The sequence below is a fragment of the Butyrivibrio sp. XPD2006 genome, assembly GCF_000420865.1.
GTDB lineage: Bacteria > Bacillota > Clostridia > Lachnospirales > Lachnospiraceae > Butyrivibrio.
In genome coordinates, this window is the sequence record NZ_ATVT01000012.1 from 1 (window position 1) to 57671 (window position 57671).

Sequence of the window (57671 nt, forward strand, 5' to 3'; positions counted from 1 at the left end):
CGATGATATCAGATACACAGAGGGAATGAAAGATCTTTATTCCCATCGCAAAGAAACAATAGAAAGAATTTTTGGGACCGCCAAAGAAAACCACGGATTCAGATATACACAGATGTATGGCAAGGCGCGTATGGAAATGAAGGTCGCGCTTACCTTTGCGTGTATGAATCTGAAAAAGCTTGCAAGGATCAAGCATGAATGGCGGTTAGAGATGGCCTGATATAGGCTGTTTCTGACCTTTGTTCTGAACAAAATCCCCATAACATAAGAAAAATGGTCCAGAGAGCTACGCCCTCAGGACCACTTTGTCTACAGTCTGAAAAGGCTGAATCCGGTAGGGTTCAGCCTTTTTATTGATATGCCTGTCTGACTAAAGACGCAGTCAGACACACAGCCTCTGCTTCATCGGAGCCGCCAAGCAGTATTCCAAGGTAGTTACCGGCTTCATCAAAAAGCCCGGTACCCGACATGCCGGGTGTAACAGCGCAGTAGCAGTAGATCATGTCCATGGCGAAATCTTCGGAATAAACTGAAGGGTTGGCTATGCTTCCGGCATAGATGTCACCTGTATTTGCATCAACCAGGTAGATGGTCTGTCCGGAATACAGTGTGCCGTCAGACTTAGAGGAAACACTTGAACTGGAAGAAATATCTGATACAGAATAGTAATCCGTAGAGATTTCGTTTTTACCAACACCCAGAAAAACGATATCAAGATCTATGTTTTCATTTAATATAGAAGCTTTACCGGATTCATTATTTTCAAACTTAACAATAATATCCTCAGAAGCTCCATCATAGTAGTCTTGAAGTACATGCTTTGCAGTTACTATGGTATAAGAATTCTCATCACTGTCATAAACAGTTCCGCAACCATAGTATTCACCACAGCTTACAGATACACATAACTTTTTGATATCAACGTAAGAATCGGCGACGGGATGATTTTCTTTTTTGTCTTTATTCATTTGCTGAGTCCAAATGCCTGCAAACGCAGTGATAATGAGCAGGAGACTCATAACGATTCCACATGTTTTTTTCATAACAAAATAATTATCAAAAAAAAGTTTTATTTTTGCAACATTTTCTTTTCCCGGTCTGTATACAGGTTAGAAAGGCAAAAAACTTGCCGCAAATCGGAGGGAAAAATTATGAAAAAGCATTACAGATCTTTATCGGTACTATTAACTGCCGGCATGATGGCCGGAGCACTTGCCGGATGCGGACAATCGGCGAGAATGACAGAAACTGCCACATCACCGTCACCGGCTGAGTCAGAGAGCCCGGCTACTTCAAGCAGCCCGGCATATTACAATGACGTTCAAGCTGAAGAGGCTTGCTCAGAGCCTGTTACCGGCTCAAAGGGAAACAGCATTTTAGATATGTTTGGTTCATCTGACAGTAGCAGCAACTCAACCTACACTTATACTCCTGCTGATTATCCTGATGTAACGATTGTACCTGAGTACAACACAGAGTCTTACGACAAACCTGATGAAAACGGATTCTTCCTTTCACAGGGGCAGCCTCTTTCAACTTTTGCAGCGGATGTGGATACAGCATCTTACACTAATATAAGAAGAATGATAGAGTCCGGCTACAGCGCAAGCGATATCAATCCTGAAGCAGTAAGACCTGAGGAGTTCATCAACTATTTCTCCTATGATCTGAACGGCCCTGACAAGGGTGAGAAATTCGGAGTAACCACTGAGGTTGCAGCCTGCCCATGGAATGCTGAGCACCAGCTTATGTTTGTGGGAGTCAAGGCTGAGGATGAACTTGACGGCGAGCTTCCTAAGAGCAACCTTGTATTTCTTATCGATGTTTCAGGATCCATGAACAGCGAGAACAAACTTCCGCTTCTTCAGAAGTCATTTAAGGACCTTGTAGATAATCTTCCGGGTGACGGAACAGTTTCAATTGTTACATATGCCAGCAGAGAAGAAGTTATCCTGGACGGTACGAGCATGTCAGACAAAAAGGCGATCAAGTCTGCAATCAGTAAGCTCAGCGCAGGCGGAAGCACAGCAGGACAGGCCGGAATGGAAATGGCCTATGAGATTGCAAAAGACAACTTCATCGAAGGCGGAAACAACCGTGTCATCATGGCAACAGACGGAGACCTCAACGTAGGTATTTCAGATCCCGATGAACTTGAGAGATTTATTAAGAAGAAAAAGGACGATGGCATTTACCTTTCAGTACTCGGCTTTGGCGAAGGAAACTACAAGGATGACAAACTCCAGGCTCTTGCAGATTATGGCAACGGAAACTATTCATATATAGATTGTGAGTCTGAGGCACACAAGGTTCTTGTCGATGAGATGAGTTCAACACTTGTAACAGTAGCCAAGGATGTTAAGTTCCAGATTGAGTTCAACCCTGCAATTGTAAATGCATACAGACTCATCGGTTATGAAAACAGAGTAATGGATGCTGTAGACTTTAACAACGACAAGAAGGATGGCGGTGAAGTCGGTGCCGGTCATGAAGTTGTAGCTCTTTATGAGATCATTCCGACAGGTGCGAAGTCTTCAATAGATCTTAAGTATCAGCCCGCCAATGAGCAGATTCCCGATACCGGTTCCGATGACTATGCTACCATCAAGATCCGCTACAAGGAGCCCGATGAGGATACATCAAAGCTCGTGTCCTATGTTGTTAACAATGAGAAGTTCACAGACACACCAAGTGATAATCTCGCATTTGCAGGTCTTGTCTCAGAGTTCGCAATGCTCCTTTCAGACAGCGACTATTCAGGAACAATCAGTTACAAAGATATTCTGAAGGCTTATAAAGACATTGAAAACACCGATGATTATAAAGATGAGTTCTACAATCTTGTAAGAATGGTGGAAAAGAGAAGCTGATATGATATACTATCTCCCGGGGGCTAAATGACCCCGGGGAGATATTTATGTTTAGATTCGTTTTCAGATTTTTAAATTTATTTTGCGGAGGGCCACCGCCTGAGAGTGTGGCCGAAGTTATGGAGAGACACGGAAACAGGATTTTGCGTGTTGCTTATTCATACCTTCACAATATGGAAGATGCGGAGGATATTTTGCAGGATACGCTGATCAAATATATACAGAGCAGCCCTGATTTTAACGGCCCGGAGCATGAGAAAGCCTGGCTTATAACTGTGGCATCAAATCTGAGCAAGAATAAGATCAAATACAATAAGGTCAGGGAAACCGATGAACTCGCGGAGGAGCTTGTAGGCAGAGAGGATGAGGATCTTGCCTTTGTATGGGAAGCAGTTAAGCAGCTTCCTGTTAAGTACAGAGAAGTGGTCCATCTCTTTTACCAGGAGGGATATTCAACGGGGGAGATATCGAAAATTCTTGACCGTAAGGAGGCTACAGTCAGATCTGACCTTTTGCGGGCAAGGAAGCAGTTAAAAGAAATACTGAAGGAGGCGTACGATTTTGAGTAAGTATCAAGAAGTAATGAATCATATTGAAGTCGACGACGAGATGAAAAAGCGCATCCTTCAGAATGTACAGAGCAAGCTGGAGGAAGCTCCTGAGGCTGATATTCCTAAGGCTGATATACCCAAGGCCAAGGTCGTTCCGTTTCGAAAATATGCAGCTATAGCTGCTACTTTTGCAGTGCTTCTTTTGGGAAGCTATGCTGTGATGCAGGTCACAGGCGGTATCGGCCATATGTCCGGATCCACTTCTGTCTACGAGGAAGCAGCGTCTTCTTCAGAAGCACCTGCAATGGAGGCGGAAGCTGATTATGCGGCAGAAGCCCCTGCGATGGAGGAGGCTGCGGATGCATCGGCTGTAGAAGAGGCAGCTGAGGCTACAGCTGATAAGGCCGGTCAGAAGCCGGTTATGGAAGCTTCGGCTAAGCCGGTGGTACAGGAGGTTATCAATCATGCGGCACCGCCTCAGGATTCTGATGAACCTGTGTTAATAATAGCGGTATCTGCTGTGGTTGCAGCGCTTGTTCTGGCGGCAATAATAATGTTTGTTATAAAAAAGAAAAGATGATATAATGTGTTTCCTAATGAGCAGGATGGATGATCGCTGCCGCACAGACGAAAGGGTGCGGGAGAGGAAAGTCCGGGCTTCACAGGGCAGGATGCCAGATAACGTCTGGTGGAGGCAACTCCCAGGATAGTGCAACAGAGATATACCGCCGGATGCCATGCATCCGGTAAGGGTGGAAAGGCAGTGTAAGAGACTACCGTGCTGGTGGTAACATCAGTAGCCATGTAAACCCCATCCGAAGCAAGACCGAAAAGAGAGCCATGAGCCGGCCCGGTTCACTCTCAGGTGGGTCGCTTGAGGCTGTTGGTGACAGCAGTCCTAGATAGATGATCATTCACGACATAACCCGGCTTATAGTCCTGCTCATTAATAGAATTTTCACACCTTCATAGAAAAAAAGCTCTTTTCATACCATTTAAACATGGTAAAATGTGGCTATATTCTATGGAGGTGTTTTTTTGATGCAAAAATGGGCAAGACTTAATTATCAGCCTGCACTACCACTTAAGGGAGACAGGAGAATCACAGGCAGCAGTGAGCATATTGCTGTATCCAGAAAGGCAGCGCAGGAGGGAATGGTTCTTTTAAAGAATGACGGAACACTTCCCCTTAGCTCAGACAAGAAACTTGTCCTCATGGGCAAGGCAGCCGTTGATTACGTAAAAGGCGGCGGAGGATCAGGCGATGTCTATTGCGCCTATATCCACTCTTTGTATGACGGCCTGAAAGCCAAGGGCGTCTCAATCTTTGAACCCATGATCAATTTATATAAAGATGAAATGAAGAAGCAGTATGATTCCGGAAGAGTTCCCGGAATGACAGAAGAGGTGGCACTGCCTCCAGATATGCTTAAAGAGGCAGCAGAATTTTCTGATACTGCTATTGTTATGATTAGCAGATTTTCCGGCGAGGGCTGGGATCGCAGCAGCATTGAGTGCAACAATGAATTCAATCCATGGCCTCAGAGCAGGAGTATGCCTTCCTTCTCATCAGAGATATTCCCTGATGGAGATTTCTATCTTTCTGCCAAGGAAAAAGAAATGATAAAGGCTGCCAAGGACAATTTTAAGAATGTCATTGCTGTCCTTAATGTTGGCGGAGTCATCGACTGCAGCTTTATTGCAAAAGACGAGGCTATAAACGCAGCTCTTTACATGAACCAGGGCGGAATGGAAGGCGGAGATGCAGCAGCAGACATACTTCTCGGAGAAGTCAATCCTTCAGGTAAGCTTGCGGATACCTTTGCTGCAAGACTTGAGGACTATCCTTCAACAGAGAATTTCCATGAGTCCTTTGACTATGTGGAGTACACAGAGGACATTTATGTCGGCTACAGATATTTTGAGACCATTCCGGGAGCAGAGGATAAGGTAATCTATCCCTTCGGATTTGGACTTTCATATACAACCTTTGACATCGCGGTTCTCGGGGCAAAAGAGCTTGAGGACGGCTTTAGTTTTGATGTAAAGGTTACAAATACAGGAAAGGTTTCAGGTAAGGAAGTTGTACAGCTCTACTTCAGAGCGCCTCAGGGCAAGCTCGGAAAGCCTGAGAGAGCCCTCGGAGACTTTGTTAAGACAAAAGAGCTCAGCGCCGGCGAGAGTCAGCAGATAACTCTTAAAGTTACCAGGAAGGCTATGGCTTCTTACGATGATCTTGGAAAGGTATCAGAAGCTGCTTACGTACTCGAGAAGGGAAGCTATGAGTTCTTTATCGGAAACAGCGTAAGAGATGCTGCAAAGACAGACTTTACCTGGGAGAATGCTGAGGACATCACCATTGAGAAGCTCAGTCACAAGGCGGCACCTGTATCACTTAAAAAGAGAATGTTATCTGACGGCACCTATGAGGAGCTTCCTCTTGGTACTGCCAGAGACTTAAACGAATGTATATTTGAGAAGATGGAGCCCGGAACTGAAGAGGCACTTACTCCATATGAGAGAAGCAGGCAGATGCACTATCTCACAAGACCTTTCAAGGAAGGTGTTAAGACTTTCTATGATGTGGCAGAGGGCAAAGCTACCCTGGATGAATTCATGGCGCAGCTTTCTGATGAAGACCTGATCCACCTTGTCGGCGGTCAGCCCAATACAGGTGTTGGAAATGTCTTTGGAATGGGCAATCTTCCGGAGTACGGTGTTCCGAATGCTCAGACATCTGACGGACCTGCAGGTGTTCGTATTGCTCCTGAGACAGGAGTTCTTACAACAGCTTTCCCATGCTCTACACTTATAGCATGTACCTGGAACCGTGAGATTGCTGAAGAGATCGGACGTGCAGGCGGTGAGGAGCTCAAGGAGAACAATCTCTGCGTATGGCTTACACCTGCCATCAATATTCACAGAAACCCTATGTGCGGAAGAAACTTTGAGTATTACTCAGAAGATCCTTACCTCACAGGAAGAATGGCAGCAGCCATGGTAAGAGGAATCCAGAGCAATAATGTTGGAGCAAGTGTCAAGCACTTTGCATGCAACAACAAAGAGACAAACAGAAAGCACAGTGATTCAAGAGTTTCTGAGAGAGCTCTCAGAGAGATTTATCTTAAGGCTTTCGAGATCATAGTAGGTGAGGCCGAGCCATATACAATCATGTCTTCCTACAATGCCATCAATGGTCAGAGGGCTTCCGAGAACAGAGATCTTCTCACAGGAATCCTTCGTGAGGAGTGGGGATACAAGGGAATGGTAACCTCCGACTGGTGGACAAGAGGAGAGCACTACAAGGAGATCAAGGCAGGTAATGATCTTAAGATGGCCTGTGGATTCCCTGAAAGAGTTAAGAAAGCAATGGACATGGGAGCTCTGACAAGAGCTGATCTTGAGCCTTGTGCAAGAAATATACTGAATACAATTTTGAAATTTGACTAAGACTACCTCGAAAGGACAATAAACATGAGCGGATACAAGTTTACCGGTAAGGGCGGCGACTTCATAATGGAGGATCCACAGTACAGCAGCGGACTTTATATACCCGTTGCCGGCAATACCGGTCTTAGAAGTGCGGTTTCACCTGATTTTGGCGGAGACAGCAAGCTGGATCAGAACCACTTCCTTATAGCACCAAAGAGCATTTCAAATCTTCACAGCGACAGGGACACAAGGAATTTCTTCTGTGTGTATAAAGACGGCCTTTGGTCTGCCTGCGGAGCATCTGCAGGTCAGGAAGCAGCAAGGTTTACAGATGCTGAGGATAAGGTGGTTCTTGAAGGTGGACGCATGTGGCAGAAGGTCACAAGGACCGACAAAAAAAGATCGGTAACAGCAGAGGTTACCATCTTTTCTCTTCTTGATACTCCTTCTGAGATCATGAATATCAAGATCACAAATGATTCTGATGCTGAAGCGGTCTTTACTCCGGTTGCTGCAATTCCTGTTTACGGAAGAAGTGCGGACAACTTAAGAGATCACAGGCATGTAACATCTCTTTTAAACAGAGCAAAAGTGTGTGCGGATGGCATTGTGGTTAAGCCTACTCTGTCCTTTGATGAGAGAGGACATCAGATCAACGACACAACTTATTTTGTACTCGGAGCAGGAGAAGGCGGCGCTTCTCCTAAAGAGTTCATTGCGGATGCAGATCTTTTCCTGGGAGAGGGCGGAACATTCCTGAGGCCAAGAACTCTTCTGGATATAGATTCCGCTTCATGGAAGAAGGCACCGTTTAATGTGGACGGAAAAGAGATGATCGGTGCCCTTAAGTTTGACGAGGTAACACTTAAGAAAGGTGAGTCATTATCCTTCAGACTTGCAATCGGTGCAACCACAGAGCCTGAAAAAGACATGGCAGATGCCCTTTTGGCTATTAAAAAGAGCGAGGATACAGACAGGATCTTCGAGGAGACAAGAAACTACTGGAATAATCTGACCAACATTCACGTTAAGACCGGGGATGAAGGTTTTGATAACTATATGGAATGGATCACATTCCAGCCACAGCTGCGAAGGATTTACGGCTGCAGCTTCCTTCCTCACCATGATTACGGAAGAGGTGGAAGAGGATGGAGAGATCTCTGGCAGGACTGTCTGGCACTCCTCCTTACAGACCCTGACGGCGTAAGAAAGATGATCATCGACAACTTTAAGGGTGTTAGATTTGATGGCACCAACGCGACCATCATCGGTGATAAGCCCGGTGAGTTCAAGGCAGACAGAAACGGCATTCCGCGTGTATGGATGGATCACGGTTTCTGGCCGTTCCTTACACTTAAGCTTTACATGGATCAGACGGGAGATATCGAGATTCTTGGCGAGAATACAACATACTTCAAGGATGCTCTTGTTTGCAGAGCCGAGAAGAGAGACTCAGAGTACAGCGAAGGCTATGGTGTTGTTCAGAAGGATAAGACAGGTGCGGAGTATCTGGGAACAGTTCTTGAGCACATCCTTATTGAGAATGTATCGGCAATTTACGACGTCGGAGATAACGGCGAGATCAGGCTTCGCGGTGCTGACTGGAACGACGCTCTTGATATGGCAACACACAAGGGTGAGAGCGTTGCCTTCACTTGCGGCTATGCAGGAAATCTTGTAGACATTGCAAAATATATAAGACTTTACGCCGAGAGATCCGGCAAGACTACTGCGCCTGTTGCAGCCGAGCTCAAGGAACTGATCTTTGCAGACGGCTCAGATCTTCTTTCATCACCTGATAAAAAGAGAGAACTCCTTATGAATTACATGGATAAGGTATCTCATGCCGTATCGGGAGAAAAAGAGGAGATTGCCTTAGAAGATATAGCAAAGGCTCTTGAATCAAAGGCTGAGTTTATGATGAACCTGATCAGGGATAAGGAGTGGGTAAAAGACTCCGAAGGAAACGGCTGGTTCAACGGATATTATGACGACAACGGAGAGAGAGTAGAAGGTGAGTTTGATACCCCCGAAGGCAAGAACATCAGAATGATGCTTACCGGACAGGTTTTCTCTGTAATGTCAGGCACAGCCAGGGAAGAAAACGTAAAAGAGATCATTAAGAGTGCCGATAAGTACCTCTACAAAGAGGGCATCGGCGGATATCGCCTTAATACAGATTTTAAGGCCCTCAGAACAGACCTTGGAAGAATGTTTGGCTTCTCCTACGGCGATAAGGAGAACGGCGCTGTCTTTTCACATATGGCAGTTATGTTCGGAAACGCACTGTACAGGAGGGGTTTTGCAAAGGAAGGCTACAAGGCACTTAATTCACTGTACAAGGCTTCCTCAAACTTTGAAGTCAGCAGGATCTATCCGGGTGTTCCGGAGTACTTTAACGCAGAGGGAAGAGGCCTTTACAACTACCTCACTGGCGCTGCGAGCTGGATGATGATGACTGTTGTCACCCAGAGCTTTGGCGTAAGGGGTGAGGCAGGAGACTTATGCATGCAGCCGGCTCTTTTGGCAGAGCAGTTTGACAATAACGGAATAGCTGCAATAACACTTCCGTTCAGAGGAAAAGAGTTCGAGGTAAGATATATAAATTCCGGCAGGAAGGAAGTTGGTGATTATCAGGTGAGCAAGGCTGTTGTCGATGGCAAAGACATGACAGTGAAAGACGGAAAGAGAGCTGTACTTACTGCAGCAGAAATCGACAGCCTTTCTGATGGAAAGCACACAATTGAAGTTTACTTATGAACTACCATCACCGACAACATCGGAAATGGTTTCTACAATACCTTGCGGCATAGTAAGGCACGTTCACAGTGCCGCTACTCCGTCGGGAAAAACCCTTCGGAATACTTGCAAACGTTTTAGATGCGCTTGTGGCGCGTGGGAACTAACACCTTGTATATTTTACGTGCCATAGGTTCTTGGTTAGTTAGATACATGGCACAACCGTATATATACAGTTTTCAAGGTTCCGATTGACTCATTTTACCACGAACAACTGTTCGTGTAAAGGCGATTTATCCCACAACCGACTTCATCGGAAGGGGTTTTCTCGCTGAATTTTATAATATTTATGAGGAGCGTGTTAATGAAAAACATGAATGAAGTTAAGGATGTAATGAAAGGTTATGGCAAGAAGAGTCCCTTCGCCAGCTTTCTTCCGGGAATCGCCGGAATCAAAGGAACACCTATCTGGTGCTACTACGTAAACAGGGGGCAGGCTGTAGTAAGTTTTGGTGTACAGGACAAGGATCACAGCATCATGGAGTTCTACCCTGCGCATACAGCATATCAGAACGTATCAAGAACAGGATTCAGGACCTTCATCAAGACTGGTGGAATGGTCTATGAGCCTTTTGTAAAAAACACAGCAAATGCCGATATGGAAATCCATATGAACACCCTTACCATCGAGGATGACGACAGAGAGCACGGCTTTGATGTGAAGGTTAAGTATGCAACTCTTCCCGGTGAGGAGATTGGCGCTCTCATGAGAATGGTTACCATCACCAACACAGGTGCAGAGAGCCGTGAACTTGAAGCTCTTGACGGAATGCCTGCGCTTATTCCTTACGGATGCATGATGGATGTAATGAAGAACATGGTACAGACCACCAAGGCATATATGCAGGTTGAGGATGCAGACAAAAAGAGACCTTTCTTCAGGGTACGCTTCTCAATGGAGGACTCAGCGGTAGTTAAGAAGGTTCCCGGTGGAAACTTCGGCTTTGCTGTTGATGAAGACGGAAATGACCTTCACACCATCGTTGATCCCGGACTTGTATTTGCTTATGACCTCTCTCTTTCAGAGGCTGTAGGCTTTGCCGGAACAGACTTTGACGAGCTTGTAAATAGCGAGCAGAATACATCAAACGAGTTCCCGACATGCTTCTTTGCCAAGAAGAAAACTCTCGGCAGCGGCGAGAGCATGACTCTTTACGAGCTCATCGGACAAGTGAGAAACAAGGATATCTTTGATGATTTCCTTAAAAGAGATATTGATCCGAAGTATTTTGAAGAGAAGTTTGAAGAGGCAGAAAAGCTCACAGATGAGCTTACAGCTGATGTCGCCACATCAACAGCAAACAAGGCCTTTGATGACTACACAAGATACAACTACATGGATAATGTCCTCAGAGGAGGTAAGCCAATTTCACTCCCGGGCGGACATACTTTCTATGTTTACTCAAGAAAGCACGGCGATCTTGAGAGAGATTACAACTACTTCTCAATGTCACCGGAGTTCTATTCACAGGGCAACGGTAACTTCAGAGATGTAAATCAGAACAGAAGATGTGATACATTCTTCAGTCGCATAGTCGGTGATGAAAATATAAAGAGATTCTACTCACTTATCCAGATGGATGGCTATAACCCGCTTAAGATCGAGCAGCTCAGATTTAATGTAAATCCTAACGCTCTCGGCGAGATCGAGCTTTCACAGCCATTTACACCGGGAGAGCTTGTTTCTGCAATCAAGGACTCCATGAAGGGGATTTCCGACAAGGAGTGCGAAGAGATCTTTTCCAAGGTGATGGAGAAGGCTACAGAGACCATAAACGGTGATTTCGGTGAGGGCTACTGGTCAGACCACTGGACATACAATCTTGATCTTATCGAGGACTTCCTTGAGGTTTATCCTGACAAGGAAAAAGAGCTTTTGGTTGATACAAAGGTTAAAGCCTTTGAGGCAAAGGTAGAGATTCTTCCAAGAAACAAGAAATACGAGGAGACAGAAAACGGCCTTCGTCAGTACTATTATCTTGCAAAAAGAGATAACGCCAAGAAGGAAGGAAGCTTTGAGACCTATGCGGATGGCAGGGATATTGAGATGAGTCTTTTGTCAAAGCTTGTTCTGTTATCTGCCTGCAAGTTTGCAGCCCTTGATCCTGAGGGTATGGGCGTTATGATGGAGGGCGGAAAGCCCGGCTGGTACGATGCTCTTAACGGAATGCCCGGTATGTTCGGTTCATCCATGAACGAGAGCTATGAGCTTCTCAGGATGATCAGATTCACCAAAGACGCTATTGCAAAGTTTGGTGCAGACATAACACTTCCGGCAGATTCTGTTGATTTCATTGAGAATCTCAAGGATATTGAGACACACTTCACAACAGACTTTGAGCTCTGGGACAACAGAAACGCAGCTCTTGAGGGCTATAGAGATGAGGTTTACGGTAAGCTCTTTGAACAGGAGAAGACCATCAGCTATGCAGATGCTTTAGAGATCCTAGGTCTTATGGAAAAGAGACTTGAAAAGGGTGTATCCAAGGCCTTTGACCTCGGCAAGGGAATTGCTCCCGGATACTTCACCTTCGAAGTTCCTGAGTATGACAGGAAGGAAGACGGAATCTATCCTAAGAGCTTTAAGGTTCAGAATGTTCCTTACTTCCTTGAGGGACCTGTAAGATTCTTTAAGCTTGAGAATACTTACGATGAGAAGAAAAAGATCTATGACAGAATAAAAGGCAGTGACCTCTTCGATAAAAAGCTCTCAATGTACAAGGTTAACGCTTCTCTTGAGAACGCAAGCTTTGAGTACGGAAGATGTAAGTCCTTCACACCCGGATGGCTTGAGAATGAGTCAATCTGGCTTCACATGGAATACAAGTATCTGCTTGAACTTATCAGAAGCGGACTTTACAAAGAGTTCTTTGAGGACTTTAAGAATCAGGCTATTCCTTTCCTTGATAAGGAAGTATACGGAAGAAGCACACTTGAGAACTCATCATTTATTGCCAGCAGCATGAACCCCAACAAGGCTATCCATGGAAAGGGCTTTGTTGCAAGACTTTCAGGCTCTACCATTGAGTTCATCAGCATGTGGAAGCTTATGTTCTTTGGCAGGAATATCTTTAAGTGCGAAGATGATAAGCTCGTGTTTGCTCCATCTCCTGCAATCCCTGAGTATCTTATCAAGGATGAGGCAGGTAAGTATACTGTAGAGAGCACTCTTTTGGCAGATACAAGTATCACCTATGAAATAGACGCAAAGAGCGATGTCATCCCGGGTATGTATGAGATCAGTGAGATTACAGTAGAGTATGCAAATGGAGATTCCAAGACTTTCAAGGCAGACACTGTTTCAGGTGATGATGCGCTTGCTATAAGAGATGGCAAGGCTGTCAGCGTTTATGTTAAGATTGAGATCAGATAAATAATCTTAGATTGAGGCTGCGGAATATGAAACGCAATTATAAATTCATCATAAGTTATGACGGGACCAGATTTTTTGGTTGGGAGAGACAACCGGGGAAAGATATGACGATTCAGGGCAAGCTTGAATCCGTCCTTTCCAGGATGACAAATTCTCCCGATGATAATCCTGTTAATGTCATCGGTGCCGGTAGAACCGACGCCGGTGTTCATGCAAGAGCCATGACGGCAAATGCTGTTCTCGACACTGATATGACAGAGCAGGAAATTCAAGAGTACATGAATGAGTATCTGCCTGATGATATCAGTGTTAATGAGGTAAGAGCATGTTCTGAAAGATTTCACGCGAGGTACAATGCTCTTGGCAAGACCTACAGATACACCTGTTGGTACGGAAAGAGCAAGCCTGTATTTGACAGGAAGTATGTGACTGTGCTGGAGAACAAGCCCGATGCAGAAGCCATGAGAAAGGCAGCAGCCGTTCTTGTGGGAACTCATGACTTTAAGAGCTTTTGCGGGAATACCAAGATGAAGAAGTCCACAGTCAGATGTGTGGATACCATCAATATTGAGGAGAGCGGAAACTATATCAGATTCTACTTCCATGGCAACGGGTTTTTGCAGAACATGGTAAGGATCCTCACAGGAACTCTTTTAGAGGTGGGTTACGGAAATATAAAACCCGAGGAAATGGAAGAAATTCTAAATGCCTGTGACCGTCAAAAGGCCGGTCCTACAGCGCCTCCTCAGGGCCTTTGCATGATGAAAGTGGATTATTAATTGCTATTTGCACCGTTTTTCGGTATCATTAGAATACTGGGTAACAAAAAACTTTTTTAATGAGGGGTTATATGAATAAGAGAATCTTTTCATCACTTTCCATGGCAGTTGCTACAGCTGCCCTTGCTTTAAGTGTCTTTTCTTCTGTGCCAATTAAGGCAGAGGCTGCAGGAACAGGCGCAGTTACTATCAATTCTGTTTCAATTTCCGGAGAAAATGTTATTGTAAACGTTTCGGCATCGGATCTTCCGTCAAGTGATGACGGCGCATTTTATCTGTTTGCTGAGAAACCATATCAGGGAGCTCCGCAGGGAGAACCCATTGCGTCACTTCCGATTTCGGGCAGTGCTGTATTTTCTGTGCCGCTTGGCTATCAGACTACAAGCTGCAGACTGTACGATAAGTTCCAGGTCGCTGTTAAACAGGGCGGAGCTTTTGTTGCTGTGGCAGGCGCCAAGTATATCACCAATCCCGAAGCACTGGCAGGCGGAGGCTCCCAGGGCAGAAAGAACAACGGCAAAAAGGGACTTATCCTCGATGGTGCCAAGATAGGTAACGGCAATAATGAGGTTGTTCAGCTCGGTGTACAGCAGGGAGCATACAACATAAATCTTACTGATGTCATCGGTGGAAACGGTGGTATCCAGTATGGTTATAACGGCAAAACTTATTACTTTGACTCGGCATATATGAGCCAGTATGATCACTGCGTAAGAACCAGCACCAATCAGGGAATAGGAATGACCATGGTTCTTCTTAATCCCCATTCCGGTGGCGAGGAGTTCATGATATCACCGACTGCAAGAGGCGGTATCGGCAGGGCGCCATACTATCTTATGAATACCTCGGAGGATAACGGACTTGAGTATCTTGAGGCGGTAGTTTCATTCCTGGCTGCAAGATACAACGGCAAAAACGGCTGTGGACAGGTAGATAACTGGGTAATAGCCAATGAGGTAAATGCCAAGAATGCATGGAATTATTCGGGTGTTACCGATCAGATGACTTACGCGCAGCTCTACGCTGACTCTGTAAGAGTATGTTACAATGCCATTAAGAGCAGAAATGCCAATGCATATGTGTGCATAAGCCTTGATCAGAACTGGACCAGGATCCACAATGGCTCTTATTTTTCAGCGCGTAGTATGCTGGATGCCGTCAATGCATGTATTTCGGCGCAGGGCAATATTGACTGGTGTCTTGCGGAACATCCTTACAATTATCCCATGAACTGGACGAGCTTCTGGACACCCAAGAATCCGGCCATGATCACTCACAGTATTGACACACCCTATATTTCGATGGAAAATATAGAGCAGTTAACGGATTATATGTGCCAGCCGGCCCTTCGGAACAGTAAGGGTGCAGTGAGACCGGTACTCCTTACTGAGGTTGGATATACATCATCTCAGGGAGAAGAAGCTCAGGCAGCAGCCATTGTTTATGCTTATCAGAGATGTATGACCAATCAGTACATCAAGCTGATAACATTTAACAGACAGACCGATTATCCGGTTGAAATGTCGCAGGGGCTTGCTCTCGGTCTTTCAAGGCAGGATGGCTCACATAAGCTTTCCTGGGAGTTCTTCCAGCAAATGAACGGTGCAAATGCAGGAGCCTATATAAACAGGGCTGCATCATACATGGGAATAGCTGACTGGAATGCTGCTATGCACGCCAGATAAAAAGGAAGTATAATAATGCGACTTATCGATTATTACAACTATATAGCTACGGCTGCCTACATCCTTATGGGTGTGGCAGCTGTATTTTTATATTTCAGAGGCAAAAAGAGCGATAAGGAAGGTCTTGGAGATGGGGCTGCCCGAATAATCTTTTTGCTGATCATGGTAGTGGCCGCCGTCATCAGACTCTACAAGCTTGGAGAGATTCCTCTGGGACTTCAGCAGGATGAGGCCTCCATAGGTTATGATGCGTATACACTGGCTACTTATGGAATTGACAGAAACGGCTATCACTGGCCAATTTATCCGATCACCTGGGGATGCGGCGGAGGAAGCCCGCTTCTTATCTATCTGAATGTGATTTCGATTTCACTGTTTGGTCCGTCAATAAGGAATCTGAGGATGATCCCTGCCGTATGCGGGATTTTGACAGTAGCTCTTTTCTATGCGGTTATCAGGATCGTTATGGAGGGCAGGAGATTCAGGAATGAGATGGCACTTCTTGGTGCAGCCTTTCTGGCGGTCTGTCCATGGCACGTCATCTTATCCAGATGGAGTCTTGACTGCAACATCATGCCTTTTAATCTGATGCTGGCATTCTGGCTGTTCATGCTCGGAGTCAGGAAAAACAGCACTTTGTTTTACTGTCTCAGTTCAGCTGCTTTTGCGCTGTGTATGTACAGCTACGGGGCAGCAACCATTGTAATTCCGATACTGCTTCTTTTGATGTGTGTCTACGGATTAAAGATAAAAGCACTGACCTGGAAAAAAGTGATATCAGCAGCCGTGACATTTATTGTTGTATTCCTTCCGCTGCTCGTATTCTATGCGATCAATTACCTCGGACTTCCGGAAATCGTTACAGAGCACTTTTGCTTTAACAAGTTTACCGCAGCCAGAACGGGAGAGGCGTTTATTGCGCTTGACGGTTCATTTTTCGCAACCATGCTTGGCAACTTAAAGTCAATGCTGCTTGCTGTTACTGTGGGAGATTCAGGCCATACACTTGCACATTTTTATCCTGGATATGCCTCACTGTTTGAATTTACATTTCCGGTTACTTTCCTGGGCCTTATTATCTGTATTAAGCATGCTGTTACAGGAAAAAGAGGAACTGAGCAGCTCAGTCTGCAGTACAGGATGGGACTTATGCTCTTTATTTCAGCAGTAATAGGTACTGCAGTGCTTGATATCGTGATACTTCCAGATATCAACAGACTTGTTATGCTGTTTATTCCGTTTATCTTTTTCTTTGTCCTGGGAGCAGGATTTATCCTCGAGCAGGCAAGGGTCATGTTTGTGGCTGTTGCCTCTATTCTGCTTATAGGAGCCTTGTCTTTTTCAAAGGATTACTTTACTGATTACAGCACCTATGCCCTTAGCATTTATATGCCGGGATATGGTGATGCTATTGCGAAAGCCTATGAGATTGCAGGAGACGACAGGCAGATCAGGTCGACCTATGAAGGTCTTTCATCGCCGTTCATGCTTGCTCTTTATTACACGAATTATGATCCGTACAAGTTCTATCAGACAGTAGAGTACAAAGACCCTTATGCGGAGTTCAGGATTGCCAAGTCGTTCGGCAACTTCATATTTGAGCTTCCTGATGATGTGACAGATGAAAAATATGCTTCGGATGTCTTTGTCGTAGCAAGCAGTGAACTTGAGCTTTTCGGGGATTTGAGCGGCTATAATGCAGATGATTACGGCGGGTACTTTGTGGTATACAGATAGTTTCTAAAGAGAATCAGACCTTTCTAAAATTAGAATTAAATAACACTTGTGGTTGTGGCGAAAGCACCTTTTTTTCGCGATAATACTATTACACAAATTCTTTGTGAATAATATTCTGTTTTGGAGGAAAAGGCTATGATAAAAAGGATTTTCGCTTGTGCTGTAACATTAGGGATGATGATAATTCTTATATCAGGCCGATCTTCTTCTTTTATTCCCGCAGAAACCGTATATGCTGCTGAAGAAACTCAGGGCGAAGTCACAATTGATAGTGAATATCTGATTCCTGACAGTATCGGATGGTGTACATACTATGTGGTTGTTGCAACAAACAACACCGGATCCGATATTTCCATCAGTGCAGATTTTGTTGCAAAGGATGGCTCCGGGAATGTTCTCAGAAAAGTGAATGATTATGCAGATGCAGTTAAAAAGGATCAGCAGTTTATCCTCTACGGACAGTTTGTAAATGCTGAGATAGGAAATGCCAAAAACTATGAGTATGCATATACGATAAATCCCACTGACAGATGCGCATACACTTCTGTTGCGATAGATACCAGAGACATCGGTGACTGTGTCGAGGTAAGTGCAACCAACTACTCCGAGTATGATATTCAGAGTGTCGGAGTCAGAAGCGTGTTCATGAAGAACGGAAAACCGGTTGCTTTCGATACTGTGAATATTGCTGATGCCGGAATTACTTTCCACGGCGGAAGTACCAACTCTCAGGTTATCGGAACACGAGCAGGGGACTACGATGATATGATTCTTACCTATACATCGGTTAGTAACCATGCGATTTCAGAAGACCTTTGATATCTGAAAATCAGAATATGTCTTTAAAGCCGAGGCTTAAAATAGCCCCGGCTTTTTTATGGTCGGAATTATGTTTCAATATCATGTATTATTTTTTGTTTTTGAGTGTTTTATTCACAAAATATTCACAAAAATATATGATAATATTCCTCGTGATTATGAGGAGGAAATTTACATGCTTACAACAGGTTTATTCAGACTACAAGCCAACCACCCCAGAACATTTGCTGTAATGATGAACAAGAGACAGCGCAGCAAGCTGGTCAAATATCTAAACGATTTGGAATCCAGCGGAATCAGCAGAACAGATGACAAGAAGGTCAACAAGCTCATATATAAGCTCGAAAACGGGCATATGTCCTATGATAACAATGAGCTTAATATAATGAGAGCTGCAATTATTCTCAACAGATTTGTAGAACCCATATCTTTTATCTGCAAGAGATATATTGCACGCGCAATATCACGCAGTGCTGCATGACCTTATCAGACAGGCAGTATTTCGGCGAGTCCACAATGACTCGCTTTTTTGTTGCATTTTGTAATATAATTATATGTAACGCTTTGAGAGGAAACAGGAGAGGATGAGAAAGGGTCTTGTTATGGAGGGCGGCGCTATGCGCGGGATGTTTACCTGCGGAGTGATCGACGTCCTTATGGAGAACGGAATTGATTTTGATGGAGCTGTGGGCGTTTCTGCCGGAGCTACCTTTGGAATAAACTATAAGTCCAAACAGATTGGCAGAGCAGTAAGATACAACAAGAAATACTGTACTGACAAGAGATATCACAGTATAAGGTCGCTTCTGCTTACAGGGGATATCTACAATGTTCCCTTTTGCTACGACGAGCTTCCGTACAAGCTTGATAAATGGGATATTAAGACATTTAAAGAAAACCCGATGGAATTCTATTGCGTGGCAACTGACATAAACACAGGTAAACCTGCATATCACAAGTGCACAGACGGAGAAAAAGAAGACCTTACATGGATACAGGCTTCTGCATCAATGCCGCTTGTATCAAGGCCTGTGCATATAGACGGTGGAGTATATCTCGACGGAGGACCATCGGACTCCATTCCTTTGAAATTCATGGAGGATAAGGGGTATGAGAGGATACTTGTCATAGAGACTCAGCCCGGAGACTATGTAAAGGGACATCAGAAATTTATGCCTCTTGTCAAAGTCATGCTACGCAGATATCCGAATATGATAGAGTGCATGGAAAAGCGTCACCTCATGTACAATGAAGAAAAGAGATACATACGAGAAAAAGAGAAATCGGGAGAGGTGCTGGTAATAAGACCGGATGAGCCTCTTAATATAAGCCCTGTTGAGAAAGATCCGGCGGAGCTCGAGAGAGTATATCAGCTTGGAAGAGCTGCCGGGCAAAAGAAGCTTGAAGCTATAAAAGAGTATTTTAGAGCATAATAATATTTCTTATATACTGGGGGAAAATACAATGGACGAAAGATTACAACCTCTGTTTACACCTTGGAAAATCGGAAACTGTGAAATCAAGAACAGAATCGTACTGACATCTATGGGAGGAACAGATCTTTTCGGATGGATGGAAAAGAACCACTTTGACAAAGAAGGTGCGAATTTCATCCTGAATGTTGCCAAAAACAATGCGGGACTTGTGCTTCCGGGGTGTCAGCCTGTGTACAATCCGATGTTCGGACAGTGGCTTTACACCAATAAACAGATGTACCGGGATCTTGCTGCCTGGATGCCTGAATTTCACAAGACCGGAGCCAAGCTCTTTGTACAGCTTACAGCCGGATTTGGCAGGTCTTTTACCGTCAGCAGCATGATGGAGAAGCTCTACAATAACCCGGCTCTAAGGGTATTATCCAAGCCCTTTATGGACCTTGATAAGATTACCGCTTCGGCAAGCCCTTCGCCCAACAGATGGTCTGACAAGCTTCCTTCAAGGCAGCTGACCAAAGAGGAGATCAGGGAATATGTTGAGGCTTTTGGAAAGAGTGCGAGACTCCTTAAGGACGCTGGTGTTGACGGTGTAGAAGTGCATGCTGTTCACGAGGGATATCTTCTTGATCAGTTCACTCTTCCCTATGTAAATAAGAGGACAGATGAGTATGGCGGATCTTTTGAGAACAGGTACCGTTTTGCTGTGGAGATAGTTCAGGAGATCAAGAAGCAGTGCGGAAGTGATTTTCCGGTATCTCTCAGATACAGTGTGATATCCAAAACCAAGGGAATGCGACAGGGAGCCCTTCCGGGTGAGGAATACACTGAGGTCGGAAGAGATTTCGAAGAATCCAAAAAGGCTGCAAAATATCTCCAGGATGCAGGATATGACATGCTCAACTGTGACAACGGAACCTATGATGCATGGTACTGGGCTCATCCTCCTATCTATATGCCTGAGAACTGCAATCTGGAGGATGTCGTTAACCTCCGCAAATATATTGATATACCTGTGGTGTGCGCAGGAAGGCTTGACCCGAGAGTGGCTGCCGATTATATAGCCGGCGGAGAGCTTGACGGAGCTGGATTTGCAAGACCGTTCCTCGCTGATACAGAATGGGTTACCAAGCTCATGAATGACAGGGAGGACGACATAAGGCCATGTATTCTGTGTCACAACGGTTGCTTTAACATGTGCCATTACAAGGGCGTTCCAAACGATCAGGATCTCTCGGATTCGCTTCACCTGGCAAGGTGTGCTGTCAATGCGGAGACAATGCAGACCGACAAGCATTTTATCCAAAAAGCCAAGCATCCGAAGACCGTACATATTGTCGGTGGCGGAATAGGTGGAATGGAGGCTGCAAGAGTTCTTAAGCTCAGAGGCCATAATCCTGTCATATATGAAAAGAGTGGCGTACTGGGCGGTACTTTTATCGCTGCAAGTTCAGAGTCCTACAAGGGTAAGCTAAGGGATCTCCTCAGATGGTACAGAAGACAGATGGATGTTTTGGGCATCGAAGTGCACCTGAATACAGAGATTGATGACCCGAGGAGATTCGGAAGAAAGAGCGATATCATTATTGCAACGGGCTCAAGACCCAGGATTCTTAAGAATGTTCCGGGGCACGAGAAGATGATTGAAGCCTGTGATTTCCTTCTTGGCAAGGAAGTTGGAGAGACTGTGGCCGTTATCGGCGGAGGACTTACAGGAAGTGAGATTGCGTATGAACTGGCTCTTTGGGGCAAGCATCCGATCATAGTTGAGATGAAGGATGATCTTGTATCACAGAAGGGCGTTTGCCTTGCCAACAGTTCATATTTAAGAGAGTGGTTTGCACTTCATGAGATTCCTGTTTATCTTGAGACTAAGCTCAAGGAAGTGCAGGATAACGCCATTATCTGTACAGACAAAGATGGAAAAGAGATCCGTATAGAGTGCGATTCTGTCATCAGCTCCGCGGGATATATTCCTGATCCTGTGATAAGTGATAATGACAGAACCAGCAACATGGATTTCGTCGGAGACTGCAAACAGATTGGCAATCTCAGGTCTGTAATCTGGCGAGCCTATGAAGTTGCGATGAGGATGTAAAAAGTAATTGACATCTCCTATGCGTGATGTTATTATTTCAATAATTTAATACTTCAAACCGATGAAGTGGAGATAAAGGTAATGATGACCTCACAGAGAGCCCGAGGAGCTGAGAACGGGTAGGAAACAAGTTATCAAATGGACCACAGAGGGCGCAGTGAACAGTGTTTAAGGCTTAGTATTCTGCGACGTGAAGACATACGTCAGTTGTCGGGGATATGTTAGTATCTCTTAAGGGTGCGACAATAGTCGCAAATTCAAGGTGGCACCGCGGATTAAGTATATTCGTCCTTGACAGAACAGAAATTCTGTCAAGGACTTTTCTTTTGCACAAAGGTCTTTGGCAGGCCCAAAAAAGGAGGATGACGAAATGATCAAAGAAGCAATCGTAAAAATCGTAAACAAGGAAGATCTCACCTATGATGAAGCCTATCAGGTGATGAATGAGATCATGAGTGGAGAGACCAGCCAGACTCAGAACGCTGCATTTCTGGCAGCTCTTTCCACAAAGAGCGCAAGAGCGGAGACAACAGACGAGATCGCCGGCTGTGCAGCAGCCATGAGGGATCATGCCACCAAGGTTGATACCGGTATGGATATATTTGAGATAGTAGGAACCGGTGGAGACAACGCTCACAGCTTTAACATTTCAACAACATCTGCTATTGTTGCTGCTGCAGGCGGAGTGAAGGTTGCCAAGCATGGAAACAGGGCAGCATCAAGTAAATGCGGAACAGCTGACTGCCTGGAGGCTCTTGGAGTCAATATCCAGCAGGATCCGGATAAGTGCACTGAACTTTTAAATGAGGCCGGAATGTGTTTCTTCTTTGCACAGAAGTACCACACATCCATGAAGTACGTAGGAGCTATCAGAAAGGAACTTGGATTCAGAACCGTGTTCAATATCCTTGGACCTCTTACAAACCCGGGTTCACCCAAGATGCAGCTTCTTGGTGTTTATGATGAGTATCTGGTAGAGCCTTTGGCACAGGTTCTGGTAAACCTCGGAGTAAAGAGAGGAATGGTTGTCTACGGAATGGACAAGCTTGATGAGATCTCAATGAGCTGCGAGACCAAGGTTTGTGAGATCAATGACGGATGGTACAAAACATATATCATAAAGCCCGAAGATTTCGGCTTTGAGCGTTGCTCAAAGGAGGAACTTGTGGGCGGAACACCTGAAGAAAACGCAAAAATAACAAGGGATATCCTTGCAGGAGCCAAGGGACCTAAGACAAATGCAGTTCTCTTAAATGCAGGTGCATCTCTTTACATAGCAGGAAAGGCTGAGTCCTTTAAGGACGGAGTTAAGCTTGCAGAGGAACTGATCAGTTCAGGAAAGGCAACAGAAACACTTGAGAAGATAATCGAGGTTAGTAACAGATGACAATTTTAGATGAAATTGCCGATTACGCAAGATTAAGAGTTGAAAAACAAAAAGAAATAAAGAGCATCGAAGCTATCAGATTTGAAGCTGCAATGTTTCCTAAAAAGGATTTTGCATTTGAAGAGGCTTTAAGGAAGGACGAGCTGTCATTCATCTGTGAATGCAAAAAGGCTTCTCCGTCAAAAGGTATAATAGCTGAGCAGTTTCCTTATCTTGATATTGCCACGGATTATGAGAAGGCGGGAGCAGATGCCATATCGGTGCTTACAGAGCCGAAGTGGTTTCTGGGAAGAGATGAGTACCTCTCAGAAATAAGCTCTGCTGTGAATATTCCCTGCCTTAGAAAAGACTTTGTTGTAGACGAGTATATGATCCATGAGGCTGCTGTTTTAGGCGCATCGGCGGTTCTTCTCATATGTGCGATACTCTCTGAAGAGGAGATAAAGAGATATATAAATATCTGTGACGGGCTTGGGCTGTCGGCTCTTGTTGAAGCACATGATGAAGAAGAGGTCAAAAAGGCAATAAATTCAGGTGCCCGGATCATCGGTGTAAACAACAGAAACCTCAAGGACTTCTCGGTGGATACGGAGAACAGCAAGAGGCTGCGGGCACTAATACCGAATGATATTTTATTTGTGTCAGAGTCGGGAGTTAAGGAGCCTGAGGATGTCAAAGCAATAAAGGACATGGGAGCCGATGCGGTTCTTGTGGGAGAAACACTCATGAGAGCAGCGGACAAGAGCATAAAATTAAAGGAGCTTAAGAGTCTTTTGTGAAAAAAGCCAAGGTTAAGTTTTGTGGACTAAAAAGAATAGATGATATCCGGGCAGCCAATGAGCTTAGGCCTGATTATGCAGGGTTTGTGTTTTGGGAAAAGAGCTCTCGAAACGTATCCAGGGATGAAGCGATAAATCTTGGAAAAGCTCTTTTGCCGGATATAAAGAAGGTTGGAGTTTTTGTCGACGAAGTCCCGGACAGGGTTGCAGCTCTTTTAACAGATGGCGTTATTGATATTGCGCAGCTTCACGGACATGAGGATGAGGAGTATATCTCAAGATTAAGATCTCTGGCGGATGGAGCATGTGTTATCAAAGCGTTTGTTATCAAAAGCAAAGAGGATCTGGAAAAAGCAAAACAGAGCAGCGCAGATTATCTGCTGCTGGATTCGGGGAAGGGTACAGGACAGACCTTTAACTGGGAACTGATTGCCGAAGCCGGGTTTGACAAGCCGTACTTTCTGGCAGGAGGTCTTGGACCTGAAAACGTGGCGGATGCGGTTAAAAAGCTAAAGCCTTATGCAGTGGATGTCAGTTCGGGAATTGAGACTGATGGTCTTAAGGACCCTGAGAAAATGAGTAAGTTTATGGGAGAATTATTATGAGTAATCAGAACGGAAGATTTGGAATCCATGGTGGTCAGTATATACCGGAAACACTTATGAATGCGGTCATAGAGCTGGAAGAGGCTTACAACCACTACAAGGACGATCCTGAGTTTAATAAAGAGCTTCAGACTCTTTTTAATGACTACGCCGGAAGGCCTTCAAGGCTGTACTATGCTGAGAAGATGACTAAAGACCTGGGCGGAGCCAAGATATATCTGAAGAGAGAAGATCTTAACCACACAGGAGCTCACAAGATAAACAATGTACTTGGTCAGGCGCTTCTTGCCAAGAAGATGGGTAAGACAAGGCTTATCGCAGAGACAGGTGCAGGACAGCACGGAGTTGCAACAGCTACGGCTGCTGCTCTGATGGGCATGGAGTGCGTTGTTTTCATGGGAGAAGAGGACACCAAAAGACAGGCGCTCAATGTTTATAAGATGAAGCTTTTAGGGGCAGAAGTAGTACCGGTCACAACAGGAACAGCAACTTTAAAAGATGCAGTATCGGAGGCAATGAGAGAATGGACATCAAGGATAAGCGATACACACTACTGCCTGGGAAGTGTCATGGGACCACATCCGTTCCCGACCATCGTAAGGGACTTTCAGGCTGTTATCTCCAAAGAGATCAAGCAGCAGATAATGGAGAAGGAAGGACGACTTCCGGACGTTGTAATGGCATGTGTAGGAGGCGGCTCAAACGCAATAGGTACCTTCTATAATTTCATTGAGGATGAAGGCGTTCAGCTGATTGGCTGTGAAGCTGCCGGAAGAGGCGTTGATACCTTTGAAACAGCAGCTACCATTGCAACAGGTAAGCTTGGAATCTTCCACGGAATGAAGTCATATTTCTGCCAGGATGAATACGGACAGATAGCACCTGTTTATTCAATTTCCGCAGGACTTGATTATCCCGGAATAGGACCGGAGCACGCTTATCTTCACGACATAGGAAGAGCGCAGTACGTACCTGTAACTGATGACGAGGCAGTTAATGCCTTTGAGTATCTTTCAAGAACAGAGGGTATCATACCGGCCATAGAGTCATCCCATGCGCTGGCACATGCCATGAAAATAGCACCTGCTATGGATAAAGACAAGATCATAGTAATAACTGTTTCGGGCAGAGGCGACAAGGATTGCGCAGCCATTGCAAGGTACAGAGGGGAGAATATCAATGAGTAATATAAGAAAAGCATTTGAAAACGGTAAGGCATTTATTGCATTCATAACCTGTGGTGATCCGGACCTTGAGACTACGATAAGAGTAGTAAAAGAAGCTGCTGAAAATGGAGCAGATCTTATAGAGCTTGGAATACCTTTCTCGGATCCTACAGCTGAAGGACCTACAATTCAGGGGGCTAATCTCCGCGCCCTGACAGGAGGTGTTACCACAGACAAAATATTCGATATGGTAAAAGAGCTGAGGAAAGATGTAACGATACCGATGGTATTCATGACTTACGCCAACGTGGTTTTCTCCTACGGAGCAGAGAGATTCATCAAAACCTGCAGCGAGATCGGAATCGACGGGCTTATCCTTCCGGATCTTCCCTATGAGGAAAAGGAAGAGTTCCATCCGGTATGTGCTAAATACGGAGTTGATCTGATTTCCCTGATCGCGCCTACCTCCGAGAACAGGATCTCACAGATTGCAAAAGACGCTGAGGGCTTCATATACGTCGTTTCCAGCCTCGGAGTAACAGGAACCAGAAGTGAGATCAAAACGGATCTGGAAAGCATCGTAAAGGCCATCAGAACAAGTTCTGAAGTGCCTTGCGCCATCGGTTTTGGAATATCCAAACCCGAGCAGGCCAAAAAGATGGCCGACATTTCCGACGGTGCCATCGTCGGCAGCGCCATAATCAAGATAATAGAGAAGTACGGAAAAGATTCTCCCAGGTATGTCGGGGAATATGTAAAGAGTATGAAAGACGCCATAGCGTAAAGCAAAGGTGTGACATATGCTTTGTCAATGACAAAGTGTACGTCACACCTTTTTTGTGCATAAGTGTTGGTAAAATATTAATAAGTGTATGTTTTGCCGTTCCATCAACTAAATCATTGAGTTAATTCGACTTTGGAGGTTTTGCTATGCGAGGCATGTCATCATTCCAGGTAAAGGCTCGGGTTATTACTATTTTTCTAAGCATCATCCTTATTATAGGGGGATGCTCTTCTTCGCGTGGAGAGAAAAATCCAAAAGAGCCTGAAAAGGAAGAGGCTTCGGCAACAGAGCAGGCCTCTGTCATAGAACAGAGCACAGCAGAGGTTTCAAAGATTGCCAGCGAGGAGGATGTAGCTCTTTTCCTGATGGGAGATGCAGGGAAGGAGGATGAGAACGAGTATAATCCTGCGACTTATGCGATATCGGGCGGAAGCTGGGATATCCTGGAGTCCGGCGAGAAGATATACACCATGGCTGACGGGAATGAAGCAAAGAACGTCTGGGTTGAGGATGATGGCAAGTATTACTATGTGGACTTTACCGGATGTCTTATGAAGAATAACTATACCGCAGATGGCTTCTATGTAGGAGATGAGGGCTACTGGGTCAGGAAGGAAAAGCAGCGACAGGATGATGTGGAACCACTTAGTGGCAAAACATATGGCCATGACCCGGTATTTGTGATTGAGATCATGAACTATTCGGATGATTCTCATTATGCTATAGCAACAAAGACATACAGTTTTGGGGCAAAAGAGGAGTACAACGTGATGCCACTGGGCCACAGTACATATCTGTTGGAATATCCGGATGAATTTTATGAGGGATATCTGATGTCTGTTTCAAAAGATCAGAAGACGATCATAGTTTCCGGTCTTGGATGCACAGATGAATACACTATAGAATGATCTGACATTGGAGGGCTGCATATATGAAAAGAAATCTAAACAGACGAAAAGGTGCCTATATAGTAATTGCTTTTCTTTTAGTCATGATATTCACCGCCGGATGCGGATTTGTGGGAGGTACGCCCAATATGCCTTATGAGCCTGACACACCGGCGCCTGATCCCCATAACGGATTATTTGTATCTGATCATGGAACCATGGAATTTAACGGCGATGGCAAGAGCGTAACTACAGACTTTGACAGTGAGTTATCTGCTCTTCTCGGACTTCCGGAAGGAAAGCAGGAACTGACTTATGTATTTTTATCAGGTGACCTTCCACCAGGAGGAAGCGTTGACTGCCGCTACGATGTGGCGCATGAACTAAGACTTAGCACTGCTGATACATCAGTAGTGGTTGATATGGCACTTATAGGTGAGGACGGAGTAACCGTGACAAAAGGAACTAATCATGTCACACCTGAGAGAATACCGATGTTCTTCAGGGAAGATGGAAAAATAATGAATGTTATTTTTACAAAACAGTAGTCTGTATACTGATGCGATGGATAGCTTTAGTGAGGAATGGATATGGATGCTGAAATTAAATTCTGTAAAAACTGTGGGGCTAAGGTAAGCAAGAGCGCAAAGTTCTGTGGCAATTGCGGATATCAGTTTGAGGTTTTGCCTCAAGTTGATCCAGAGTCTGTAATCAGTGTCAAGCACTGTCCTCAGTGTGGAAATGAAATGGCAGTTACAGCAAAGTTCTGCCGTCATTGTGGATACAAGGTGGGTGAGCAGAAAGATGCAGCTACACCTCAGATGCAGAAGAAGGAGACACCTGCGCCTGAAGCTGTCGCAGCTTCTGTGCCTGATCCGTCAAAGGTCCATGCTTCATCACAGCCAGGAGAAACTGCAGTAATGGAGTTCTTCACTGAGTCTGTAGTTAAAAGGCCTGTGGCAGCAGCTATGAATGGTGGTGCTCAGATCATCGGGGATGTCACAGAGGTGCCAGAGATAAAATCTGCGTTTTCCACAATAGGTGGCAGTATCATGTCCACCCTTGGTGGTTCTTTAAGTCTTATCATCAAGCCCAAATATCTGATCCTTGCAGTACTTATGGCGCTGGTCTGGATAGTGCTTGGTTCCATGAGAGATTCGAGCTCTGCACTGGTAAAATTCCTTTCCTGGCTGACTTTTGCCAAGGGTGGTTTTGACAGAGATGGTCTTTGGACTCTTGGAGGAATTGTTGGAAAATCAGTTGTCGGCGTGACGCTCTGTTCGTTTTTTACAGGTGGAATACCCAGAGTATTTAAGGGACTTGGGGCTGCGTTTACACGTACCAGTGGCAAAAAAAGCATCCTGGCATTGATCGCTGGTTTCTTTACAGGAATAATTGGTTACTTTTCTTTTGTAGGGTTCGATGCAGCTGATATCACAACATCAATGGCAGGAATATCAGGAGCATTACTATCGTTTGAAGCTCTTGGGGGAAGATCCGGAATGCTTTATGATATCGCAGAATCCCTTACTTCCAAAAAGATAGATGGTATAAGAATGGCGCAGGACGGAAAGGCAAACAGCCTGCTGACGGGACTTTCTTTTGGATTCCTACTGATAACTCTATTCGCTGCGATTTCAGCTTGACCATACAATAGGAGATCAGCCTATGCATAGAAAAATGAGAAATACCATCATAAAAAGAATATGTGCTCTGTCCGGAGCATTTATGATGCTGCTGTCCTTTATAGTGATGTCGACAGCTCTTTTCCCGGTAAAGGCAAATGCGGAAGGAGATGGTTACTGGCAATTTGATCGCTCCGAGGTTGAGGGTCCCAGGAGTAACTTTGAGGATTCCGTAATGTCAGGCGGACATGGATCATATCAGTGCCATGCGGAGTGTACTAAGGATTATGTGACAAATTACCACGATAGTAATGAGCATGAAACTAGTTGCAAGGGCGAATCTGTTGATATTTCAATAAATGTTTCAGAACCCCCGATGACAACATTGGTACCGGGTGAAGAGATTGAAATTGCTGTATATCCTTCAGTATCAGGCACACAGTACACTGACAGCCTTACTGCTTATACCTGTACCATCAATGCGGATATAGGTTTTGGGTCTGATTATAACGCCTGGAAGCATTTTTATAATAGCGAGCAGGAGAAATATTTTGGCGTAGACAGAAGCTGGGAAGAAAATGATTATTACGGATATGGTGGACATCTGTATGCCATGAGTGGTGACAATGTCCTTACGGCAACTGTGCCTGAAGGAAATAGCGGAGGCACTATGTGGATATCCGTTAACTTCAGCCATGCAAGAGGTGAGGATGCGATAACCACATATTATTACTACAAATGGGTTGATGGTCAGGCTAAAGAAGCTAAGCCTGTAGAGGAGAAGAAGCCTTCTGACGGAAAGAGATATTGGGTCTATGATCATACGGAAAACACAGGTCTGGGAGCTGTGGATGGACAGTATCCCGATTCCGACGGTTTTATCGCCCAGCTCAATGTCTATGGCAGTGATGGAGGGTATGAATACAATCTCGTAGAGTATGATGATGATGGAAAAGAAGTAGATGAGTTTCATAATTCCTGCTCATGGAGCGGAATACCTGACAGGATACCTGTGGGCAAGGAGTCGGAGGTAGGTATTAACTTACATTATTCAGCCAGCAATTTTGGACTTAATACCAGCGGTGTGAGGTTTTGGATAAGGCTGGAAGATACAGCGGAAAGAAATGAACTGGAGACAGTTAGTAGCAGGGAAGGTTGGAATTACGAAGACTATATTATCTTGATCTCTGATCAGTACGACTATACGGATGCAGACGGTGTTGTCCATCATGCGGAGAAGGTCAATGCTGACATTGTTCTCTATCCCGATCTTCGGACTGGCAATGGAATCCCAGATCTTAGTGAGGCAACCTATGATCTTTCAAACACAATATTGGTAATCACGGCTTGTGACAATACTATGGATATAGATAAGGGATCTATTATGCTCACCAGGTATGTCTACCATCTTGAGATGCCTGAAGAGAGTGCTGTAGTTGAAGAGACTGATGACAATCATGGAATATTCCAGGAAGATTATACCGAAGCCGATAAAAATCCCGGAGAGGATGAGGGAACATGGATCAATGAGGATATATTCGGCGATGGTGTGCCAACTCCTGATCCTGAAGGGGCGATCATTGGAGGCGGAGCAGCTCTTCTTGGCGCTGGCGCGCTTGCAAGGAAGAAGAAAAAGAAAAATAAAAAGAAGGTTAAAAAGAACGCAGCTGTGGCTGATACTTTTGAGGAAGAAACAAAGGAAAAGTCACAGTTTAAGATGTATATAAATAAGGACTTTGGAAACACTCTGCAAAAGGGTGAAGATCCAAAGTACGTATATGCGCGCATTATGGAGGTTACTCCACAGAAATGGGAGAAGGAAAGAGATGACCTTACTTCCAAGATAGTTGCTTTCTCAGGTGATGGAGTACTGAAAGTAACTGACTGCGGAATGACATCCAACGGATATAAAGCGGCTATGGTTGAAGTGCCGGAAGATAATACCATGGAACAGGGTGAAGTCAGCTTCAAGTTTGTAGGAGAGGGTGGCACCTATATTCGCCATGTGGTATTCGATCTTGTAAATCCTGGTATCAATTTTGCCCAGGAGAATCTTGGACTTCCTGCTCATTACGAAAAAGAGGCGAGACTTCCGTTTGGTGTTATCGGAATGAGCGAAAAAGTGGATGTAACGGCCACAATAGAGGATAAGAAGAAAGGAAAGACAGTATATACTGTTTCACTGGAGCAGGATAAAGAGGAAAAACGTCTTTACTATGCGATCATCAAGGACGTTCTTGCTGATGACAAGGAAGAGGCAGGTACTACAGAGGAATATACTCTCAAGGTAAAGGCACAGGATAGTAAAAAGACTCTGGAAGAAAACTTCAAGATAATGAGAATCCATATGGGACTGGTGCTCATACTTGAAGGTGCTGCCATAGGGTGCTATCTGAAGATCAAGGAAGGACACGAGGGAAGAGCTGCCAAGCGTGCAGTTGGTTCTGAACTTGGCTGGAACCTGTCAGTTTCAGGTGCTGTAGGACTCAATCCAGCAAGCGCGCTGATCGCTCCGGGAGTGCATGCTATGCAGACTGCAACGAGCGCGACAATTAATGAAGTGAAATCTGAAACTGCCCGTGCAGATGAAATTGAGCCATGTACAACGATAGGTAAGATTTTCCTTCTTCACTGGAATGAAGAGAAGAAGATTATCGAGCGCATAGCTGTCGTGCCGGATAGAGAGTGCGTGGTAATCCCTACTACGGTTGAGAACAGCGGCAAATACGCTCACAGGGGAAAGGCAGAGGAAAAACATTACACACTGGTTGAGAATCTTGGGATATGTGCATTCCCGACAAAAGAGGTTGATGAACATGGCGCCAGAACCATCAAACTATGCAGCACAAAGGGAGCGCTTGATCCGCCTACACGTATGAAGGCTGAACTGACTGTAAGGGCAGTTTATGATGAGGTTCAGTACGATGTTACAAAGAAAATCCTTCTGCACAGTATGCCGTTCAGGCAGTATGAGAATGCAGCAGATGAGGCTCAGTACGAGCAATGGGATAAGCATGTCAAGGAAATGCTGTTAAGCATAGAAACCAGAATATACGACAGCTACATGTATCATCTGTATTCGCTCAGAAATATGATCAATCGCATGCTGAATGGCTATGACAAGAGATTTGGGTTTGACAATACCCAGATAAATACTGTCATGGAAGTATGGACGAAGTTCCTTAAGGGAGAACATACCGGTGCAAGAGGAAGAGCCCAGGGACTTACTTTGGCTGATGATCTTGCAGCAGCTTATGCTTTCCTTGAGGGTATGCGTGATAATGGAGGAATGCTTGGAAGAATTGCGCTGGGTATATGCACAGCAGGCTATTCAGAACAGCTCTTCTTTGCCATGGAAATCGGTGAAAAGATGAAACAGGCTGTCTTTGCCTGCAAGGGTGATGATGAATTCGGCTTCTGGGACGGAATTAAACTGGGAGTTCAAGAGTACGCCAAGTCAGAACTGCAGGGCCTTTTGTTCAGCGGTGCTCTAAAACTTGGAGGCGCTGCGCTCAATCTTGCCGGCAAGGCAGTAAAGGGACAGGACTTCGACCTTCTTGGCACCATAGCTGAGAAATACAAGTCAACCATTAAAAACCTTGATGAAGGACTGAAAGCCAAGAGTAAGACCTACAAGCTGGCTTCGGATACCATGGACAGTGTCGGAAACTTCTTCAATACATCGGCAAAGTCCGCAAAAGAGTCGATGGAGAGGAATGATCAGCTTAATGCTGCTGCAGAGAAAAAAGCTCAGACCACCATTGCAGAGCGCAGGCAGGGTAAGGGTCCGGAGCTTAAGAGTGCACAAGAAGCGGCTGATGAAGTATTGTATGATCTTGCAAGGCAGCGAGGTATGAACAAAGTCCGCAAGCTCTGGAAAGCACAGCAGAAGATGAGCAAAGCCAAAGGTACCGGAGGCGGATACTGGGAAGCAAAGGCTGAGTATGAGCAGATCTGCAAGGAAGTATGGAGAGATAAGAATGCCCTTAAGCAGCTCAAGAATTATGATGGAGCCGCTGGCATAGATATGCGATATGAGTTCAATCGATACAGAAATAAGGTTAAGGCTAAAGTTTCAGAAAAGATGCTGGATGATATAGCCCGGGAGACAGGTAAAAAGAGAAATGAGCTCTATATCCAGAGTGCGACCTCAAACAGTGACGCTGATGTTCTGGCAGGAAAGACTGTACCGGAGGATTGGGATGTAACTGTAACAGAAATATGCTATTCAAATCCTAAAGCTTCGAAGAATTTCCTTGTAATAGATCAGGATATCGGTCAGGATGCGCTGTCCAAGAATCTGTACAAGGAGATATACGGAGTTGATCCTCCATCATTAGAAGTTGCAAGAGATATGGCTGATAAGTTTGATGTTACCTATGTAGAGCCTGTACATCATAAAGGTCAGAAAATTGAGGTAAATCTGGAGGCCTATGCTGATCTTGACGGTATGATAAATCCTAATGAGTTCAACCGTGACCTGAAGCTGTTGGAACTTAACAGAAAAGCATTTGCACATAAGGGCAATGAATGGTACAAGAAGGGAGATAACATGCTTGCCAGTGCTGCAGAAAAGGAGGCTAAGGCAAGAACGTTGTTTGGAGCAGAACAGTCAGCTATGATGAAAGAAGCGCAGGAGCTGAAATATGATGCTATTGCCTGCTATGTAGAGGGAACCAGGCAGATTACAAAACAGACAACCAAGACTTCAATGCCACGTAATGCCTATAAGATGTCCCAGGGAATGGCTGATTCCTTCTCGGCTAATGCAAGAGAAATACATGCCCTGGCACTTAAGGTTGGTGATACATTAAGTCCCGGAGAATTCTTCCATATTTTAAGGACTCAGTATGGTATCGATAAGTATGCTTATACTGAACTTATGGCGAATTGTCTTGTTTAAGGACTTTGAACGGAAAAGGAGCATCTATGTATTGTGAAACTTGTGGAGCAAAGATACCGGATGACAGCACATTCTGTGAAGAATGTGGAGCAAAGATAACTAAAGACGTGCAGGCCAAGGAGCCGGAAGTGAAGATGGTTCCGAAGGCTCCGGTGCCACCGCCGCCTATTGTCAATCCGCAGCCACAGCAGCAGTTTGCAACGAATGAAAGCATACAGCCTCAGTCGACAAGCTCGGCTGCTACGCCTTCTGAGAAAGCTGGGTTTTCTGGCAATGGTAAGACTTTAATAGCGGCTATAGGAGGAGTGCTGGCCGTAGTAGTTATTGTGATAGCTGTCATTATGGCTAAAAAGAGTGGGATCATCGGAGGTAAAGGCGATAAGGCAGACAACCAGGAAGCTGAAGTGGTTTCTGAGGTTGTCCAGGAGAGTGCCGCGCAGTCGGTGGAAGAAACGAAGCCTGAAGCTCAGGCAGAAGAAACAGCGCAGCCGGAGCCGGCAGCAGAAAAAACTGATGCTGACAGTGCAAGTGCTGAATCAAAGCCGGCAGCAGGTTCAAAGGTGCCCAGCATCAGCGGCCCTGAGCAGGACGTGGTTATTCAGGACTTTGACTGGTATTTTAATGACGGATTTCCGGAAGACGGTACTGCTTATAATGAGCTCTGGGGTCTTGGCGGAATGTGGAAGTCTTTGATGCTTGCAAGGACAACAACAGATGGCAATGATATGAGCAGGGTCATCATATCAGATACTGAGGTCCAGTACATGGGATATAAGCTGACACTTCTTTTCAATACCAAGTCCCGCTTTGAGTATCCTGAGGATAAAAGAGATCAGATCCAGCATACTGACGATACCCAGGTTACTATGACTCTTAATGGTGACTGGGATGAGGAGAGAACGTCTATGGATGTCTATAGCGTCAACTCCGATCTTAACTGCAAGATAAACACCTTCGTGACAAAGAATGGATTTGATTATGCACTGGGCACTTTGTATAACGGTGACAACGAAATTGGCAAGGTGATAATGATAAGAGCAACTCCTTAAGAGAATCAGTCATACCTGTCTTCAAGCATTTTACGAAGCGTGTTTCTGTCAGTTTTGTTTTGTTCCATCAAAGTTCTGGCATAGTCTCTGAAGGCGTTGCACATTGATGGATGATTGAGTTCAAATGATAACCCTTGCTGTGAGGCAGGGGTTATTTTTGTTGAATTGTCAGAGATGAGAAGATCAATATTACTGAAAGGGGTCTCGGGGATAGGGTAAAAACGGTAGTTTTCATACTTCTCAGACAGGGCGATGATATTTTTTATGTGCAATGAATACTGCTGCGGCGTATAGAAATGCTCAGTGCCTGAAAAAAACGGAGAAATGGGCACAGTACCTCCTGAGAGTGCTTCATCATCAGCCAGTGGAATGCATTCATATAAAGTCCCGGACTCAAGCTTTTTAAGCAGAAGCATATTGTTATTCTTCCAGTTTTCGTAGAGCACCTTGTCATTAAGGCTCTTTACAAGGGCCTCGGGCATTGTGGCCAGAGACAACACATTCTTGATGATGATATCTGAAGCCGTTGGAAATGAAGTCATGGGCAATGGGTGAATAAGAGGTGAAGAGTTCTTAAGGAGCGCCTCATACTCTTTTTCAAAAATGGAAAGGCTCTGCTCGTCGGTGTAGTAGTTATATATTGCATCTGTATCCACAGGTGAAACCTGAAATGACCTTATGCAGGCAACACCGGGAATAAGGAACATGGTATGTGTAAATCTCGGGTTCCTCTGCTTTCTGCAGTAATAGGATTCGATCATACCGGACATATAAAGAGGAAGCCAGCTTCTGATGGCATCACTCATTTCATCAAGACTTCGGTCGAGATTGTGGATTATTCGTATATGTGTTTTGTTCTTTACGTTGGCGAACATCAGAGCTGCCCATTTTAGCAGAAATTCGTAGTCCTGAGTCATCCAGCTCTGATCCATGTCAGAGTACAGATACATGATCGGTACGTTTTTCTTAATGGCAGTGGAGAGAAAACGAAGCACAGCATTTCTAAGGCCTTCAGCACCATAGTAAAACGTATCGCTAAAGTCTCCATTTACAAGAACATCTTTAATGTCAGGGAGCTTCAGTGACTTGCTGGATGGCATAGAGTCAAATATTCCTAGAATGTTCTCGGCAGCCTGTACGTTGTCTTCCTGCTCGTCTTTTCCGTAAAGCCAGCCGGTAAAGAGCTCCTCTTCAAGATCCGGAACGGGAATGCCCATAAGATCACAAAGCTCAGCTTCATTGCCGCTTTTGATTATTCGGTCAAAAAGGACAGAGCTGATCTGCATGGAAAGCTCTGAGTCCGCAACAGGAGTTCTTACGCCGCTCCTGTATCTGCTTATAAGAGAAGCATCGGCGTGAATGAGCTTGCTGAGACGTACGTTTGAGAGATCAGCCAGCAGCATGGAGGAGTTGAGCCTCTCAGCGAAGTGATGGGAGGCAGTTTTTGCAGTGGAACGTTTTTTGCCTGAAGTTCCGTTTGATCCGGCTGAGAGATTTGGATCATAGCCTTCGTATAGCCAGTTTTTCAGGCAGGTCTTTATCTCATTTGCGGAAGCTTTGGGGGCAGCATCTATTACAGAGCAGAGCTTGTCCAGGTTATTTTTATTATCCGCAAAAAGGTATATGCCGTTTATCAGTTTGTCGGCGGTGACACTGTCAGGGTGGGGAATCCTCTTGCCGCTTTTGATACGGCTGATGTTCGTTCTGTCAAAACCCACTTTTTTAGCTATTTCAGCTCCTGTGGCATCAATCTTTTCCAGCAATTCATTGAGCTTTTCGGTAAGCATTCTGGTGACCTCCTGATGTACCCTTTTGAAATTCACTGATATTAAAAGTATATCAGAGTAAATGTGACCGTTCAATTTGTCAATGACACATTTCTGTCACGGCATGTATAACGCAAATTATAAAGTATCATATTAGTATAGGAACACTGTTTACACAAAAAACTTATAGGAAGGACCACAGACTATGGAAGAGATCAAAGGCCGTAAAATAACGGAGAATATCTATGCTTGTCCGGATGGAAAGTACAGATGGATCTATGAACTGAATATGTTAACTAATCCTATAATACTTCTGACTATATGGAAGCTGTTTTTCATTCTTATACTCATTCAGCTTTTGTTTTCGTTTTTGATCGAGCTGTTTGAAGGTAATGCTGCCGGCTGGTTTACGGATTATCTGTTATCCCCCGGAGTTCTCATTGTTCCGGGAATAATGTTTGTACTTTCCATAATTGCTTATCTGATAGTAGCTGCTATCTATGGATGGAAATACATCGTATTGTTTGAAATGGATGACAAGGGCATTGATCATATTCAGATGCAGAAACAGTTTGAGAAGGCACAAGGTCTGGCCTGGCTTACTGCCATGGCAGGATTTGCAACCAATAATTTCACAACAGCCGGTGCCGGAGTTCTGGCAGGAAGCAAAAGTACATCCAGTTCAACCTTTGCAAATGTAAAGAAGTTGATAAGCCAGAAAGGTTTGCACTGTATCAGGGCAAACGAGCTTCTGGAGAAAAATCAGATATATGTAGCTGACGAGGATTATGAGTTTGTATGGGATTACATGGCTGCGAGATGCACCAATGCCAAGATCAAGAGATGAAATGGCAGATTTGTTAAGGTGCATCAGCTGTGATAGAATAACTATCTGTCGAAAGGAAACAGATGGTTGATGGGAATATACAGATTAAAGCCCGCCTGTAAGGATTACCTTTGGGGTGGTCACAAGCTGGTGGAGGATTTTGGAATAGAGTATGAAGGCGATGTATGCGCTGAAGCCTGGCTTCTGTCATGCCATGAGGATGGTAAGTCTATCGTTGCTGACGGGCAGTACGAAGGCAAGAGTCTTGACGAGCTGATAGATGTTCTGGGAAAAGAGTGTCTTGGCACAGCTTGCAGGGATAAAGAGGATTTCCCTATACTGATCAAGCTTATCGATTCAAGAAAACCCCTTTCAATTCAGGTTCATCCTGATGAGGAATATGCAAGGACCCATGAAGGACAGCATGGTAAGACAGAGATGTGGTATGTTCTCGACGCTGATGAAGGGGCATATATTTACAGGGGATTCAGTAAGAGTATCAGCAAGGAAGAATTTGAGAAAAGAATTTCCGATAACACCCTGGAAGAGGTACTGAATAAGGAATACGTCAAAAGGGGAGATGTATTTTTGATCACCCCGGGAACCCTTCATGCACTGGGAGGAGGGATCCTCCTGACAGAGATACAGCAGAGCTCAAACGTGACATACAGGATTTACGATTACGGTCGTGTGGGAGCTGATGGCAAGGAAAGACCTCTTCATATCAGGCAGGCTCTTGATGTGACTGAACTTGTCATGCCGCATAAATATACGCAGGGAGACAGGTGCCTTCTGAGCTGCGAACACTTTGTGGTAAGTCACGAGGCCGTTACTTCGGATGTGTCGTTTAAGGAAAGTGCTGATGAAAGGTCTTTTGTCTCGATAATAGTTATCGGGGGACAAGGCAGTATAACATGCTGCAGTGACAGCTTCGAGTGTAAAAAAGGCGAATCATATTTTATAACAGCAGGCAGTGGAGAATTTCAGATTGATGGAGACGCGGAGGTTTTGATAACCAGGATTCCGTAAATAGTGATATATGAACAGGTGGCCCTAAGCCACCTGTATTTTTATGCTTTTATTAAAAAAATATTAAACGAAAAAAAGATAAAAAATAGGTTGTATAATGTATTTACAAGTAAAACTGTGCTTATTTGAAAGGAGAATTATCATGGCTGGTTCATCTGAAATTAAAAAGAGAAAGGTTCCGTTTTTTAAATCGATTCCTGTTCAGATATTATTTTTTAATATTCTGATGCTGATCGTTTTCAATGTGGTAAGCTATGTTGTTAATAGTGGAATATCATCACTGTCCGACAGCGCACAGAGTATTATAAACGGAGTAACCGATCTCGCTCAGAGAGAAGGTATTGTTAAGGAAGATATGGCTAAATTGGACGGCACAATACAAAGTGCTATCGGACTTTGGCAATACTATGGAGATTCTGACAAGGAAAGAATCGGTAATGACATTAAGACTTATGAAGATGAGATTAACACTCTGGTAAAGTCTATGGGTGATGAATTTGCGCAATATGGCGATACGACAGCTACAGCTCAGCTGGAAGCATCGTCTAAAGCTGTTATGGCAAATGTTGATGAAGTATATAATATCTTGATGACCAGTGGTGATGGAATGACTGCTTCAGGCATCCTTACCGGAGAGTATATTACCAATATGGATGGTGTAAAGAAAGGGTTTTCAGATCTGGATACATCCTTAGAAACCCTTCAGGGAAGTGTTGTCGGATTTATGAAAGAGTCGAGAGATAAGATAACAGCCATGAATGTTACCGGCATGGTGGTATTTATAATATGTCTTTTGCTGAACCTGTATGTATCCTTCTTCCTGATCACCAAGGTTATTACCAGGATTTCAGATTCCGTACAGGATATCATCAGTGATATCAATGCGGGAAAGGGAGATCTTACCACAAGAATAAATGTTAAGACCGGCAATGAGCTTGTGTTTATCAGAGACGGTATAAATGATTTCATCGGAACGCTTCAGGGTGTAATGAAGGATGTTAAGAGCGGAACTCTTATACTCACGGATTCTGCAGACAAGATGACGTCACAGATCGCAGCAGCCAATGACAATATTACCAATACATCAGCAGCTCTTGAAGAACTCTCAGCCAGCATGGATAACGTATCTACCACAGCTTCTCAAATTAAGGATCAGCTTAATGACGTAAAAGATGCAGTAGAAAGCATCAACGATGAAGTGGCATCCGGCAAGGAACGTGCGGGTGAGATTCAGAAGGAAGCAGATGCTATCAAGAACGAGGCTATGCAGAAGAAAGAGAATACGGGTTCAAGAGTTGAGGCTCTCAGTAAGACCCTTGATGAGTCTGTAAAGGAAAGTGAGCAGGTAAATCAGATCGGTGAACTTACCAAGGTCATCCTTGATATCGCATCTCAGACAAACCTTCTTGCACTTAATGCCAGCATTGAGGCTGCAAGAGCAGGAGAGGCAGGTAAGGGCTTTGCGGTAGTTGCTCAGGAAATCAGCGCACTTGCAGACAACAGCAGACAGACAGCCGGAAACATTCAGACCATCAGTGAAAACGTAACCAAGGCTGTTCAGGATCTTTCAAACAATGCCATCGAGGTTGTGGACTTTATCAACAGTACGGTTATAGCTGACTATGAGGCTTTTGTTGAAACCGGTGAGAAGTATGAGAATACAGCAGAGATCATGAATGAGATTCTCGCAGGCTTCACGGAAAAAGCAGATTCTCTGGATAACACAATGCACAGTATGGCAGATTCCATTATTACAATTACCGATTCCGTTGAGGAGTCCACTCAGGCAATCAGTCTTTCAGCTTCGAACTCCACAGAGATTGTAGGTGAGATCCAGGAGATCGGCGAGGCCATGGACAATAACAACCAGGTAACAAATAAGCTCAGTGACAGTACAAGGAAGTTTATAAACGTATAAGATTTTTTAATACTTTTTTAATAAAAATAGTACACCAAATGGTGTACTATTTTTATTGTACGTTATGTGTGAGGAGGAATTTGATATGAATACAAAGACATGGGTTATTACTGTTGGTGGGGTTGTATGTGCACCGTCTCTTTTGTGTGATGTTGACAGCAAGGCACAGGAAAACAACATTGAGACAGATGAAAAGTCAAAAGAACAGTAATACGGCAAAAAACTATTTCCCAATAAAGTGGCACTAGCATGACAATCATGTTAGGGCTATTTTTTTTTGCCAACACTGCTATACTATTCTTCAGACGGAGGGTGAGAAAATGTATGGAGCGATTGAAGCCGGCGGGACCAAGATGGTCGTTGCCGTGGGCGATGAAAACGGAAACATCATTGATACCAAAGAGATAAAGACCGAAACTCCCAAGGAGACGATTCCCGGTATCCTTAAGTTTTTCGAAAAATATGAAATAGATTCTGTAGGCATCGGTGCTTTTGGCCCGGTATGCCTTGATAAGAACAGCAGTGATTACGGCAGGATAGGAAAAAGTCCTAAGCTTGACTGGGTAGGATTCTCCTGGAAAGAGGCTTTTGCAGAAACAGGGATTCCTGTTGTTGTTGATACGGATGTCAATGCAGCATGCATCGGGGAAGTTATGTTCGGAAACGGGCAGGGACTTAGTGACGTCATATACATTACCATAGGAACAGGGATTGGTGTTGGCGTCTACTGTGATGGTCATCTCCTTCACGGAATGCTGCATCCCGAGGCCGGTCATATTCTGCTTGCAAGAAGCGTGGGAGATGACTTTAAGGGAAGCTGTCCGTATCACAGTGACTGTTTTGAAGGGCTGGCATCAGGCCCTGCCATAAGGATGCGCTATGGCAAGGAAGGTTTTGATCTTACAGACAGAGAAGATGTTTGGGAGCTTGAAGCGGACTATATCAGCAAGGCTCTGATGCAGTATATCTGCTGCTATTCGCCAAAACGGATAATACTTGGAGGAGGCGTGATGCATGTTGAAAAGCTTTTTCCCATTATTCGTAAAAAGACTGCAGAGTATCTGAACGGTTATCTTAATACTTCCGAATTAAGAGACATGGACAGCTATATCGTTCCCGCACTGCTTAGAGGAGAGCAGGGGATAAAGGGATCTCTTTTCCTGGCAAAGAAAGCAAAACTATAAGGCGGCACTGAAATGAAACGAGTTGATTTCGAGAACGGAAGAACATTTTCAAATATACTTGCTACGGCAATTCCAATGCTGGTGGCTCAGATAATAAACCTTTTATACAATATCGTTGACAGGATATATATTGCCAGAATCCCCGAGATAGGAACCGTGGCACTGGGGGCGGTTGGACTGTGCTTTCCACTGGTGATACTGACGACAGCTTTTACCAATATGTTTGGAAGCGGTGGAGCTCCGCTGTTTTCAATTGCAAGGGGACAGAAGAATGATGAGAGAGCGAGGCAGATACAGAATACCTCGTTCTTTTTACTGATCGTGACGGGAATTGTACTGATCATTGTGGGTGAAGTTTTTGGAAGACCGATCCTGACGTTGTTCGGTACTTCGGATGCAGCTATGGTATATGCACTCCCTTACCTCAGGATATATCTTATCGGTACTGTTTTTTCGATGATAGCAACGGGAATGAATCCCTTCATTACAGCACAGGGGTATGCTGTTGCCGGTATGACTACGATTGTCGTCGGTGCTGCAGCCAATATTATCCTGGATCCGATTTTTATTTTTCTGCTTGGAATGGGGGCGGAAGGAGCAGCTATAGCAACTGTGATCTCACAGGGATTGTCTGCAATATATGTTCTTAGATTTTTCTTTGGAAAAAAGTGTGCTTACAATCTTAAGATAATGTCTTTTGCAGAAATAAGACGATGCGGCAGGACGGCTGCAGCAATTGTAGGCCTTGGAAGTGCGGCATTTATCATGCAGTTTACCAATGCGATGGTTTCTGTCTCCTGCAACAGCGTTCTGGCGGACGTTGGTGGAGATCTCTACGTATCAATCATGACCATGGTAAATTCGGCACGTCAGATGATGGAAACCCCTATTTTAGCTATTTCTGAGGGTACATCCCCCATAATAAGCTACAACTTCGGCGCTCGCCGTTTTGATAAGATCAAGAGATCAATTGCCATCATGGTGGCTATGGAATTTGGATATACTTTCCTGGTGTGGATGTTTATCCGCCTGTTCCCGGCTGCGGTGATAGGGGTATTCAGTAACGACAGGACAATTCTGGCTGATTCGATACCGGCATTTAATCTGTATTTTTCAACCTTTATCTTCATGACCTTTCAGCATTCGGGACAGGTTGTATTTAAGTCCTTAGGCAGAAAGGGCCACGCAATTTTCTTTTCCCTTTTCAGAAAAGCAATTATCGTGGTCCCTTTAACTTATATACTTCCATATTTATTTCACATGGGAACTGACGGTGTATTTGCCGCAGAACCCATCAGCAATGTCATCGGAGGCATTGCCTGCTTTGTTACCATGCTCTTTACCGTAAGAAAAATGGAAAAGGCCGGTTAAGTGTACATGCTTTCTTTTGCAGCCTTTCTTCTGAGGAAGAAGATCACACCGGCAGCAATGACAAACAGCAATGTGATCCAGGCCCATGCGGGAACGGAGAGGATATTAAAGCATCTTACCCGTATCCACATGCGGTTGATGATCTCGCTCTGTGCCTGGTCGAAATAAACCATAATTGAAGCACGGCGGATCACATCTGCAGAAGGATACTGGGCTGCAAGCTGGCGCTTTAACTGCTGCTTTGGTACAGTCAGAACATAGTCTTCATCTTCAGAATCTCCCGAGAAGAAATATCCGACGGGATACTCTGTCACATCTTCTTCATCCTCGGCACCGTAATTCCAATCAAGATACTCAAATACACGTCCGTCGTCTCCGCCTGAGATGACTGAAGAGTAGCCGATATAGTACATGTTACGAATAACGTTGTCCGGTCTTGATATGAAATTGATAAATGCCTCGGCAGCCTGTTGCTTTGAAGGATCCTGAGCGATACCTTTTTTGAGCATTACCCATCCGTCAAAATAGATATTGGTACACTCTCTTGGGGCTGCAAAGTTAAGGTAGTAGTCGTCTTCTTCAGCCTGATCCATGGCGTAAACCGCGTCACCTGACCACTGATAGTTTGCGACAACCTTACCGGTGATCATATCTGCTTTTCCGGAATCTGTTTCAAAGGAATAGAGGTTATCCTTGATCTGCTGGAGATAGTGCTGTGCCTTGTCTACTGTTTCCGGAGATACATCGTTCATTTCGGCCTGCAGAGCTTCCTTATAGTCAGCTCTGTTTTTGAATTCTTCGGATGTAAGAAGATCTGATTTCAAGGCTCCGACAGCCGCAAAATATGCATCTCTGACATTGTCTTTTATTGTTACCTGGCGACGATATGCCGGATTTTCAAGAAGCTTCCAGGTTGAAGCGTCTTCCTCGCTGACGGCTTCGGGATTGTAAACAAAACCTGTTATTCCCCACATATATCCTGCAGCGCAGCGATCCCATGTGACGCCGTTTATATCGTGAGTCTCGAAGATGTTTTTGATATATGGTGATACACCCTTTATGTAGTAGTTGGTTTCAACTTCCGGGTCAAAAAACCCATCAGATAGCGGCTGAACCATATCATCTGCCATGAGCTTCATGATCATGTATTCGGAAGGGCATACCAGATCATATACATCTCCGATGGTAAGCATGTTGTAAAGATCTTCATTTGTACCAAAGGTGGAATACTCTACCTTTACTCTTGTGCCATAGGTCTCGTAGTACCAGTTTTCAAAATCTTCGATCATGGAGTTCCTGCCGATAATATCGCCACTCTCAAGATCTATCACTTCATCATCGTCCCATTCGCCCTGATCTATATATTCTTCCCAGTTACAGATGCGAAGGGTTATAGCTTTTTCATTTTCTGAAGCAGCGGATACCGGGCAGAAGTCAGCCGTGATAAGACTGACTGCCAATATTAAAGCTGCAATAATTTTCGATTTCATCAGACTCTGTCCTCTTTCTTTTCGCTTCGCTCGAATGCCAGATTCCTTACAACAACAACTATGATGACTATCAGGAATATCAGTGTTGATAGAGCCCACAGTGCAGTCTTAATGCTGGTCTGCGATCCTTTGGTGGCGTTTACAACGTAGGTACTGATAGTGTCAAAGGTTGCCGGTTTGGTATAGGTGGCAATGAAATAGTCATCCAGCGATAGTGTGATAGCAAGGGAAAAGCCGGAGATCATACCTGAAAGTATCTGAGGAATGACGACTTTTCTGAGAGCCTGGAAGGGCTTGGCACCCAGATCCAGAGCTGCCTCATACAGGCTGGAATCCATCTGTTTGAGCTTTGGAATGACTGAAAGATATACAAAAGGAGCGCTTAGAGTTACGTGGCCAAACAGCAGCGGAAGATAACTCTCCTTGTCGATACCGAGCACAACAACAAGCAGGATGCACAGAGAGAAACCTGTTACTACATCAGCGTTGATGACAGGAATCTGGTTAACAGTATCCATTGCAGCTGCTGTTTTTCTGTTTGAATAAAAGGCTCCTATAGCTCCGAGGGTACCAAGAAGCGTGGCAAGAAGTGCTGATGAAAGAGCCAGCAGCACTGTGCCGAGGATCATGGTCTGAAGCTCCGATGTCGTAAAGAGCGTCACATAGTTTTTTAGTGTAAAAGAGCGAATGGCTCCGATCTGGGTAGCGTCTGTAAAACTGTACAGCGCAAGCATCAGGATCGGTACATATAAAAACAGTAAAACCAGAATCGGGATCCCGGTACGGATAATCTTTTTGGTCACAGCAGTGCACCTCCTGTTCTGGTAGTTTCACCCTTGTCATCGTCATTTAAAATATTGATGATGCATATGATACCAAGCAGGATCAATGCGATCATAGAGCCGCCGTTCCAGTTGTAGGCAGAGAAGTAACTGCCGATAAGGCTTCCCATGATATATGTGCTGTTATACAGCATATCGAGTACCACATAGTTAGTCATTGCAGGCAGCAGAACCATTGAAATACCGCTTATAACGCCCGGAAGAGAAAGGGGCAGCGTTATCCGCAAAAATGCATGTCTGTCGTTGGCGCCCAGGTCTTTGGCTGCTTCAATAAGAGATGCGTCCATCTTGGCAAGCGTGTTATAGATGGGAAGTATCATAAAGGGCAGGAAATCATAGGTCATACCTATAACTGAATTGATGAACGGGTAGAACGCAAGGTTTCCTTCTATAAGGCCCAGGATCTCCTTGAGTGCGGTAATACGCAGAGAGAAGTTGATCCACATTGGCATGATAAAGATCATTATGAGCACTGTATTCTTTTTAAGCCTGCCTGTAGTCAGGATATATGCTGTCGGGTAGGCAAGTATCAGACACAAAGCTGTTGTTGTCAGCGCAAGAGCAAAGCTGTAAAACAGTGTGCCTAAAGTGTTTGGGTCTGTAAAAAAGTCTGTCAGGTTCCGAAGTGTGAACTGCCCCTGTCCGTTGGTAAATGCGTAAAAGAATAAAACCAGCAGAGGAGCTACTACAAATAGCAGCAGGAAGACAGCATATGGGATACCTAAAGTTTTTCTGGAAAATCTCATGTGCTCCTCCTTATTTCTTAACCACGAAATTCATTTTATCCATAGGCAGGATAAGACCGACTTTATCGTCCATGTTCCAAAGGTATTCGTCATCTACGATAAAGTCCTGACCAAAATCGGTATTGATAACATAGCTGTAATGGTCACCCTTATAGATAAGGTTACTGATAACACCGGCTACCAGTACCTGTTCGTCGTCTGCATCATCTGTCATGCGGATATCCTGAGGCTCTATGGCAGCGATAATATGTATCTTGTCAGGATCGATAACCTCTCCGTGTTCGTCAAGAAGCTCATGACTTTCATTGCGATGACTTCCCTTGATGAGCTGTGTAAGGCTGACATCGAGCTCTTTGTTGTTAAACTCAAGTCTGTGGTTTCTGTTCATATCAACATGGAAGATATTGGTGTGATTCTCGGCAATCATGATATGTATGCCGTCAGGCTCAACCTTAATACCCACGTCACTTCCTACTTCAGCGGATTTGGTACTCTGGATAACAACCTCATAACGTCCGGACTGAACGGTGATCTCGTAGTGCATGCCTTTGAAGATCACAGAGATAACTTTGCCGCGAATCTGTCCGCTTCCCGGTGGTACAAGCTCAATATCTTCCGGACGTACAACGGCTGTGATCTGTGTGCCCTCAGGAACATCGTCAACGCACTGGAACAGACCGCCTGCAAAGCGCGCCTGCATACTGCCGGTCATGATGCCGTTAAAGATATTACTTTCTCCGATAAAGTCGGCGACAAAAGCATTCCTGGGTTCATTATATATATCCTCGGGAGTACCGATCTGCTGGATCTTGCCCTCAGCCATTACTACGATCTTATCGGACATGGTAAGAGCTTCTTCCTGGTCGTGGGTTACATAGATGAAGGTAATGCCCAGTTCATCATGCATGGCCTTTAATTCAATCTGCATCTCCTTGCGCATCTTAAGATCCAGAGCGCCAAGGGGTTCATCAAGGAGCAGTATTTCAGGTTCGTTTACAAGAGCTCTTGCGATGCCGACACGCTGCTGCTGGCCACCTGAAAGAGTAGAGATGGAGCGCTTTTCAAAGCCTTCCAGATCAACGAGCTCCAGAACCTTTTTTACCTTTTTCTTTATTTCTTCCGCAGGGAGCTTTTTGAGCTTGAGACCAAAGGCAATGTTGTCAAATACGTTCATGTGCGGAAAAAGCGCATAGCGCTGGAATACAGTGTTGATCGGCCTCTCGTAGGGCGGAAGCTGTGAGATATCCTTACCGTTTAAGAGGATGTCTCCGGAAGTCGGCATATCAAAACCTGCGATCATTCGAAGTGTTGTGGTCTTGCCACAGCCTGAAGGACCCAGGAATGTGACGAATTCACCGCGCTTAACTTCAAGATTAAAGTCTTCAACGGCTTTAAACCCATCTTCGAATGTCCGGTTGATGTGTTTTAATTCAATGATGTTTGTGTTATTGTTATCCATTTCGATCTGCTCCTTACCAAGTCGTAACTCAATGCTAATTATTCTATCATTACAGGGGCTGTCATACGATCATCCTCACCGACAACGAAAAAATTAAATTTTTCTAATTTTCAGCCATTGGTACACACTTTATCTTATTATAGTGTAAAAGGAGGAATTTGTAATGAGAATTCTATTAAACATACTTTGGATTATTTGCGGCGGATTAGTGAGTGCGTTGGGGTTCTGGATCGCAGGTCTGTTATGGTGCATCACGGTTGTGGGAATACCGGTTGGCGTACAGTGCTTTAAACTTTCATCAATTTCGCTCAATCCTTTCGGAAAAGAGATTATTGACGATGGAGGAGCTGGTTCGGTTCTTCTGAATCTTCTTTGGATCATATTATTCGGATGGGAGCTTGCTCTTACGAATGCAGTTATCGGACTTATTCTTTGCATCACCATCATTGGAATACCTTTCGGTAAGCAGTTCTTTAAGATTGCCAATGTAGCTCTTTTCCCGTTTGGCAAAAGAGTTGTGAGGACACATGTAATGTAAGAATCAGTTCTTTTTACAAATCAGCCTTAACATGGTAATATATATTCGCCGTGTTAGGGCTATTTTTATGTAAATAATTGTTTTAAAGGAGATATATTACCATGAAGCTGGGAATCGAAAGACTTTTCCTTAATCACGTATAATTACATAAGGTCACGCGAGCCGTTATTTCACGATTGTTTGGAAACTTAAATTACACGTTTCGCTACATAAATTCACATTAGAAAATGGCAGTTGGTGTAGGCCTGGTGTAGCGCTGGTGTAGATACTGTTAACCGGACATCATCACGCAGGATATTTGAATATGGATTTTACATAAAGGGCAGTTGTTCTTAAAGAGAATGACTGCTCTTTTTCTACGCCCAAAATCGGGCACGACCATTATTCAATTCATAGGAGGATACAGTATGAACTACGAAGAGTTCAAAGAAAAATTAGCAAAGGATGTAAAAGAGCAGTTGGAGAAAGACACCGGGAAAGAGTTTGAAGTGGAGGCCAGGAACGTCGAGAAGATGAATGATTCTTATGAGGCCCTTACAGTAAAGGAAACAGATGGCGAAATAGGTGTAAATCTCAATGTAGACAGCCTTTATGCGGCATATGAAGATGGCACTGCTTATGAAGATGTTGTGGACAAGGCCGCAACGATGGCAGGAGATGCTTTGAGCAACAGACCGGAGTTTGATGTCGAAGCCTTCAAAGATTATGAAAAGATGAAAGATAAGCTGGCAATCGAGGTTGTCTCTGCAGAAAGAAATCAGGGAATGCTTGAGACTGTACCACACAAGTCTGTTGAAGATATGGCCGTTGTGTACAGATTTGTGGTTGGAGGAACCCCGGAGGGAGTAGGTTCGATTCTTATAACAAATCAGATGCTTGATATCTATGGTATATCTGCAGATCAGCTTCATGAAGATGCATTAAAGAACGCTCCTGAGATCAGACCGCTGGTCATCAAGGGAATGGGCGAAGTTCTTGCTGCTCAGATGGGCGTTGAAGATCTTGAAATGCTTGGTCTAAATATTCCACCTGAACAGGAGCAGATGTTTGTAGCTTCTGTTGAAGGAAATGTCCATGGCGCCGGTGTTCTTGCTTATCAGAATTTCATGGACCAGGCTGCAGACAGAGTCGGTGGTAGTTTCTTTATTTTACCCAGCAGTATTCATGAGGTGTTGATCATTCCTGACAATGGAAAATTCGATACGGCAAGTCTTGAGAACATGGTAAAAGAGGTAAATGCCACAACAGTGGATCCTTCAGACCAGCTCACAGACAGTGTATATCACTATGATGCAGATGCAAAGGTGTTTGAGCTAGCGGAGAAGTATGAAGACAGAATAAAGGATAAGGAAGTTGATATCAAGAAAGGAACGCTTGAGCATGCAGCGTCTAAGCCTCACAGAGATCGCGGAGGCGAAGCAATCTAATGGAAAAATACGCGGCTGATAAACCAAAGGACTGTAAAAAGTGCTTTTTTGGAACAAGCAAGGGCGTATGCACCAGGCATTCTGAGTGCTTTTACGTCATCAGAAGAAATAAGCAGACGCGTAAAAAGTGTGTGAAGGACTGCCCTTACGGAGCGCACTGGCCATGTATAGGCTGGTGCACCCGTAAGATTCTTGAGGAAATGAGGAATTAGTATAAATGGCTGAGTTTGATTATTTCTATGGTCAGGAAGCGGATCTGTTCAGTTTTATCAGAGTACCGAAGCTGTTGTTTACAGATGCAAGGTTTAAGGAGCTTACAAGTGATGCCAAGGTTCTTTATGGCCTGTTACTGGACAGGATGAGTCTGTCTGCAGAGAATAAATGGTTTGACGAAAGAGGCCGAGTATATATTATCTACACAATTGAGCAGATCAGCGACAGCATAGGATGCTCAAATGGAAAGGCTTGCAGGACACTTAAACAGCTTGTTGATATAGGACTTGTAGATAAGAATTTTAAAGGACAGGGAAAGGCAGCTCTTTTGTATGTGAAGAAGATCCTTTCTGATATGTCACAACGTGAAAACAAGAATGTTCAAAATGGAAATCCTGGAATGCCTAAAATAGAAATCCAAGGATGTTCAAAACAGGAATCTAATAATACTGATATAAATAATACTGACTTTAGTAATACTGAAAATATAAATATCTTATCTAATCTTATCAAGGTATATCCGCCAGAACATATGACTTATTCTGATGATGCGATGAGAAGGGATGAGAAAAGAGATTTCTGTTGGTCTGACATACCTGAGCTTAAAAGAAAAGTCTGTGAGAATATTGATACATGCAGTTTGAAACAACGCTTTCCTTACAACGGTGAGCTAATAGACCAGATAACAAATCTGATTGTTGATGTCTTATCGGACGATGCCAGATATTTCATTGTTGGTGGAGTAAAGAAATCTCCAGAGCTTGTAAAAGATCAGTTCAGGCAGCTTGATTACAGCCATGTAGCATATGTTATAGATTCGCTAAAAAGCAACACAACCGATATTAAGAATGTCAGGCAGTATCTTATTGCAGCACTTTACAATGCGCCACTTACTATAGATGCCCATTATGAAAATATGGTTAGTCATGACCATGCAAGGGGATACTTTTGAAGAATGAGAGGAAGAGTATGAGCAGAGGAACAGTATATGCCCTGGTCAACCAGAAAGGTGGGACAGGGAAGACTCAGAGTACCGAGAATATAGGAATAGGCCTTGCTAAAGAAGGCAAAAGAGTCCTGCTGGTTGATCTTGACCCGCAGGGCTCTCTTACTATCAGCATGGGATATCCAAAGACTGATGATATACCCGTTACGGTGACGGATATAATGAGCAGTGTTCTTCAGGAATACCCGATAGAACGAGATAAAGGAATCATCCATCATTCTGAGGGAGTTGATCTTCTCCCGGCAAACATATCACTTGCAGGGCTTGAGGTTTCGCTAGTGAATGCTATGGGAAGGGAAAGAATCCTGAAAGAATATATAGACTGTGTGAAAAAAGATTATGACGCTGTTTTGATTGATTGTATGCCATCACTTGGAATGCTTACGGTCAATGCACTTACAGCAGCTGACAGACTGATTATTCCGGTTCAGAGTCAGTACCTGTCAGCAAAAGGACTGGAACAGCTTCTCCAAACTGTCAGCAGGGTAAAAAGGCAGATGAACCCGGGACTTAAAATTGATGGGATATTGCTGACAATGGTAGACAGCAGGACAAATTATGCAAAAGAAATCAGTAGCCTTGTAAGAAATGTCTATGGAAAGAATATTAAGGTATATGATACAGAGATCCCTTTTTCTGTAAGAGCAGCCGAGATCAGTGCTGCAGGGAAAAGTATTTATGAACATGATCCTAAAGGAAAGGTTGCCGAGGCATATAAGAAGCTGACAAAGGAGGTGCTGAAGAATGCAGAAATCTCGCGGAAACATTCAGCTTTCGAGTTATGATGACATTTTTGGCAGTTCAGAGGTTCAGAGTAAAGAAGATAGAAATGGAACCGAGCAGGTTCAGGATATTCTTTTATCGGAGCTTCATCCATTTAAAAACCATCCCTTTAAGATTCTGGATGATGAAGCGATGGATAAAACTGTTGAAAGTGTCAGGGAGTTTGGAGTCCTCACTCCGGCAATTGTGCGACCGAGAGATGAAGGCGGATATGAGATTGTGTCAGGCCACAGAAGATGTCATGCTTCGGAAATTGCTGGAAAAGAAACGCTTCCGTGCATCATAAGGAATTTGGATGATGATGCAGCCACAATATTGATGGTAGATGCCAACCTTCAGAGAGAGGAACTGCTTCCAAGTGAGAGAGCATGGGCCTTTAAAATGAAGCTTGATGCCATGAAGAGATTAGCAGGCAGACCATCAAAAGAAAATGCGTCCCAAATTGGGACACATTTAAGGTCTGATCAAATTTTGGCAGAAGAAACAGGCATTAGTCGCAATCAGATTCAGCGATATATTCGTCTTACAAATCTTCTTCCTGAAATACTTGATATGGTTGATAACAAGCAGATCGGCTTCAATCCGGCAGTAGAGCTTTCATATCTAGACGAAGATGAGCAGAGGCGTCTTTTAGAGGCAATGGATTTTTCACAATCGACACCATCGCTGTCCCAGGCGCAGCGCATAAAGAAAATAGCTCAGGAGGAAGGTATAACGCAGGAGGCAATGAATGTGATCATGTCAGAAGAGAAAAAGTCAGATGTGGACAGAGTAACAATAAAAAATGATATTCTCAGGAAGTATTTTCCGAAGTCATATACACCAAAACAAATGGAGGAAACAATCGTGAAACTGCTCGAACAGTGGCAGAAAAAGCGCGAAAGAGAACAAAATCTTAGTTGATCAGGTAGAGCAGTAGATACAAAAGTCTACTGCTTTTGTCATTGAAAGGGGGATTCTTATGCAGGAGGAGGTAGAACAGAAAACCATAAATCTGGCGGTTACCGTTACCAAGTTTTCATGGAGAGTAATTACAGGTGCAGTCAGATCTTTTATAAATTACAGAAGACACAAGCAGATGATGGGGCCAAAGCGCTATAGAGGAAAGCAGACTGTAAAACAACTTCTCAGCCAGGACCAGGGAGCTACAAGCATGCTTGTGGGCGACGAAGGTATTAAAGATTTTCAGCGTATTGCAAAAAGATATGGCGTTGACTTTGCCATTACAAAAGATAAATCGGTAGATCCACCTAAGTACACAGTATTTTTTAAGGCAAAAGACATGGATGCCCTTGAAGCAGTAATGAACGAGTTTGAACAGGTAAAAGCATTCAAGAAAGACCGGCCAAGCGTGCTTCATCAGCTTGATATATACAAAGAAAAGGCAAAAGAGCAGATGGTTAAAGCAAAAATCAGAGTAAAGGAGATGGTCAGATGACACGTAAACAAAAGCGCATTATTCTGCTCAATCTCCCATATGTGATTATGGGGCTTGTGGGTACTAACATAGGCGAGGCATGGAGATTGTCCTCAGGAAGTAATGCCTCCGAGAGAATTGGCTCACTTATGAATACACTACCGCAGGCTTTATCAAATATGTTGCCAAGTTTGTATCCATTTGACATCTTAGTAGGAATAGCTGTAGGAGCAGGTATCAGATTGGCAGTTTACCTGAAAGGTAAAAATGCAAAGAAGTATCGGCCAGGAGCTGAATATGGAACTGCAAGATGGGGAAAGCCACAGGACATAGAACCATTTGTAAATCCCAAGTTCCAGGATAATGTTATTCTGACCCAGACAGAGCGTCTTACCATGGAAAGCAGACCAAAGAATCCTAAGTATGCCAGAAATAAAAATGTACTGGTTGTTGGTGGATCCGGATCAGGTAAAACGAGATTCTTTCTTTTGCCGAATCTTTTGCAGATGCATAGTTCTTATGTGATAACAGATCCCAAAGGGGACCTTATCCTTAAGACAGGAACAACATTAAAAAAGCATGGTTATGATGTAAAAGTCTTTAATACCATCAATTTCAAAAAGAGCATGCATTACAATCCGCTCCGATATATCCATTCCGAGAAGGATATCCTGAAACTCGTAAATGCTCTTATATCTAATACCAAAGGGGAGGGAAAATCAGGGGATGAATTTTGGACTAAAGCCGAGACACTTCTTTATACTGCCTATATTGGCTATATTTATTATGTTGCTCCATATGAGGAACAGAACTTCAACACTCTACTTGAACTTATAAATGCATCCGATGTCAGGGAAGATGACGAGGACTATATGAGCCCGGTGGATATGCTTTTCAGAGATCTTGAGAGAAAAGAGCCTAATCACTTTGCTGTAAGGCAATATAAAAAGTTCAAGATAGCTGCCGGCAAGACCATGAAATCAGTGCTCATAAGCTGTGGAGCTAGACTTGCGGCTTTTGATATTGAATCAATCCGAGAGATCACTTCTTATGATGAACTTGAGCTTGATGCTCTGGGAGACAAAAAGACAGCACTTTTTCTTATCATGAGTGATACAGACAACACTTTCAATTTTTTGATTGCGCTTATATACACGCAAATGTTTAATCTTTTGTGTGAAAAGGCTGATGATGTTTACGGAGGAAAGCTCCCTGTTCATGTGCGCTGCCTTATTGATGAGACAGCCAATATTGGACAGATACCTAATTTGGAGAAACTTGTTGCTACGATCCGAAGCCGTGAGATCAGCGCATGTCTTTTCTTGCAGGCCAGATCACAGCTTAAAGCTATCTATAAAGATAACGCAGACACTATTGTTGGAAATATGGATTCACAACTCTTTCTTGGTGGAACAGAGCAGTCTACGTTAAAGGAGTTGAACCAGATTTTAGGTAAGGAAACCATTGACATGTACAATACCGGTGAAAGTAAGGGTAATAATCCATCGTATTCCATGAATTACCAGAAGACAGGGAAGGACCTCATGACGATGGATGAACTTGCCGTTATGGATGGTGGAAAATGCATTCTGCAGCTACGCGGTGTGAGACCATTTATTTCTGACAAATATGATGTAACCCAGCATCCGCATTATAAGGAAACTGCAGAATATGATAAGAAGAATCTGTATGATATTGCAAAGAATTTGAATCCCAGGATGTCTTTGAGAGAAGAGGACATTTATGATGTGGTAGAAGTATAGGATGAAAAGCTCGGTAGCCATATGGCAACTCAATTTGGCTACCGACTTTATGACAAGTAATACACTATAAAAAAAGAATATCGGTGATAATGAAAATGTAATATAATTACTTGTACATGATTAAGGCATGGCAATTATGACGTAGGATGGAAGGCTTTTAGATGGGAGAAGTACAGAACGATAATACTGTATATGTTTATGTGGACGAATCAGGAAGTATTACCAAAACAAATGTCAGTAATAACAGGTACTTTGTTATTGCCATGGTATTCACAGATAATCCAATAGCGATTAGGCGACTGTTTAAAAAGAAGATTTCACAGATGATAAAGAATAACAGCAAGAGGAAAGAGGAACTGATACTCAATAAGGAAATTAAAGGATCAGATCTTTCCGAAAAAGAGAAAATTAAAATTTATCATCATATTCTGGCACACGGTAGTGACAAGATTGAACTGGGAGTTATAGTTTTAGACAACAATTATACTAATGATAAGTTTATAGAAAACCATGCAAGAACGTTTAATTATATGGTTCAAGTTTATTTTGACAGTTGTTTTAGAAAGCATAGCAAATATATGACTGGTGCTGGAAATATAGATATTTTGCTTGATGAGCAAAATGTTGCTACCGGTGCTAAGTATGACCTAGAGGAATATCTAAATCAGCAACTTACTATAAAAAATCCTATCTGTGATAAGTTTTCTGCAAGTTATACAGATTCAAAGAATGAAAAACTTGTTCAACTAGCAGACTTTGTTGCAAACACCTTCTACAGAAATATAGAGAAGAAAGACAGAGATAGTGCTGAATCAGTAAAAGAGTGGATAAATACTCTGTGTGGGGAGGATATTTTTGATTTTTCTGAAGCACATGACATTAAGTTGAATATAAATTGAATTTTGACTTATTGCGATATAAGTGATAATATGTAACTAGCAAAGTAAATCGTTGTAAACCGCATGAGGATGTAAGGCAGATGTAAGCTGTCCGGTCCAGCGTTTTTGTTAGAAAGGCATTCCAGATATGGGATGTCCTTTTGTTGTATAAGGGGAATTTTACATAGACCAGCAGAGGCCGGAGACGTCCGGTACTTACTGGTCTATTTTTATGTCCAAAATCAGGTGCACATGAAGAAGGGGCATAACGAAACTATAAATCATTTTTTTAATCAGAGAAAGGAGAGTAGTCCGAAAACTTTAAAGGTTTCGGATGAAGGATGGATTATGAAGATTGGTTATTTGATGAAGGAGGGAGTATGAAGATGAAAGTTTTCGGGCGTGGAGCCCTGTCTGTATGTAGCAATATATGGAGAAGGATAAGATGTACTTTATCCAGCGCTTACAAAAAGCTTCTAAGATATAAGAAAACAGAGGCAGATACAGTAGACGATGGGGCTCCGGTGAACAGCATGGCATTCTTTAATTCAGCAGTCGGAGTTTTACAGACACTTGTAGTAGCACTTGGCGCTGGTCTTGGCGTCTGGGGAGTCATTAACCTCATGGAGGGGTATGGCAATGACAACCCTGGAGCTAAGAGCCAGGGAATGAAGCAGCTGATGGCGGGAGGTGGAGTTGCCCTCATCGGAACACAGCTCATTCCTCTTCTTTCAGGTCTTTTTTGATCTGAGAAAAAAGCGCGACCTGCCGCGCGATAGCAAGTAGCAGGACTGAAAATTTCATATTGTCTGGGGCTGGCTTCACACCAGCCCCATTATTAAAGCAAAGGAGCAAGATTTATGGACAGAGTTATAGAAGAATTGACCTCCTGGCTTAAGTCTTTACTTGTTGATGGGGTTATGAGTGTTATAGAAGACATGTTCCAGAGCGTTAATGACCAGGTCGGTGATATCACATCTCAGGTGGCAACAACACCATCTGCTTTTCAGCCGGCAGTCTTCAACATGATCAGGAACCTGTCAGAGACGGTGATAATGCCTATAGCGGGAATGATACTTACATTCATTGCCTGTTATGAGCTCATTCAGCTTGTCATAGCACATAATAACCTGGCTAACTTTGAAACGTGGATATTCTTTAAATGGATCTTCAAGACATATGTGGCAGTAATGATGATAACTCACTGCTTTGATATAACCATGGCGGTATTTGATGTTGCCCAGCATGTTGTAAATAACAGCGGAGGCCTTATATCTGCCTCAACTGCGATAGATGATTCAGCTCTTTCATCCATGAGGGCTACTGTTGAGGCCATGGACATGGCAGCCATATTTGGACTGTTCTTTCAGGTACTGTTTGTGAGCATTGCAACGCAGATCATATCGGCATTCATCTTCGTGGTCATTTATGGGAGGATGCTGGAAATATACTTGTCGATCAGCCTTGCGCCTATCCCGTTTGCGACATTTGGAAACAGGGAGCAGAGCCAGATAGGACAGAATTATTTAAGAGGCCTGTTTGCACTTGGCTTTCAGGGATTTCTTATCATGGTATGCCTTGCTATCTACGCAGTGATGATACAGTCTGTGGCGTTTTCGTCTGATATTGTCGGATCCATGTGGGCGGTTCTGGGATATACAGTTCTTTTGTGTTATTCGCTCTTAAAGACCAGCTCATTATCAAAGAGTATCTTCAGTGCCAGATAAACAGGGGGTTATAGGAGTATGGCAAATTTTGTATCAGTGCCCAGGGATCTTACAAGGGTCAAAGATAAGATAGTATTTGGTCTCACAAAAAGACAGGTCATCTGCTTTTCACTGGCGGCGCTCGTGGGAGTCCCGCTCTTTTTTATTACAAAAAAGATAACGGAGAACATAAGCGCATCGACGCTTACCATGATGGCTGTGATGCTGCCCTTTTTCTTTGTTGCCCTATATGAAAAAGATGGGATGAACTGTGAGACCATACTTCGTCATATGATCACATGGCGATTCAAAAGACCAAAGATAAGACCCTACAGGACACAGAATTATTACGCTGCCCTCATGAGGCAGAAAGAACTTGAAGAGGAGGTAGAGGACATTGTTATTTCCTATGTTCAGAAAGAGAAAGAAAAGAAATCTTAAGATCCCGGCCCGCCTCTCATCAGAGGAAAAGAAGCAGATAAAGAAAATCATTGATGAGGCAAAGAAGTCCGACAACATGCCTCACTCGGCGCAGGAATCCGTGACTT

At 44.0% G+C, this 57671-nt stretch carries 48 protein-coding genes, 1 other RNA gene and 1 pseudogene (1 of these 50 running past the window's edge); 44 read left to right on the forward strand and 6 right to left on the reverse strand.

What is annotated here, in order from left to right:
- Positions 1-202, forward strand: a pseudogene (locus tag G590_RS19550) (transposase); the annotation flags it as partial.
- Between the two features lie 148 nt (positions 203-350).
- On the opposite strand, the gene G590_RS0113070 reads toward G590_RS19550, so the two are convergent.
- Positions 351-968 (reverse strand): S1 family peptidase, encoded by a 618-nt coding sequence (locus tag G590_RS0113070; protein WP_022766115.1) that lies wholly within the window; start codon positions 966-968, stop codon positions 351-353.
- 183 nt (positions 969-1151) lie between these two features.
- On the opposite strand from G590_RS0113070, the gene G590_RS0113075 reads away from it, so the two are divergent.
- The 24 genes from G590_RS0113075 to G590_RS0113185 all read left to right on the forward strand — a co-directional run bounded on the left by G590_RS0113075 (position 1152) and on the right by G590_RS0113185 (position 34761).
- Positions 1152-2870, forward strand: coding sequence for a vWA domain-containing protein (locus G590_RS0113075; protein WP_022766116.1), 1719 nt, complete (start codon positions 1152-1154; stop codon positions 2868-2870).
- Positions 2871-2917: 47 nt separating this feature from the next.
- Entirely contained in the window at positions 2918-3439 is a 522-nt protein-coding gene (locus G590_RS0113080) for an RNA polymerase sigma factor (protein WP_022766117.1), read from the forward strand.
- Positions 3432-4001 carry a hypothetical protein gene (locus tag G590_RS0113085; RefSeq protein WP_022766118.1) on the forward strand — a complete coding sequence of 190 codons (570 nt, stop codon included), beginning with the start codon at positions 3432-3434 and terminating at the stop codon, positions 3999-4001. Before G590_RS0113080 ends, G590_RS0113085 begins: the two co-directional genes overlap by 8 nt.
- A gap of 17 nt (positions 4002-4018) precedes the next feature.
- Positions 4019-4371, forward strand: an RNA gene (rnpB, locus tag G590_RS20815) — RNase P RNA component class A.
- A 91-nt stretch (positions 4372-4462) separates the two neighbouring features.
- Complete coding sequence (locus G590_RS0113090) at positions 4463-6871, forward strand: glycoside hydrolase family 3 protein (RefSeq protein ID WP_022766119.1); 2409 nt, start codon at positions 4463-4465, stop codon at positions 6869-6871.
- A gap of 24 nt (positions 6872-6895) precedes the next feature.
- Entirely contained in the window at positions 6896-9613 is a 2718-nt protein-coding gene (locus tag G590_RS0113095; RefSeq protein WP_022766120.1) for a GH36-type glycosyl hydrolase domain-containing protein, read from the forward strand.
- A gap of 343 nt (positions 9614-9956) precedes the next feature.
- Complete coding sequence (locus tag G590_RS21560) at positions 9957-13025, forward strand: hypothetical protein (RefSeq protein WP_022766121.1); 3069 nt, start codon at positions 9957-9959, stop codon at positions 13023-13025.
- Between the two features lie 26 nt (positions 13026-13051).
- On the forward strand, positions 13052-13804 hold the full coding sequence (gene truA, locus G590_RS0113105; protein WP_022766122.1) for a tRNA pseudouridine(38-40) synthase TruA: 753 nt from the start codon (positions 13052-13054) through the stop codon (positions 13802-13804).
- A gap of 71 nt (positions 13805-13875) precedes the next feature.
- Positions 13876-15489: a DUF5722 domain-containing protein gene (locus tag G590_RS0113110; protein WP_022766123.1), complete on the forward strand. Its 1614-nt coding sequence runs from the start codon at positions 13876-13878 to the stop codon at positions 15487-15489.
- A gap of 15 nt (positions 15490-15504) precedes the next feature.
- A complete protein-coding gene (locus G590_RS0113115) occupies positions 15505-17226 on the forward strand; it encodes an ArnT family glycosyltransferase (RefSeq protein WP_022766124.1) in 1722 nt (573 codons plus the stop codon).
- A gap of 135 nt (positions 17227-17361) precedes the next feature.
- Positions 17362-18045 (forward strand): hypothetical protein, encoded by a 684-nt coding sequence (locus G590_RS0113120; RefSeq protein WP_022766125.1) that lies wholly within the window; start codon positions 17362-17364, stop codon positions 18043-18045.
- Positions 18046-18220: 175 nt separating this feature from the next.
- Positions 18221-18526: a hypothetical protein gene (locus G590_RS0113125; RefSeq protein WP_022766126.1), complete on the forward strand. Its 306-nt coding sequence runs from the start codon at positions 18221-18223 to the stop codon at positions 18524-18526.
- Between the two features lie 103 nt (positions 18527-18629).
- Entirely contained in the window at positions 18630-19478 is an 849-nt protein-coding gene (locus tag G590_RS0113130) for a patatin-like phospholipase family protein (protein WP_022766127.1), read from the forward strand.
- A 31-nt stretch (positions 19479-19509) separates the two neighbouring features.
- Positions 19510-21576, forward strand: coding sequence for an oxidoreductase (locus tag G590_RS0113135; RefSeq protein ID WP_022766128.1), 2067 nt, complete (start codon positions 19510-19512; stop codon positions 21574-21576).
- A 370-nt stretch (positions 21577-21946) separates the two neighbouring features.
- Positions 21947-22963: an anthranilate phosphoribosyltransferase gene (gene trpD / locus G590_RS0113140; protein WP_022766129.1), complete on the forward strand. Its 1017-nt coding sequence runs from the start codon at positions 21947-21949 to the stop codon at positions 22961-22963.
- Positions 22960-23742: an indole-3-glycerol phosphate synthase TrpC gene (trpC, locus tag G590_RS0113145; protein WP_022766130.1), complete on the forward strand. Its 783-nt coding sequence runs from the start codon at positions 22960-22962 to the stop codon at positions 23740-23742. Before trpD ends, trpC begins: the two co-directional genes overlap by 4 nt.
- Positions 23739-24347, forward strand: coding sequence for a phosphoribosylanthranilate isomerase (locus tag G590_RS0113150; RefSeq protein ID WP_026494145.1), 609 nt, complete (start codon positions 23739-23741; stop codon positions 24345-24347). The genes trpC and G590_RS0113150 overlap by 4 nt, the downstream gene beginning before the upstream one ends.
- The gene (gene trpB / locus G590_RS0113155; RefSeq protein WP_026494146.1) at positions 24344-25534 is read left to right on the forward strand and encodes a tryptophan synthase subunit beta; all 1191 of its coding nucleotides are present in this window, start codon (positions 24344-24346) and stop codon (positions 25532-25534) included. Before G590_RS0113150 ends, trpB begins: the two co-directional genes overlap by 4 nt.
- The gene (gene trpA, locus G590_RS0113160; RefSeq protein WP_022766131.1) at positions 25527-26297 is read left to right on the forward strand and encodes a tryptophan synthase subunit alpha; all 771 of its coding nucleotides are present in this window, start codon (positions 25527-25529) and stop codon (positions 26295-26297) included. Before trpB ends, trpA begins: the two co-directional genes overlap by 8 nt.
- Positions 26298-26443: 146 nt before the next feature.
- Complete coding sequence (locus G590_RS19555) at positions 26444-27205, forward strand: hypothetical protein (RefSeq protein ID WP_022766132.1); 762 nt, start codon at positions 26444-26446, stop codon at positions 27203-27205.
- Positions 27206-27228: 23 nt separating this feature from the next.
- Positions 27229-27732 carry a hypothetical protein gene (locus G590_RS0113170; protein ID WP_022766133.1) on the forward strand — a complete coding sequence of 168 codons (504 nt, stop codon included), beginning with the start codon at positions 27229-27231 and terminating at the stop codon, positions 27730-27732.
- A 42-nt stretch (positions 27733-27774) separates the two neighbouring features.
- Positions 27775-28830 (forward strand): zinc ribbon domain-containing protein, encoded by a 1056-nt coding sequence (locus G590_RS0113175; protein ID WP_022766134.1) that lies wholly within the window; start codon positions 27775-27777, stop codon positions 28828-28830.
- Positions 28831-28852: 22 nt separating this feature from the next.
- Positions 28853-33712, forward strand: a complete 4860-nt coding sequence (locus tag G590_RS0113180; RefSeq protein ID WP_022766135.1) for a hypothetical protein — start codon at positions 28853-28855, stop codon at positions 33710-33712.
- Positions 33713-33738: 26 nt separating this feature from the next.
- The gene (locus tag G590_RS0113185; protein ID WP_022766136.1) at positions 33739-34761 is read left to right on the forward strand and encodes a zinc-ribbon domain-containing protein; all 1023 of its coding nucleotides are present in this window, start codon (positions 33739-33741) and stop codon (positions 34759-34761) included.
- A gap of 5 nt (positions 34762-34766) precedes the next feature.
- On the opposite strand, the gene G590_RS0113190 is transcribed toward G590_RS0113185, so the two are convergent.
- Entirely contained in the window at positions 34767-36548 is a 1782-nt protein-coding gene (locus tag G590_RS0113190; protein WP_022766137.1) for a helix-turn-helix domain-containing protein, read from the reverse strand.
- A 184-nt stretch (positions 36549-36732) separates the two neighbouring features.
- Here G590_RS0113190 and G590_RS0113195 point away from each other — a divergent pair, with 184 nt between their 5' ends.
- The 6 genes from G590_RS0113195 (at position 36733) to G590_RS0113220 (ending at position 42855) form a co-directional block, all read left to right on the forward strand.
- The gene (locus G590_RS0113195; RefSeq protein WP_022766138.1) at positions 36733-37374 is read left to right on the forward strand and encodes a hypothetical protein; all 642 of its coding nucleotides are present in this window, start codon (positions 36733-36735) and stop codon (positions 37372-37374) included.
- A 69-nt stretch (positions 37375-37443) separates the two neighbouring features.
- Complete coding sequence (locus tag G590_RS0113200) at positions 37444-38382, forward strand: type I phosphomannose isomerase catalytic subunit (RefSeq protein ID WP_022766139.1); 939 nt, start codon at positions 37444-37446, stop codon at positions 38380-38382.
- A 142-nt stretch (positions 38383-38524) separates the two neighbouring features.
- Positions 38525-40300 carry a methyl-accepting chemotaxis protein gene (locus G590_RS0113205; RefSeq protein ID WP_022766140.1) on the forward strand — a complete coding sequence of 592 codons (1776 nt, stop codon included), beginning with the start codon at positions 38525-38527 and terminating at the stop codon, positions 40298-40300.
- An 85-nt stretch (positions 40301-40385) separates the two neighbouring features.
- The gene (locus G590_RS21765) at positions 40386-40511 is read left to right on the forward strand and encodes a hypothetical protein (protein ID WP_022766141.1); all 126 of its coding nucleotides are present in this window, start codon (positions 40386-40388) and stop codon (positions 40509-40511) included.
- A gap of 109 nt (positions 40512-40620) precedes the next feature.
- Positions 40621-41484: an ROK family protein gene (locus G590_RS0113215; protein ID WP_022766142.1), complete on the forward strand. Its 864-nt coding sequence runs from the start codon at positions 40621-40623 to the stop codon at positions 41482-41484.
- A 12-nt stretch (positions 41485-41496) separates the two neighbouring features.
- Positions 41497-42855: an MATE family efflux transporter gene (locus G590_RS0113220; protein WP_022766143.1), complete on the forward strand. Its 1359-nt coding sequence runs from the start codon at positions 41497-41499 to the stop codon at positions 42853-42855.
- Here G590_RS0113220 and G590_RS0113225 read toward each other — a convergent pair.
- The 4 genes from G590_RS0113225 to potA are packed head-to-tail and all read right to left on the reverse strand — an operon-like array spanning position 42852 to position 47392.
- Complete coding sequence (locus G590_RS0113225; RefSeq protein WP_022766144.1) at positions 42852-44345, reverse strand: extracellular solute-binding protein; 1494 nt, start codon at positions 44343-44345, stop codon at positions 42852-42854. The two genes, G590_RS0113220 and G590_RS0113225, sit on opposite strands and share 4 nt — an antisense overlap.
- Complete coding sequence (locus tag G590_RS0113230) at positions 44345-45148, reverse strand: ABC transporter permease (protein WP_022766145.1); 804 nt, start codon at positions 45146-45148, stop codon at positions 44345-44347. Before G590_RS0113230 ends, G590_RS0113225 begins: the two co-directional genes overlap by 1 nt.
- Entirely contained in the window at positions 45145-45933 is a 789-nt protein-coding gene (locus G590_RS0113235) for an ABC transporter permease (protein WP_022766146.1), read from the reverse strand. Before G590_RS0113235 ends, G590_RS0113230 begins: the two co-directional genes overlap by 4 nt.
- 10 nt (positions 45934-45943) lie before the next feature.
- Complete coding sequence (gene potA / locus G590_RS0113240; protein ID WP_022766147.1) at positions 45944-47392, reverse strand: polyamine ABC transporter ATP-binding protein; 1449 nt, start codon at positions 47390-47392, stop codon at positions 45944-45946.
- A gap of 163 nt (positions 47393-47555) precedes the next feature.
- Here potA and G590_RS0113245 point away from each other — a divergent pair, with 163 nt between their 5' ends.
- The 13 genes from G590_RS0113245 to G590_RS0113310 all read left to right on the forward strand — a co-directional run.
- The gene (locus tag G590_RS0113245; protein WP_022766148.1) at positions 47556-47930 is read left to right on the forward strand and encodes a YccF domain-containing protein; all 375 of its coding nucleotides are present in this window, start codon (positions 47556-47558) and stop codon (positions 47928-47930) included.
- Positions 47931-48337: 407 nt separating this feature from the next.
- The gene (locus G590_RS19560; protein WP_022766149.1) at positions 48338-49357 is read left to right on the forward strand and encodes a DUF5688 family protein; all 1020 of its coding nucleotides are present in this window, start codon (positions 48338-48340) and stop codon (positions 49355-49357) included.
- Positions 49357-49569 carry a hypothetical protein gene (locus G590_RS0113255; protein WP_022766150.1) on the forward strand — a complete coding sequence of 71 codons (213 nt, stop codon included), beginning with the start codon at positions 49357-49359 and terminating at the stop codon, positions 49567-49569. Before G590_RS19560 ends, G590_RS0113255 begins: the two co-directional genes overlap by 1 nt.
- 5 nt (positions 49570-49574) lie before the next feature.
- Complete coding sequence (locus G590_RS0113260) at positions 49575-50522, forward strand: DUF6017 domain-containing protein (RefSeq protein ID WP_022766151.1); 948 nt, start codon at positions 49575-49577, stop codon at positions 50520-50522.
- Positions 50523-50539: 17 nt separating this feature from the next.
- The gene (locus tag G590_RS19565; RefSeq protein WP_035763324.1) at positions 50540-51361 is read left to right on the forward strand and encodes a ParA family protein; all 822 of its coding nucleotides are present in this window, start codon (positions 50540-50542) and stop codon (positions 51359-51361) included.
- On the forward strand, positions 51321-52262 hold the full coding sequence (locus G590_RS0113270; RefSeq protein WP_022766153.1) for a ParB/RepB/Spo0J family partition protein: 942 nt from the start codon (positions 51321-51323) through the stop codon (positions 52260-52262). Before G590_RS19565 ends, G590_RS0113270 begins: the two co-directional genes overlap by 41 nt.
- A gap of 58 nt (positions 52263-52320) precedes the next feature.
- Positions 52321-52797: a PcfB family protein gene (locus G590_RS0113275; RefSeq protein WP_022766154.1), complete on the forward strand. Its 477-nt coding sequence runs from the start codon at positions 52321-52323 to the stop codon at positions 52795-52797.
- Positions 52794-54539: a VirD4-like conjugal transfer protein, CD1115 family gene (locus G590_RS0113280; protein ID WP_022766155.1), complete on the forward strand. Its 1746-nt coding sequence runs from the start codon at positions 52794-52796 to the stop codon at positions 54537-54539. Before G590_RS0113275 ends, G590_RS0113280 begins: the two co-directional genes overlap by 4 nt.
- Positions 54540-54700: 161 nt before the next feature.
- Complete coding sequence (locus tag G590_RS0113285) at positions 54701-55438, forward strand: DUF3800 domain-containing protein (protein ID WP_022766156.1); 738 nt, start codon at positions 54701-54703, stop codon at positions 55436-55438.
- 512 nt (positions 55439-55950) lie between these two features.
- Positions 55951-56163, forward strand: coding sequence for a Maff2 family mobile element protein (locus G590_RS0113295; protein WP_026494149.1), 213 nt, complete (start codon positions 55951-55953; stop codon positions 56161-56163).
- Positions 56164-56277: 114 nt separating this feature from the next.
- Positions 56278-57144, forward strand: coding sequence for a VirB6/TrbL-like conjugal transfer protein, CD1112 family (locus G590_RS0113300; protein ID WP_022766159.1), 867 nt, complete (start codon positions 56278-56280; stop codon positions 57142-57144).
- A gap of 18 nt (positions 57145-57162) precedes the next feature.
- A complete protein-coding gene (locus tag G590_RS0113305; RefSeq protein WP_022766160.1) occupies positions 57163-57564 on the forward strand; it encodes a PrgI family protein in 402 nt (133 codons plus the stop codon).
- On the forward strand, positions 57533-57671 hold the 5' end (the start) of the coding sequence (locus G590_RS0113310; protein WP_022766161.1) for a VirB4-like conjugal transfer ATPase, CD1110 family. The gene runs 2291 nt beyond the window's last position; 139 of the gene's 2430 nt are visible here — the first part of the coding sequence; it begins with the start codon at positions 57533-57535; its stop codon lies beyond the right edge, outside the window. The genes G590_RS0113305 and G590_RS0113310 overlap by 32 nt, the downstream gene beginning before the upstream one ends.

Excerpts from the sequence above, each read along its gene's own strand:
- G590_RS0113070 (WP_022766115.1), bottom strand. The coding sequence starts at position 968 with ATGAATAAAGACAAAAAAGAAAATCATCCCGTCGCCGATTCTTACGTT.
- G590_RS0113075 (WP_022766116.1), top strand. The coding sequence starts at position 1,152 with ATGAAAAAGCATTACAGATCTTTATCGGTACTATTAACTGCCGGCATG.
- G590_RS0113080 (WP_022766117.1), top strand. The coding sequence starts at position 2,918 with ATGTTTAGATTCGTTTTCAGATTTTTAAATTTATTTTGCGGAGGGCCA.
- G590_RS0113090 (WP_022766119.1), top strand. The coding sequence starts at position 4,463 with ATGCAAAAATGGGCAAGACTTAATTATCAGCCTGCACTACCACTTAAG.
- G590_RS0113095 (WP_022766120.1), top strand. The coding sequence starts at position 6,896 with ATGAGCGGATACAAGTTTACCGGTAAGGGCGGCGACTTCATAATGGAG.
- G590_RS21560 (WP_022766121.1), top strand. The coding sequence starts at position 9,957 with ATGAAAAACATGAATGAAGTTAAGGATGTAATGAAAGGTTATGGCAAG.
- truA (WP_022766122.1), top strand. The coding sequence starts at position 13,052 with ATGAAACGCAATTATAAATTCATCATAAGTTATGACGGGACCAGATTT.
- G590_RS0113110 (WP_022766123.1), top strand. The coding sequence starts at position 13,876 with ATGAATAAGAGAATCTTTTCATCACTTTCCATGGCAGTTGCTACAGCT.
- G590_RS0113115 (WP_022766124.1), top strand. The coding sequence starts at position 15,505 with ATGCGACTTATCGATTATTACAACTATATAGCTACGGCTGCCTACATC.
- G590_RS0113120 (WP_022766125.1), top strand. The coding sequence starts at position 17,362 with ATGATAAAAAGGATTTTCGCTTGTGCTGTAACATTAGGGATGATGATA.
- G590_RS0113125 (WP_022766126.1), top strand. The coding sequence starts at position 18,221 with ATGCTTACAACAGGTTTATTCAGACTACAAGCCAACCACCCCAGAACA.
- G590_RS0113130 (WP_022766127.1), top strand. The coding sequence starts at position 18,630 with ATGAGAAAGGGTCTTGTTATGGAGGGCGGCGCTATGCGCGGGATGTTT.
- G590_RS0113135 (WP_022766128.1), top strand. The coding sequence starts at position 19,510 with ATGGACGAAAGATTACAACCTCTGTTTACACCTTGGAAAATCGGAAAC.
- trpD (WP_022766129.1), top strand. The coding sequence starts at position 21,947 with ATGATCAAAGAAGCAATCGTAAAAATCGTAAACAAGGAAGATCTCACC.
- trpC (WP_022766130.1), top strand. The coding sequence starts at position 22,960 with ATGACAATTTTAGATGAAATTGCCGATTACGCAAGATTAAGAGTTGAA.
- trpB (WP_026494146.1), top strand. The coding sequence starts at position 24,344 with ATGAGTAATCAGAACGGAAGATTTGGAATCCATGGTGGTCAGTATATA.
- trpA (WP_022766131.1), top strand. The coding sequence starts at position 25,527 with ATGAGTAATATAAGAAAAGCATTTGAAAACGGTAAGGCATTTATTGCA.
- G590_RS19555 (WP_022766132.1), top strand. The coding sequence starts at position 26,444 with ATGCGAGGCATGTCATCATTCCAGGTAAAGGCTCGGGTTATTACTATT.
- G590_RS0113170 (WP_022766133.1), top strand. The coding sequence starts at position 27,229 with ATGAAAAGAAATCTAAACAGACGAAAAGGTGCCTATATAGTAATTGCT.
- G590_RS0113175 (WP_022766134.1), top strand. The coding sequence starts at position 27,775 with ATGGATGCTGAAATTAAATTCTGTAAAAACTGTGGGGCTAAGGTAAGC.
- G590_RS0113180 (WP_022766135.1), top strand. The coding sequence starts at position 28,853 with ATGCATAGAAAAATGAGAAATACCATCATAAAAAGAATATGTGCTCTG.
- G590_RS0113185 (WP_022766136.1), top strand. The coding sequence starts at position 33,739 with ATGTATTGTGAAACTTGTGGAGCAAAGATACCGGATGACAGCACATTC.
- G590_RS0113190 (WP_022766137.1), bottom strand. The coding sequence starts at position 36,548 with ATGCTTACCGAAAAGCTCAATGAATTGCTGGAAAAGATTGATGCCACA.
- G590_RS0113195 (WP_022766138.1), top strand. The coding sequence starts at position 36,733 with ATGGAAGAGATCAAAGGCCGTAAAATAACGGAGAATATCTATGCTTGT.
- G590_RS0113200 (WP_022766139.1), top strand. The coding sequence starts at position 37,444 with ATGGGAATATACAGATTAAAGCCCGCCTGTAAGGATTACCTTTGGGGT.
- G590_RS0113205 (WP_022766140.1), top strand. The coding sequence starts at position 38,525 with ATGGCTGGTTCATCTGAAATTAAAAAGAGAAAGGTTCCGTTTTTTAAA.
- G590_RS21765 (WP_022766141.1), top strand. The coding sequence starts at position 40,386 with ATGAATACAAAGACATGGGTTATTACTGTTGGTGGGGTTGTATGTGCA.
- G590_RS0113215 (WP_022766142.1), top strand. The coding sequence starts at position 40,621 with ATGTATGGAGCGATTGAAGCCGGCGGGACCAAGATGGTCGTTGCCGTG.
- G590_RS0113220 (WP_022766143.1), top strand. The coding sequence starts at position 41,497 with ATGAAACGAGTTGATTTCGAGAACGGAAGAACATTTTCAAATATACTT.
- G590_RS0113225 (WP_022766144.1), bottom strand. The coding sequence starts at position 44,345 with ATGAAATCGAAAATTATTGCAGCTTTAATATTGGCAGTCAGTCTTATC.
- G590_RS0113235 (WP_022766146.1), bottom strand. The coding sequence starts at position 45,933 with ATGAGATTTTCCAGAAAAACTTTAGGTATCCCATATGCTGTCTTCCTG.
- potA (WP_022766147.1), bottom strand. The coding sequence starts at position 47,392 with ATGGATAACAATAACACAAACATCATTGAATTAAAACACATCAACCGG.
- G590_RS0113245 (WP_022766148.1), top strand. The coding sequence starts at position 47,556 with ATGAGAATTCTATTAAACATACTTTGGATTATTTGCGGCGGATTAGTG.
- G590_RS19560 (WP_022766149.1), top strand. The coding sequence starts at position 48,338 with ATGAACTACGAAGAGTTCAAAGAAAAATTAGCAAAGGATGTAAAAGAG.
- G590_RS0113255 (WP_022766150.1), top strand. The coding sequence starts at position 49,357 with ATGGAAAAATACGCGGCTGATAAACCAAAGGACTGTAAAAAGTGCTTT.
- G590_RS0113260 (WP_022766151.1), top strand. The coding sequence starts at position 49,575 with ATGGCTGAGTTTGATTATTTCTATGGTCAGGAAGCGGATCTGTTCAGT.
- G590_RS19565 (WP_035763324.1), top strand. The coding sequence starts at position 50,540 with ATGAGCAGAGGAACAGTATATGCCCTGGTCAACCAGAAAGGTGGGACA.
- G590_RS0113270 (WP_022766153.1), top strand. The coding sequence starts at position 51,321 with ATGCAGAAATCTCGCGGAAACATTCAGCTTTCGAGTTATGATGACATT.
- G590_RS0113275 (WP_022766154.1), top strand. The coding sequence starts at position 52,321 with ATGCAGGAGGAGGTAGAACAGAAAACCATAAATCTGGCGGTTACCGTT.
- G590_RS0113280 (WP_022766155.1), top strand. The coding sequence starts at position 52,794 with ATGACACGTAAACAAAAGCGCATTATTCTGCTCAATCTCCCATATGTG.
- G590_RS0113285 (WP_022766156.1), top strand. The coding sequence starts at position 54,701 with ATGGGAGAAGTACAGAACGATAATACTGTATATGTTTATGTGGACGAA.
- G590_RS0113295 (WP_026494149.1), top strand. The coding sequence starts at position 55,951 with ATGGCATTCTTTAATTCAGCAGTCGGAGTTTTACAGACACTTGTAGTA.
- G590_RS0113300 (WP_022766159.1), top strand. The coding sequence starts at position 56,278 with ATGGACAGAGTTATAGAAGAATTGACCTCCTGGCTTAAGTCTTTACTT.
- G590_RS0113305 (WP_022766160.1), top strand. The coding sequence starts at position 57,163 with ATGGCAAATTTTGTATCAGTGCCCAGGGATCTTACAAGGGTCAAAGAT.